General features: G+C 70.0%; 57 protein-coding genes and 1 pseudogene (2 of these 58 only partly in view). 34 read left to right on the top strand and 24 right to left on the bottom strand.

What is annotated here, in order from left to right:
• Positions 1-281, bottom strand: partial view of an MFS transporter gene (locus AB0I04_RS11030; protein ID WP_360882065.1) — the 5' end (the start) only. The gene continues 973 nt to the left of window position 1, outside the view; 281 of the gene's 1,254 nt are visible here — the first part of the coding sequence; its start codon is at positions 279-281; its stop codon lies beyond the left edge, outside the window.
• Between the two features lie 681 nt (positions 282-962).
• On the opposite strand from AB0I04_RS11030, the gene AB0I04_RS11025 reads away from it, so the two are divergent.
• The gene (locus AB0I04_RS11025; protein ID WP_360882063.1) at positions 963-1,883 is read left to right on the top strand and encodes an RIO1 family regulatory kinase/ATPase; all 921 of its coding nucleotides are present in this window, start codon (positions 963-965) and stop codon (positions 1,881-1,883) included.
• Positions 1,884-2,096: 213 nt separating this feature from the next.
• On the opposite strand, the gene AB0I04_RS11020 is transcribed toward AB0I04_RS11025, so the two are convergent.
• Entirely contained in the window at positions 2,097-2,714 is a 618-nt protein-coding gene (locus tag AB0I04_RS11020) for a TetR/AcrR family transcriptional regulator (RefSeq protein WP_360882061.1), read from the bottom strand.
• 104 nt (positions 2,715-2,818) lie between these two features.
• On the opposite strand from AB0I04_RS11020, the gene AB0I04_RS11015 reads away from it, so the two are divergent.
• Positions 2,819-3,685 carry an alpha/beta hydrolase gene (locus AB0I04_RS11015; RefSeq protein WP_360882059.1) on the top strand — a complete coding sequence of 289 codons (867 nt, stop codon included), beginning with the start codon at positions 2,819-2,821 and terminating at the stop codon, positions 3,683-3,685.
• Positions 3,686-3,980: 295 nt separating this feature from the next.
• Here the strand turns inward: AB0I04_RS11015 and AB0I04_RS11010 are convergent, their stop codons facing one another.
• From AB0I04_RS11010 to AB0I04_RS11000, 3 genes are all read right to left on the bottom strand, one after another.
• Positions 3,981-4,418: a VOC family protein gene (locus AB0I04_RS11010; protein WP_360882057.1), complete on the bottom strand. Its 438-nt coding sequence runs from the start codon at positions 4,416-4,418 to the stop codon at positions 3,981-3,983.
• A 168-nt stretch (positions 4,419-4,586) separates the two neighbouring features.
• Positions 4,587-4,946, bottom strand: a complete 360-nt coding sequence (locus tag AB0I04_RS11005; protein WP_360882055.1) for a hypothetical protein — start codon at positions 4,944-4,946, stop codon at positions 4,587-4,589.
• Between the two features lie 228 nt (positions 4,947-5,174).
• On the bottom strand, positions 5,175-5,603 hold the full coding sequence (locus AB0I04_RS11000) for an SRPBCC family protein (RefSeq protein ID WP_360882053.1): 429 nt from the start codon (positions 5,601-5,603) through the stop codon (positions 5,175-5,177).
• Between the two features lie 157 nt (positions 5,604-5,760).
• On the opposite strand from AB0I04_RS11000, the gene AB0I04_RS10995 reads away from it, so the two are divergent.
• Positions 5,761-6,036 carry an FHA domain-containing protein gene (locus AB0I04_RS10995; RefSeq protein WP_360882051.1) on the top strand — a complete coding sequence of 92 codons (276 nt, stop codon included), beginning with the start codon at positions 5,761-5,763 and terminating at the stop codon, positions 6,034-6,036.
• Between the two features lie 127 nt (positions 6,037-6,163).
• On the opposite strand, the gene AB0I04_RS10990 is transcribed toward AB0I04_RS10995, so the two are convergent.
• Positions 6,164-6,544, bottom strand: coding sequence for a hypothetical protein (locus AB0I04_RS10990; RefSeq protein ID WP_360882049.1), 381 nt, complete (start codon positions 6,542-6,544; stop codon positions 6,164-6,166).
• Positions 6,545-6,929: 385 nt separating this feature from the next.
• Here AB0I04_RS10990 and AB0I04_RS10985 point away from each other — a divergent pair, with 385 nt between their 5' ends.
• The 5 genes from AB0I04_RS10985 to AB0I04_RS10965 are packed head-to-tail and all read left to right on the top strand — an operon-like array spanning position 6,930 to position 14,023.
• Positions 6,930-7,415 carry a hypothetical protein gene (locus AB0I04_RS10985; protein ID WP_360882047.1) on the top strand — a complete coding sequence of 162 codons (486 nt, stop codon included), beginning with the start codon at positions 6,930-6,932 and terminating at the stop codon, positions 7,413-7,415.
• A complete protein-coding gene (locus AB0I04_RS10980; RefSeq protein WP_360882045.1) occupies positions 7,415-8,803 on the top strand; it encodes a hypothetical protein in 1,389 nt (462 codons plus the stop codon). Before AB0I04_RS10985 ends, AB0I04_RS10980 begins: the two co-directional genes overlap by 1 nt.
• Positions 8,800-10,104, top strand: a complete 1,305-nt coding sequence (locus tag AB0I04_RS10975; RefSeq protein WP_360882043.1) for a VWA domain-containing protein — start codon at positions 8,800-8,802, stop codon at positions 10,102-10,104. The genes AB0I04_RS10980 and AB0I04_RS10975 overlap by 4 nt, the downstream gene beginning before the upstream one ends.
• A gap of 11 nt (positions 10,105-10,115) precedes the next feature.
• The gene (locus tag AB0I04_RS10970) at positions 10,116-11,234 is read left to right on the top strand and encodes an AAA family ATPase (RefSeq protein ID WP_360882041.1); all 1,119 of its coding nucleotides are present in this window, start codon (positions 10,116-10,118) and stop codon (positions 11,232-11,234) included.
• Entirely contained in the window at positions 11,231-14,023 is a 2,793-nt protein-coding gene (locus AB0I04_RS10965) for a hypothetical protein (RefSeq protein ID WP_360882039.1), read from the top strand. Before AB0I04_RS10970 ends, AB0I04_RS10965 begins: the two co-directional genes overlap by 4 nt.
• 82 nt (positions 14,024-14,105) lie before the next feature.
• On the opposite strand, the gene AB0I04_RS10960 is transcribed toward AB0I04_RS10965, so the two are convergent.
• The 3 genes from AB0I04_RS10960 to AB0I04_RS10950 all read right to left on the bottom strand — a co-directional run bounded on the left by AB0I04_RS10960 (position 14,106) and on the right by AB0I04_RS10950 (position 16,665).
• Positions 14,106-14,831, bottom strand: coding sequence for a polysaccharide deacetylase family protein (locus AB0I04_RS10960; protein WP_360882037.1), 726 nt, complete (start codon positions 14,829-14,831; stop codon positions 14,106-14,108).
• Positions 14,832-14,975: 144 nt separating this feature from the next.
• A complete protein-coding gene (locus AB0I04_RS10955) occupies positions 14,976-16,151 on the bottom strand; it encodes a glycosyltransferase (RefSeq protein ID WP_360882035.1) in 1,176 nt (391 codons plus the stop codon).
• Between the two features lie 100 nt (positions 16,152-16,251).
• Positions 16,252-16,665 (bottom strand): hypothetical protein, encoded by a 414-nt coding sequence (locus tag AB0I04_RS10950; RefSeq protein WP_360882033.1) that lies wholly within the window; start codon positions 16,663-16,665, stop codon positions 16,252-16,254.
• Positions 16,666-16,856: 191 nt separating this feature from the next.
• On the opposite strand from AB0I04_RS10950, the gene AB0I04_RS10945 reads away from it, so the two are divergent.
• From AB0I04_RS10945 to AB0I04_RS10930, 4 genes and pseudogenes are all read left to right on the top strand, one after another.
• Positions 16,857-17,453, top strand: coding sequence for an HD domain-containing protein (locus AB0I04_RS10945; protein ID WP_360882031.1), 597 nt, complete (start codon positions 16,857-16,859; stop codon positions 17,451-17,453).
• Positions 17,454-17,624: 171 nt separating this feature from the next.
• Positions 17,625-18,308, top strand: coding sequence for a response regulator transcription factor (locus tag AB0I04_RS10940; protein WP_360882029.1), 684 nt, complete (start codon positions 17,625-17,627; stop codon positions 18,306-18,308).
• Between the two features lie 5 nt (positions 18,309-18,313).
• Positions 18,314-19,345, top strand: a complete 1,032-nt coding sequence (locus tag AB0I04_RS10935; RefSeq protein ID WP_360882407.1) for an ATP-binding protein — start codon at positions 18,314-18,316, stop codon at positions 19,343-19,345.
• Positions 19,342-20,766 (top strand): annotated as a pseudogene (locus tag AB0I04_RS10930) (DUF4173 domain-containing protein); the annotation flags it as partial. The gene AB0I04_RS10935 and the pseudogene AB0I04_RS10930, both read left to right, overlap by 4 nt.
• A gap of 185 nt (positions 20,767-20,951) precedes the next feature.
• Here AB0I04_RS10930 and AB0I04_RS10925 read toward each other — a convergent pair.
• Together AB0I04_RS10925 and AB0I04_RS10920 are read right to left on the bottom strand one after the other, a co-directional pair.
• On the bottom strand, positions 20,952-21,608 hold the full coding sequence (locus tag AB0I04_RS10925; protein WP_360882027.1) for a class I SAM-dependent methyltransferase: 657 nt from the start codon (positions 21,606-21,608) through the stop codon (positions 20,952-20,954).
• Between the two features lie 143 nt (positions 21,609-21,751).
• Positions 21,752-22,237, bottom strand: a complete 486-nt coding sequence (locus AB0I04_RS10920; protein WP_360882025.1) for a carboxymuconolactone decarboxylase family protein — start codon at positions 22,235-22,237, stop codon at positions 21,752-21,754.
• A 202-nt stretch (positions 22,238-22,439) separates the two neighbouring features.
• Between AB0I04_RS10920 and AB0I04_RS10915 the strand changes: the two genes are divergently transcribed.
• The 5 genes from AB0I04_RS10915 (at position 22,440) to AB0I04_RS10895 (ending at position 28,411) form a co-directional block, all read left to right on the top strand.
• Positions 22,440-23,366, top strand: coding sequence for an RNA polymerase sigma-70 factor (locus AB0I04_RS10915; protein ID WP_360882023.1), 927 nt, complete (start codon positions 22,440-22,442; stop codon positions 23,364-23,366).
• Between the two features lie 455 nt (positions 23,367-23,821).
• Positions 23,822-26,029 carry a glycoside hydrolase family 3 C-terminal domain-containing protein gene (locus tag AB0I04_RS10910; RefSeq protein ID WP_360882021.1) on the top strand — a complete coding sequence of 736 codons (2,208 nt, stop codon included), beginning with the start codon at positions 23,822-23,824 and terminating at the stop codon, positions 26,027-26,029.
• A 123-nt stretch (positions 26,030-26,152) separates the two neighbouring features.
• Entirely contained in the window at positions 26,153-26,563 is a 411-nt protein-coding gene (locus AB0I04_RS10905; RefSeq protein ID WP_360882019.1) for a hypothetical protein, read from the top strand.
• Positions 26,556-27,749, top strand: coding sequence for a histidine kinase (locus AB0I04_RS10900; RefSeq protein ID WP_360882017.1), 1,194 nt, complete (start codon positions 26,556-26,558; stop codon positions 27,747-27,749). The genes AB0I04_RS10905 and AB0I04_RS10900 overlap by 8 nt, the downstream gene beginning before the upstream one ends.
• Positions 27,746-28,411, top strand: a complete 666-nt coding sequence (locus tag AB0I04_RS10895; protein WP_360882015.1) for a response regulator transcription factor — start codon at positions 27,746-27,748, stop codon at positions 28,409-28,411. Before AB0I04_RS10900 ends, AB0I04_RS10895 begins: the two co-directional genes overlap by 4 nt.
• A gap of 120 nt (positions 28,412-28,531) precedes the next feature.
• Here the strand turns inward: AB0I04_RS10895 and AB0I04_RS10890 are convergent, their stop codons facing one another.
• Positions 28,532-29,647: an FAD-dependent monooxygenase gene (locus AB0I04_RS10890; RefSeq protein WP_360882013.1), complete on the bottom strand. Its 1,116-nt coding sequence runs from the start codon at positions 29,645-29,647 to the stop codon at positions 28,532-28,534.
• 132 nt (positions 29,648-29,779) lie between these two features.
• On the opposite strand from AB0I04_RS10890, the gene AB0I04_RS10885 reads away from it, so the two are divergent.
• Complete coding sequence (locus tag AB0I04_RS10885; protein WP_360882011.1) at positions 29,780-29,908, top strand: hypothetical protein; 129 nt, start codon at positions 29,780-29,782, stop codon at positions 29,906-29,908.
• A 121-nt stretch (positions 29,909-30,029) separates the two neighbouring features.
• Here the strand turns inward: AB0I04_RS10885 and AB0I04_RS10880 are convergent, their stop codons facing one another.
• Positions 30,030-30,425 carry a VOC family protein gene (locus tag AB0I04_RS10880; RefSeq protein ID WP_360882009.1) on the bottom strand — a complete coding sequence of 132 codons (396 nt, stop codon included), beginning with the start codon at positions 30,423-30,425 and terminating at the stop codon, positions 30,030-30,032.
• A gap of 307 nt (positions 30,426-30,732) precedes the next feature.
• On the opposite strand from AB0I04_RS10880, the gene AB0I04_RS10875 reads away from it, so the two are divergent.
• From AB0I04_RS10875 to AB0I04_RS10865, 3 genes are all read left to right on the top strand, one after another.
• Complete coding sequence (locus tag AB0I04_RS10875) at positions 30,733-31,725, top strand: zinc-binding dehydrogenase (RefSeq protein ID WP_360882007.1); 993 nt, start codon at positions 30,733-30,735, stop codon at positions 31,723-31,725.
• A 22-nt stretch (positions 31,726-31,747) separates the two neighbouring features.
• Positions 31,748-32,125 (top strand): EthD family reductase, encoded by a 378-nt coding sequence (locus AB0I04_RS10870; protein ID WP_360882005.1) that lies wholly within the window; start codon positions 31,748-31,750, stop codon positions 32,123-32,125.
• Between the two features lie 119 nt (positions 32,126-32,244).
• Complete coding sequence (locus AB0I04_RS10865) at positions 32,245-33,240, top strand: RNA polymerase subunit sigma-70 (RefSeq protein ID WP_360882003.1); 996 nt, start codon at positions 32,245-32,247, stop codon at positions 33,238-33,240.
• Positions 33,241-33,333: 93 nt separating this feature from the next.
• Here the strand turns inward: AB0I04_RS10865 and AB0I04_RS10860 are convergent, their stop codons facing one another.
• From AB0I04_RS10860 to AB0I04_RS10850, 3 genes are read right to left on the bottom strand one after another with little or no spacing between them, the layout of a single operon-like run.
• Entirely contained in the window at positions 33,334-34,107 is a 774-nt protein-coding gene (locus AB0I04_RS10860; protein WP_360882001.1) for an ABC transporter permease, read from the bottom strand.
• Positions 34,104-35,066, bottom strand: a complete 963-nt coding sequence (locus AB0I04_RS10855; protein WP_360881999.1) for an ATP-binding cassette domain-containing protein — start codon at positions 35,064-35,066, stop codon at positions 34,104-34,106. Before AB0I04_RS10855 ends, AB0I04_RS10860 begins: the two co-directional genes overlap by 4 nt.
• Positions 35,067-35,105: 39 nt before the next feature.
• Positions 35,106-35,771 carry a DUF4097 family beta strand repeat-containing protein gene (locus tag AB0I04_RS10850; protein ID WP_360881997.1) on the bottom strand — a complete coding sequence of 222 codons (666 nt, stop codon included), beginning with the start codon at positions 35,769-35,771 and terminating at the stop codon, positions 35,106-35,108.
• A 233-nt stretch (positions 35,772-36,004) separates the two neighbouring features.
• On the opposite strand from AB0I04_RS10850, the gene AB0I04_RS10845 reads away from it, so the two are divergent.
• A complete protein-coding gene (locus AB0I04_RS10845) occupies positions 36,005-36,757 on the top strand; it encodes a helix-turn-helix domain-containing protein (RefSeq protein ID WP_360881995.1) in 753 nt (250 codons plus the stop codon).
• Positions 36,758-36,869: 112 nt separating this feature from the next.
• Positions 36,870-37,817, top strand: coding sequence for a hydroxymethylbilane synthase (gene hemC, locus AB0I04_RS10840; protein WP_360881993.1), 948 nt, complete (start codon positions 36,870-36,872; stop codon positions 37,815-37,817).
• Between the two features lie 16 nt (positions 37,818-37,833).
• On the opposite strand, the gene AB0I04_RS10835 is transcribed toward hemC, so the two are convergent.
• The 3 genes from AB0I04_RS10835 to AB0I04_RS10825 are packed head-to-tail and all read right to left on the bottom strand — an operon-like array spanning position 37,834 to position 39,058.
• A complete protein-coding gene (locus AB0I04_RS10835) occupies positions 37,834-38,334 on the bottom strand; it encodes an N-acetyltransferase family protein (RefSeq protein ID WP_360881991.1) in 501 nt (166 codons plus the stop codon).
• Complete coding sequence (locus tag AB0I04_RS10830; protein WP_360881989.1) at positions 38,331-38,747, bottom strand: arsenate reductase ArsC; 417 nt, start codon at positions 38,745-38,747, stop codon at positions 38,331-38,333. Before AB0I04_RS10830 ends, AB0I04_RS10835 begins: the two co-directional genes overlap by 4 nt.
• The gene (locus AB0I04_RS10825) at positions 38,744-39,058 is read right to left on the bottom strand and encodes a metalloregulator ArsR/SmtB family transcription factor (RefSeq protein ID WP_360882405.1); all 315 of its coding nucleotides are present in this window, start codon (positions 39,056-39,058) and stop codon (positions 38,744-38,746) included. The genes AB0I04_RS10830 and AB0I04_RS10825 overlap by 4 nt, the downstream gene beginning before the upstream one ends.
• 144 nt (positions 39,059-39,202) lie before the next feature.
• On the opposite strand from AB0I04_RS10825, the gene AB0I04_RS10820 reads away from it, so the two are divergent.
• The 3 genes from AB0I04_RS10820 (at position 39,203) to AB0I04_RS10810 (ending at position 41,829) form a co-directional block, all read left to right on the top strand.
• Positions 39,203-39,628, top strand: coding sequence for an ArsI/CadI family heavy metal resistance metalloenzyme (locus AB0I04_RS10820; RefSeq protein ID WP_360881987.1), 426 nt, complete (start codon positions 39,203-39,205; stop codon positions 39,626-39,628).
• Between the two features lie 579 nt (positions 39,629-40,207).
• On the top strand, positions 40,208-41,029 hold the full coding sequence (locus AB0I04_RS10815) for a DUF5919 domain-containing protein (protein ID WP_360881985.1): 822 nt from the start codon (positions 40,208-40,210) through the stop codon (positions 41,027-41,029).
• The gene (locus AB0I04_RS10810) at positions 41,026-41,829 is read left to right on the top strand and encodes an inositol monophosphatase family protein (protein ID WP_360881983.1); all 804 of its coding nucleotides are present in this window, start codon (positions 41,026-41,028) and stop codon (positions 41,827-41,829) included. The genes AB0I04_RS10815 and AB0I04_RS10810 overlap by 4 nt, the downstream gene beginning before the upstream one ends.
• A gap of 161 nt (positions 41,830-41,990) precedes the next feature.
• On the opposite strand, the gene AB0I04_RS10805 is transcribed toward AB0I04_RS10810, so the two are convergent.
• Positions 41,991-42,308: a helix-turn-helix transcriptional regulator gene (locus AB0I04_RS10805; protein ID WP_360881981.1), complete on the bottom strand. Its 318-nt coding sequence runs from the start codon at positions 42,306-42,308 to the stop codon at positions 41,991-41,993.
• Positions 42,309-42,401: 93 nt separating this feature from the next.
• On the opposite strand from AB0I04_RS10805, the gene AB0I04_RS10800 reads away from it, so the two are divergent.
• Positions 42,402-43,373 (top strand): TIGR03564 family F420-dependent LLM class oxidoreductase, encoded by a 972-nt coding sequence (locus tag AB0I04_RS10800; protein ID WP_360881979.1) that lies wholly within the window; start codon positions 42,402-42,404, stop codon positions 43,371-43,373.
• On the opposite strand, the gene AB0I04_RS10795 is transcribed toward AB0I04_RS10800, so the two are convergent.
• Positions 43,363-44,031, bottom strand: a complete 669-nt coding sequence (locus AB0I04_RS10795) for a DNA-binding response regulator (RefSeq protein ID WP_360881977.1) — start codon at positions 44,029-44,031, stop codon at positions 43,363-43,365. The two genes, AB0I04_RS10800 and AB0I04_RS10795, sit on opposite strands and share 11 nt — an antisense overlap.
• Positions 44,032-44,124: 93 nt before the next feature.
• Between AB0I04_RS10795 and AB0I04_RS10790 the strand changes: the two genes are divergently transcribed.
• Entirely contained in the window at positions 44,125-45,000 is an 876-nt protein-coding gene (locus AB0I04_RS10790) for an oxidoreductase (protein WP_360881975.1), read from the top strand.
• A 416-nt stretch (positions 45,001-45,416) separates the two neighbouring features.
• Positions 45,417-46,052, top strand: a complete 636-nt coding sequence (locus AB0I04_RS10785) for a hypothetical protein (RefSeq protein WP_360881973.1) — start codon at positions 45,417-45,419, stop codon at positions 46,050-46,052.
• Between the two features lie 70 nt (positions 46,053-46,122).
• Here the strand turns inward: AB0I04_RS10785 and AB0I04_RS10780 are convergent, their stop codons facing one another.
• Positions 46,123-46,875 (bottom strand): sulfite exporter TauE/SafE family protein, encoded by a 753-nt coding sequence (locus AB0I04_RS10780; RefSeq protein WP_360881971.1) that lies wholly within the window; start codon positions 46,873-46,875, stop codon positions 46,123-46,125.
• A 109-nt stretch (positions 46,876-46,984) separates the two neighbouring features.
• Between AB0I04_RS10780 and AB0I04_RS10775 the strand changes: the two genes are divergently transcribed.
• From AB0I04_RS10775 to AB0I04_RS10765, 3 genes are all read left to right on the top strand, one after another.
• Positions 46,985-50,212 (top strand): BTAD domain-containing putative transcriptional regulator, encoded by a 3,228-nt coding sequence (locus AB0I04_RS10775; RefSeq protein WP_360881969.1) that lies wholly within the window; start codon positions 46,985-46,987, stop codon positions 50,210-50,212.
• A 40-nt stretch (positions 50,213-50,252) separates the two neighbouring features.
• Entirely contained in the window at positions 50,253-51,053 is an 801-nt protein-coding gene (locus AB0I04_RS10770) for an antibiotic biosynthesis monooxygenase (RefSeq protein ID WP_360881967.1), read from the top strand.
• Positions 51,054-51,132: 79 nt separating this feature from the next.
• Positions 51,133-51,417, top strand: coding sequence for a GNAT family N-acetyltransferase (locus AB0I04_RS10765; RefSeq protein ID WP_360881965.1), 285 nt, complete (start codon positions 51,133-51,135; stop codon positions 51,415-51,417).
• A gap of 89 nt (positions 51,418-51,506) precedes the next feature.
• Here the strand turns inward: AB0I04_RS10765 and AB0I04_RS10760 are convergent, their stop codons facing one another.
• Together AB0I04_RS10760 and AB0I04_RS10755 are read right to left on the bottom strand one after the other, a co-directional pair.
• Positions 51,507-52,235 carry an acyltransferase gene (locus AB0I04_RS10760; protein WP_360881963.1) on the bottom strand — a complete coding sequence of 243 codons (729 nt, stop codon included), beginning with the start codon at positions 52,233-52,235 and terminating at the stop codon, positions 51,507-51,509.
• Between the two features lie 98 nt (positions 52,236-52,333).
• Positions 52,334-52,948 (bottom strand): hypothetical protein, encoded by a 615-nt coding sequence (locus AB0I04_RS10755; RefSeq protein WP_360881961.1) that lies wholly within the window; start codon positions 52,946-52,948, stop codon positions 52,334-52,336.
• Between the two features lie 366 nt (positions 52,949-53,314).
• On the opposite strand from AB0I04_RS10755, the gene AB0I04_RS10750 reads away from it, so the two are divergent.
• Together AB0I04_RS10750 and AB0I04_RS10745 are read left to right on the top strand one after the other, a co-directional pair.
• The gene (locus tag AB0I04_RS10750) at positions 53,315-53,833 is read left to right on the top strand and encodes a peptidylprolyl isomerase (protein WP_360881959.1); all 519 of its coding nucleotides are present in this window, start codon (positions 53,315-53,317) and stop codon (positions 53,831-53,833) included.
• 32 nt (positions 53,834-53,865) lie between these two features.
• Positions 53,866-54,662 carry the 5' portion of a rhomboid family intramembrane serine protease gene (locus tag AB0I04_RS10745; RefSeq protein WP_360881957.1) on the top strand. 91 nt of this gene lie beyond the right edge of the window, so the window shows 797 of its 888 coding nt (coding positions 1-797); its start codon is at positions 53,866-53,868; the stop codon falls past the right edge of the window.

The following is a 54,662-nucleotide window of genomic DNA, read 5'->3' as shown; positions in this document are numbered from 1 at the left end:
CCGATGATCAGCATGGTCCGCGGGCCGAACCGGTCGGTGAGACCGCCGGTGAACGCGGTGAGTACTACCGGCGGACCCGACCAGCACAGAGCCGTGAGCGAGACGCCCGCCGGGTTGGCGCCGAAGTGGTAGGCGGCGAATCCCCACAGGACAAGGGACGCCGCCCAGCTGCAGACCCAGCCGGCCGACTGGCCGACCAGCAGGAGGGCGAAGCGCGGATCACGGAACGAAGGACGAACCGGGTGGGCCGGGATACGGCGGCCACCGGAGAAAACAGGCATAACAGAAGGCCTCCACGCGGAGCTGCGACGATTGAACGCTGCAGCCGCGGCGTCCCGCGCGCGAAGGCCCTGAAGCAACCCGTATACGCCTGCGCTCAGCCTCTCCTATGGGCTGTTGCTCCAGACTGGACGGATGGAAGAAGATCCAGGCTCAGGCGAATCGCGCGGATGACGCGGCGGCGTGGATGGCCTTGGTAATTATCGCTGTACCTCCGTGGTCGGCCCTTACGCACCGCAGTATGCGGGCGCCAGACACGCGGCGCAACTTGCGAGGCTCGCGGAGAACCGGCAAGCCGTAAGGTTTGTTTGCACGAAGGAAGTCCGGGATTCGATCCCCGTGGCTCCACCAGCCAAAACACCCCCGTCCCGATCAGGGGACGGGGGTGTCGTGCAATTAACGTGCCAACAGGCCACCGGGACCAGCGTGCCAGCCGGATCATCATCGTCATCGTCCGGCAGGCCCGCCGCGATCTGCGCGTCGAGCGCGTCAGCTGCGGCTCCGGACCGACTGCGCGGTCCCAGCGGCGGTAAATACGTTGCGAGGTTCCTGGTACGGCGGGCATCGTGGGAGCACCGAGCGGCGGCGAGCGCTGCCTGGACCTAAGGAGGGCTGACGGATGGCCATCACTGTGCTGCGGCATGTCCGCATCAGTCCCACCTCACCGTTCAGGAGCACCTCCGTTGCCTTCCGAGTACGAACGCTCTGATAGCTACTCCGACCTCGACTCCCGCTGGGCCGATTTCACCAGCGACGAGTCCCAACTAGATCCGGCCGACGCGTACGTCTTCCAGTTCCACTCGATCGACGAGGAGCTAAGGCCGGATCAGCGGTGGACCACCTGGCTGGACGTCGAGCGCGGCTCTCGCGGCCCGGAACCACGCCCCTCGTGGGTTGTGACGGAACAGGCTGCGATCGATACCGAGCTCGGCGTCCTCAAAACCGGTAAGGAAGCGGACGTCTTCCTGCTCGAACGGGCCGTCGAGGCCATCGGCGACAACCCGGCGAAGTCCTCGCTGCTGGCCGCGAAGCGGTACCGCACCGAGGAACACCGGTCCTTCCACCGCAGTACGGCGTACGTCGAAGGCCGCCGTACCCGCAACAGCCGGGACAGCCGGGCGATGGCGAAGAAGACCGCGCACGGGCGCAGTGTCGCGGCCGGCCAGTGGGCGTACGCCGAATGGGATGCCCTCAACCGGCTCTGGAAGGCCGGCGTTCCGGTGCCGTACCCCGTGCAGGTGGACGGGACCGAGCTGCTGATGGAGTTCATCGATGACGGCGAGGGCGGTGCCGCGCCGCGGCTCGCCCAGGTCCGGCCGCCGAAGGAACTGCTAGGTCAGTACTTCGAGCTGCTCCGCGGCGGGATGCGTGAGCTGGCCCGCGCCGGGCTGGCGCACGGCGACCTGTCGCCGTACAACGTCCTCGCCCAGGGGGAGCGGATCGTGATGATCGACCTCCCGCAGGTGGTCGACATCGTCGGCAACCCCAAGGGTATGGACTTCCTGATGCGCGACTGCCACAACATGGCCACCTGGTTCACCAACCGCGGCCTGGAGGTCGATGAGCAGGAACTGTTCGCCGATCTGCTCTCGATGGTGTTCTAGCTGGGGCTATCGGCCATCCAGGTCGGCTAGGAAATGGGAGCGGTGGGGATAACCTCTGGCCATGCCGAGCCAGCGGCCATGTGGGGCGTACCCGGCATGATTTGCGCAGAAAGTCCGGGGTTCGAATCCCCGTGGCTCCACCGGCGAACGCCCCGTCTCAGCGGCGCGAGACGGGGCGTGAGTGTCCAACCGGGTGACTTCCGCGTTTCTGGTCTAAGTCTCGGTGTTCTCGGATTCGGTCGGCTGCAACATGCGGTTGAGGAACTCCTCGACGGCGGCCTCGGCAGTGGTCTGGGCGGCTGCTACGTCGTCGGCCAGGGCGATGACCAATGCCATCTCGTTGCCGGCGGCCAGCAGGATGTGCGCGAACGGTTCGACAAGCTGAGCCGGCACGCGACCGGCATCGGCGGCCTCCTGTAGGACGGTCTTGAGCATGCCCAGGCCGTACTGCTCTTCGATGGCGCGCCAGCGACGCCAGCCCAGCACGGTCGGTGCGTCGATCAGCAGTATTCGGCGCACGACCGCGTCGCCGGCGAGCCGGATCCAAGCCAGCTCAGCGGCCTTGAGCAGGCCGTGAGCCTCAGTCGCCCCGCTCGCCGTGGCGGCGGCAAGCGTGGCTTCACCGACTCGCGTATGGACCGCCTCCACTACCGCCTCGAACAGGCGCTCCTTGCCCGGGAAGTGGTGATACAGCGATCCGCGACTCACCCCGGCCCGCTCTAGGACGGCCTCGATCGAAGTGCCTTCATAGCCGCGGTCGGCGAACAACTCCGTGGCCACCTCGATCAGGTGCTGCCGCGTCGCCTGCCCGCGGTCAACGCGTCGATCCATGCGCATGCTCCCGTTGACAAACCGATAGTCGGTTTATAGCTTCTAGACCGTCAGTCGGTTTCTTGATGTTACCGACGTTCACTCTACGATCACGGAGGCAGCCGATGTTCCTGCCCGGGTTCGACGACAACCGCCACACCGTTCGCACCCGATCCGGGGAGGTGAGCTATGTCGAGATCGGTACCGGTCCGGCGGCACTGTTCGTGCACGGGGTGGCGACCAACGCCTACCTGTGGCACAACCTGATCCCCCTGCTCGCCGACACGCGGCGCTGCATCGCCATCGATCTCCCGCTGCACGGCCAGAGCCCAGCCGCGCCTGAACACCAACTCACCGTCGGTGCGTTCGCCGACACCCTCGCGGACGTCTGCGCGCGCCTGCGTCTCGACCAGGTCGACCTGGTCGCCCAGGACACCGGTGGCGCGATCGCTCAGGTGCTCGCCGCCCGCCATCCCGAACTGATCCGCACGCTGACCCTGACCAACTGCGAGACGCATGACAACATCCCGCCGGCCGGGTTGGCCGCCACCGTCGAGGCGGCCCGCGCCGGCCAACTCGCTGCGGCGGCTCCGGGTATCCTCAGCGACCCCGCCGCCGCCCGGGCGATCTTCGCAAGCGGCTACCAGGACCAGCAGTTCCTGAGCGCCGAGTTGGTCGACGCGTTCCTCGAACCGGTCATGGGCACCCCGGCGACCGCCGCGCGCTTCCAGGAACTGATCGCCAGGCTCGGACCGGACGACCTGCTCGCCGCCGAGCCGGCTCTGCGTGCACTGCGCGCCCCGACACTGATCGTCTGGGCAACCGACGACGAGTTCTTCGACATGAAGTGGGCGCACTGGCTGCACGACACCATCCCCGGCGCGCGTGACCTGGTCGAGATCGCCGGGGGGAAGCTCTTCTTCCCGCATGAGCGCGCGGCCGAACTCGCCCCGCACATCCGTCGCCACTGGGATACCACCGACCAGAGCTGACCGCGGAAAACCACCTTCTCTGGGGTACGCGCGTGGATATCGCGCAACTCAACGAGGTGAGCGAGGACTTCGCCGCCGAACGTTGCCCGATGCGGCACTCGAGCAGCTGAGAGGGCGCCCTCGCGCGCTCCCCGGAGGAGACCGACGGCAGACGGGATGCAGCCCGGGCCATCAGCCTCGGCGATCAGGCGTCACCGGCGATCACATGGCGGAGCAGGTCAGCGCCGGGGGCGGCCAGGATTCGCACGCTTCCCCAGGATCTGTTTTCGTCACAAGTCTCAGGTCGATATGGGCCTCAAAGCACGCAGAATTCGTTTCCTTCAGGGTCGGCCATCAGCATGTGGTCGGGCTTACCCTGCAGCTGATATTCGCGTATCACGGTTGCACCGGCGGCGGTCAATCGATCGACCGCCTCGAGCACGCGCGGCCATCGCACCTCCCACGGCGTGGCGCGACCTCCGCCGACCTGAACATCCAGGTGCACTCGGTTCTTCACCACCTTCGGCTCCGGCACCTGCAGGAATGACAGTCTGGGGCCCACACCGTCCGGGTCGGACAGGGATGCGCCCTGATCCCGCTCCTCCTCCGGAACGCCGCAGTGCGTGAACCATTCCTCCCAGCTTCCGAATCCGACCGGTGGCGGCGCCTGCACATATCCCAAGGCCAGCGCCCAGAACTCCGCCAACTTCGCCGGCCGCGCACAGTCGATCGTCAGACTCCACTCGATCGCCATGGATCCTCCTCGTCGAGATGCGCGGACCATACCGCGCACATCTGACAAGGGCCGCCGCTGTACGTACCGCGAAAAAGCCGGGTCAGTGCGCCGTTGTCCGTCGATCTCCGCTTCGCCGGCCGCCGGCAACGTAACGTTGGCTATGGCGTCATAGCGATGGATAAAGGCTCATTGTTCTCGCCACATGAACTGGGTCAGGAGCCGCGAGACGTCATGGGCCAGCCGTAGCGCAGCGAGCCCGGTCTCGGGCCGAACCATGACACCGGCAGGGACCCATGCCTCCTGCCCGCACAGCACGATCTCAACGAGGTCGGTATCCGGCGACTCCTCAAGCCAGTACCACGTTCGGTCGTGCAGCAGCGAAACGGTACTGAACTCATCGTGGACCGAAACGATCAGCACATCCTCGCCACCGCTGCCGTACGCGAACACGGGTTCATGATCCGGAACGTACAAGCTGGGCAACTCATCGATCTCAACAACGCGCGATGCCGCATACGGCTGATATGTCTCAATCTCGTACGGCACGGGCCGATGATAGAAGCCCCCCGGCAACACCTAACGCCCGATCAGCTCAACGACGGTGTACTGGCCATGCCGGCCGGCCGGGCGGGTCACGTCGGCCGATGACCGCGCTGTACCGGTCTCCGTGCTCGTAATTACTGATGAAGCTCCCCGCGATCACGTTGCGGTAGCCGGCCCGCCAGAAGTTGCGGACGAGCGCGGCGACGTTCTGGCCGTGCGATGAGCGTGCGATCAGGCTGGATCGGCGACGGCCGGTGCTGTCGCTTCGATCGCCTGCTTCATCTCGACCGCGCCGCGTTCGATCCGAATCCGGATCTCGGCCGCGAGCGCGTGCGGCAGCACGTCGGTGGTCCAGATCAGCCGGCCTGCCCGGTCGCCCTCGGCGCGGACTTCGAATGAGGCGTGGTGGTGCTCGGTTGCCGGACGCGCGCCTTCGACGACGGAGTACGCCAGGCGGCGGGCGTCGTCGTCGATGGCGACGATCAGCTCGCGGATCACGTGCCCGTCCGGGAAGGTGAGGAACCGCTGATCACCTTCGAGCCGAGTGTCGGCCACCCTGCCGGGCAGGAGGCGCTTGTGCACCGCGCCGACGTCCCGCAGCACGTCCCAGATGTGCTCAGGCGCGGCGTCGATCACGATCTCGTGGCGGATGGAAACCATGACGCCGAGTTCCTTCCGAAGGGGAAATGTCGCGATCAACCTAGTGCGAACCAAGGTCGGGGCACGAAAGATCGTCAATCGCTCCTGGCATGCGCGGACCATGCCGAAGATCCGCGCCCGCCGGACAGCTCACCGGCCGCATGTGTTGAATGGGCAGATGCCCGCCATAGCCGTACGACTTGCCGGGATCACGTCCGTCTTCTACGACCGCTTCGTCATCGGCACGCGTTCCGACTGCGATCTGGTCCTCTATGACGAGGACGCCAGCCCGGTGCACGCCTTGGTCGTTCCTGACGAGACCGGCTGGCGGGTCGAGGACATGGGCTCCCTGAGGGGTGTCCGCGTCAACGGCCGACTGCAAGGGACCGTCCGGCTGGAAAAGGGCGACCGCGTACGCCTCGGAGATACGACGCTCATCATGGTCCCGATCTGATGCGGCATGGGGACGACCATCGGTCTGTCCCGACTCAGGCTGGCAGCCCTCGGTTTCGCCGGCGAGGCTTGACGGCCGATCGACAGAAACCCGGTGTGCCGGTGTCCGGGGAGGTCGCCGTCGCCGGCTACTCCGACGGGTCGCGTCGCTGATTGATCGTCATATCGCGGCCCGCCATGTAGGCGTCACGACCGGCGCGGACGTTCTGGACGACCGATCCCGTGGGCGCGTATTCGGCAGCCCATTCGGCGAGTTCGGCGGCGAAGCCCTCGTCGCGCCGGGCGTACCAGGTCAGTGCCGCAGTCAGCTCGCCGATCCGCGCCTCGTCCGACGGATGCTCGACGGCCTGTTCCAGCGCGTCGATCGACCGTGCGTCCGTGTCGAAGACCGCGCGTACCCGTTCTCGGATGCGGGCGACCACGCCCAGAGCGGTGTGCTCCGCCACTCCCGACACCGCACCGGTGGCCGCCATCAGGGCCACCGCCTCCGACACCGCCGTCACGTCCATCGCGAGAATCCTCCCGCTCGCCGAGCGTCGCTGAGCCAGCCGACGAAACACGATCCGTCATCTTCGACGCGCCCGCTCCCCGTACGGTTCGCCATCCGCGGGGGCACACCTCATCGGCCGCCACGGGCCCGATCATCGCACCTGCCACCGACACCTTCGGCCCCCGTGATCGAGGTGCCGGGAAATGTCACCGGGGTCGGCCATGCTCTCCTCGCGGGTCCCCGAAAAGAGAGGCTTCCCCCATGTCGAACCCTGTCTCCGGCCGACGCGAAGGCGCGCGTACGGGCCGGGCGGTGAGACGGTCCGCGCAGTCCCCAGGTCTGTTCTGGGACTGGTCGCCGGTCCGCGATCGGCCGTGCCGGGCGCGGGTGGAAGGGCGCCGGCGATGACCGTGGAGGAGCGGGAGCGGCGGAGCGTCGTGCGGGTCGTCCCGCCGGTCCGGCCGCGGAAGCTGGCGAAGGTGCCGTTCGTCGAACTCGCGGACGGGCGGCTGCAGGGCGTCGTGTCCAGCGGATCGGACATCGCCCGCGTCTACGTGTCGTCGATCGCGGCGCGCACCCATGGCTACAGCTGCGGAACGAACAACAACCGGCCCTGCGGAGGGCTCCACGGCGCGCCGTGCAAGCACCTGCGAGCGCTCGTCGATGAGGCGGTGCTGCAGTACGGCCTCGACCGCGTCGCCCGGTACCTGCGGGTGGACGTGGGCGAGGGAGAGGATCTGATGAGCCGGCTGGACGGTTCGCCGGAGCCCGCGCCGGCCGCCGTGGTTTTCAGCCGCTTCCTGCGGCACCTGGCCTACCTGGAGCTCCCGGACACCACGGAGCCCATCGACGAGCTGCACTGGTTCCCGGCGATGGGGGCGGTGCGCTGATGCTCGGTGTGCAGCTGGCGGCCCTGCTCGACGGTGCGGTGCCGGGGGTCGAGGAGACCCTGGATCTGGTGGCCGGGTTCGACGCGGCCCTTATATATGGCTTCGCCCGGCTGGATGAGCAGCATGCCGGGCACCTCGCGGCCGTGGCCGGGGCGCTGGGCGAGACTCCGCTCGGGCCGGCGGTGGGCGAGGCCGTGGAGAAGGTCACGGCGGGTTCGATCGGAGACGAGCAGCTGGCGGTGCTCGCCGGCGCGCGTACGGCGCTGGTCGGGGCGGTGCACGACGCGCAGCTCGACCGGCTCGACACCGCGCTCGGCCGTACGAGAGCGTCGTGGGACGGGACGCCGTCCGCGTCGGCGGCCGACGGTCCGCTCGGGGCGAGCCGGTCCTGGCTGCAGGAGCTGGCCATCACCGGGTGGCGGGGAGTCGACCATGATCTGGTGTCGGCCTCCGACCAGGCCATCTCCGCGCTGCTCGCCGAGCCCGGCCGGCGACGGCTCGCGGTGCTGCTCGACGGTCTGGCCGCGGAGCTGCGCGCCTCGTGCCCGGTCGCGACGATGGACCGGGTGCCCGCCCGGCGCTGGGCCGACCTGTGGGCGCGCGCCCTGCTGCTGTCGCAGCCCGGTGCCCAGAGAGCGGCCGAGCCTGTCGGTGTGGTGTCGGGACGGTTCCTCCCGCTCGGGGTCGACGTGCATGAGCACGGCACCGCCGTTCAGATTCAGGTGCACGCGATCCTCGAGGCCGCCGATGGTTCCTCGCCCCGGCTCGTACGGACGAGCGTCGCCGCCGCGAAGGTCGACACGATCGTCGGACCGGCGTTGTGGCGGCTGTTGGACGGGCATCCCGTGCTGCTGAAGGCGCTGGCCGAGCACCGGAGTGTGGAGCTCACGGACCTGCCCGTCACGGCGGGTGGCGACCTGCTGTGGCGGGACGGCGAGGCCACGCTCGGGGAGCCGGCCGAGCCGTTCGCGACGGCCCGGCTCCGGCTCGCGGACGCGCTCGCGCCGGCCGCACCTCCTCTCGAGCGGCATCCCGTCCGCATCGCCGAGCCCGTCCTGCTGGAGGGGTACGCCGTGGACGGCGGCGTGCTCGAGCTGGACGGGAAGACCCTGACCGTCGACCTGGACCGGCTGCCGGGCTGTGGCCCGGTGACGCCGGAGCTGGTGGCCGCCTCGTCGGCTTGCATCGGCCTGCTCCGCTGGGACGACGGCCGATGGCTGCTGCAGCCGCTCGCGGTGCAGGCGACGGTCAAGCGCAAGGCCGTCGAGGCGCACACCGGCGACTGGGCGCTCGGCCCGACCGATCCGAAGGTCGTCAAGGCCGAGGCGAAGGCCGGCGACGCGGTCGCGGTGCTGCGTGAACGCGCGGGAAGGCTGCTGCGGAAATGAGCGAGCACACCCCTGACGCGGCGTCGAGCGACTCCGACGCCGCAGAGGAGAGTCGGCGGCAGGTCCTCTACTGGCGGCTCCTGGCGCGGATGTTCGACCACGAGGAGCAGCCCGCGCTGGAGGCCGCGAGTGTGGCGATCGTCGAGGACATCGGGCTGCCGCCCGCACTCCTCGACCCTTCGGTGTCGGTGGACAACCTCGTCCAGCGCTTCCCCGACCTGAGGGACGAGCTGGCGGGCCTGATGGCCCCCGGAGACGACGATCAGCGGGTACGCCGGGCCGCGCTCGTGTCCAAGCTGCTGCTCAACGTCATGGCGACCGGATCCGGCAGCGTGACCGCGACACAACTGGCCGACTGGCAGCAGGACGCCGGCTGGCTCAAGCGGGCGCTCGGCGACGAAGGCGCGGGGGAGCTGTCCGGTGTGCTGTCGGGGCTCGAGGGCGACCTCGTCAGCCGGATGCGGCTGCGTGAGGTGCTTGCCGATCCGGTGCTGGCCCGCCAGTTGACGCCGAGCATGTCGCTCATCGAGCAGCTGCTGCGCGACAAGGCGAACCTCTCGGGCGTGGCGCTGGCCAACGCCAAGGCGCTGATCCGCCGCTACGTCGACGAGGTCGCCGAGGTGCTGCGCACCCAGGTCGAGCAGACCAGCGCGGGCACGATCGACCGGTCGGTGCCGCCGAAGCGGGTGTTCCGCAACCTCGACCTCGACCGCACCATCTGGAAGAACCTCACCAACTGGGACCCCGACGAGGAGCGCCTGTACGTCGACCGGCTCTTCTACCGGCAGACGGCGAAGCGCACCACGCCCGCTCGCCTGATCGTGGTCGTCGACCAGTCCGGGTCGATGGTCGACTCGATGGTGAACTGCACGATCCTGGCGTCGATCTTCGCGGGCCTGCCCAAGGTCGACGTCCACCTGATCGCGTACGACACGCGCGCGCTCGACCTGACGCCCTGGGTGCACGACCCGTTCGAGGTGCTGCTGCGGACAAAGCTCGGCGGCGGCAACGACGGGCCCGTCGCCATGGCCATGGCCCGGCCGAAGATCACCGATCCGCGCAACACCGTGCTGGTGTGGATCTCCGACTTCTACGAGTTCGACCGGTCGCAGCCGCTGTTCGACGGCATCCAGGCGGTGCACCGCTCCGGGGTGAAGTTCATCCCGGTCGGCTCGGTGAACAGCTCCGGGCACGAGAGCGTGAACCCCTGGTTCCGCCAGCGCTTCAAGGCCCTCGGCACACCCGTCATCTCGGGACACATCCGCAAGCTCGTCTTCGAACTGAAGAACTTCCTCGACTAGGAGTACGAACGATGACCGATGAGATGCTGCGCGCCCCGGCCGAGGTCAAGTACGCCGAGGAGCTCGACTGGCTGGAGTCCGTCGACGACGGGCCCAAGCCGTTCTCCTGGCGGCTGAGCCCCCGCATGGTCCGGCTGTTCGTCCTGGGCTCCGAGCCGTCGGACGGGCTCGACCGGGAGATCCCGCAGAAGTGGTTCGGCGACCGGAGCTTCGTCGAGCGGAGCATCGTGACGCTGGCCTCCGACCGCGGCCTGCTGCTGATCGGCGATCCCGGCACCGGCAAGAGCTGGCTCGCCGAGCTGCTCTCGGCGGCCATCTGCCGTAACTCGACGCTGGTCGTGCAGGGGACGGCCGGCACCACCGAGGACCACATCAAGTACTCATGGAACGTCTCGATGGTGATCGCCAAGGGTCAGTCCCGCGAGTCGATGATTCCGTCGCCGATCATGACGGCGATGGAGCAGGGGGTGATCGGGCGGTTCGAGGAGCTGACCCGGTCGACGAGCGACGTCCAGGACGCACTGATCTCCATCCTGTCCGAGAAGTACGTCTCGATCCCCGAGCTCGACGACGACAACATCGTCTTCGCCAAGCCGGGATTCTCCATCATCGCCACGGCCAACAGCCGCGACCGGGGCGTGAACGACCTGTCGTCCGCGCTGAAGCGGCGGTTCAACTTCGTCCGCATCCCGGTGGTGACGAGCAAGCGCAGCGAGGCGGAGATCGTCCGCTTCCGTACGACCGAGCTGCTGCGCCGGCACCGGATCGAGCTGGACGTGCCGCCCGCGCTGCTGGACATCCTGCTGCAGAGCTTCGCCGACCTGCGCGCCGCGGCGGCCTCGGCCACCAGCGACGACGAGAAGCTGGAGTCGGCGCTGTCCACGGCCGAGCAGATCGGTGTGCTGGAGGACGCCATCCTGCACAGCCAGTTCTTCGGCGACCGTTCGCTCCGCGCGGAGACGCTCGCGAGCTCGCTGGTCGGCTCGCTCGCCCGCCGTAGCCCGGAGGACCTGGCGATCCTCAACAAGTTCTGGCACGGGGTGATCGAGCCGCGCAGCAAGCAGGACGACGGCGCGCCCTGGCAGGCATTCCTCGAGGGCGGTCGCGAGGCCCTGGGCACGCTCTCATGAGTGATCCTGGCCCGTTCGGGGCGCTCCGGGAGCGGCTGCTCGACGCGGCCGCCACCTTCGCCGGGGGCGGCGGTGGGGTGTCCGACATCCTGGCCGGCATGGTCGGCGACGTCGACCGGGCGCTGCGCGAGGAGCTGGAGATCTTCCCGGTCTGCCATCACTCGCCCGCCTCGGCCCTGGCGATGGCGCGCAGGCTGCGCGAGAAGCGGCCTACGGTCATCTACCTCGAGCTGTGCGAGGACCTGCGGCCGCTCCTCGACGAACTGCGCAACTGCCGGCTGCCGGTCGCGCTGCAGGCGTTCGCGTCCGAACTCGACGACTTCCCGGTGGCCTGGGCGCCGCTCAGTGTCGTGGCGCCCATCACCGAGGCGTCGGCCGAGTACCAGGCCATCGCGTACGCGCTCGACACCCCCGGCGTCGAGCTCGTCCTGGTCGACCGGTCCACCGACCACGTGTTCCAGTGGGAGCCGCGCACATCCGCCGACCCCACGGGCGACGAGGGCGCCGCTTCGCCGGACGACGGTGAGGGCGCGGCCCTGCACGGTGATGCCGTCGGCATCGAGATCGGCGATCTGCGTCCCCGCTTCGCCGAGCTCGAGGCGCACCTGCTGCACCACGGCAAGGTGCGGCACTGGTCCGAGTGGTGGGACCAGTACGTCGAGCAGCCGCTGACCGGTGCCGACTATGACACGTACCGGCAGGTCATGGTCATGATCGGCAGTCTCTTCCGGAGGCTCCGCCCCGAGCGGGACGCGCGGGGCGACCGTGACGAGGACCGCGAGCGCTACATGTGGACCCGGATGCGCGAGCACCTCGCCACGTCCGGGGCCGACCCGGAGCGCTGCCTGTACGTCTGCGGCGCCTTCCACGCGGCCAGCCGGGTCGAGCAGTTCGGACTGCGCGCGGAGGCGCCGTACGACATCAGCCCTCGTACGGCGACCCGCTGGCAGTACGGCCTGATCCCCTCGAGCCACTCCGCGATCGAGGCGCAGTTCGGGCTGGCCCCCGGGTCGGTGTCGGTCGCCGCGGCGACCTGGGCCAAGGCGCTCAAACGCGGCGGCGTCACGCCGTACCGGCTCAAGGGCCAGAAGGGCGAGTCGAAGCCGCCGAAGGCCGTCCGCGCCCGCCCGGTGGGCGAGCCGGTCGCCGACCGGCTCTCCGGCTTCCTGGCGCGGCCGCCCGCCCTGGACGGTCTGGACGAGGACGAGCTTCTCGGCTGGTGCGTCGACATCGTCCGCCTCGCCCGCCGCAACGGCTACCTCGCGAGCACGGCCGACGCGATCGCGGTGTTCGAGACGTCGATCCTGCTGGCGGGCCTGCGCGGGCGGGCACGGCCGACCCCGTACGACTTCCAGGACGCGGCGGTCACCTGCATCGAGAAGGACGTCGTGCCGGGCCGCCGCGACGTACGGCGCCTGTGCGAGATCCTGCTCGGCGGCGACCGGATCGGGCAGGTCGGCTACGAGTCGCTCCCGCCGCTGGCCCGCGACGTGCTCGACCGGCTGGAGCCGCTCGGGCTCGACCTCGCCAAGCGCACGATCCAGCGGGCCCTGCTCGACCTTGACGCGAAACCGGAGCTGCGGTCCTGTTCCGACCTGCTCTGGGTGTTGCGCCGCCTGCTGCCAGAGGGTGCGGTCCGCCCGATCATGGGCGCGCGCCGGCTCGGCGAACGCCCCATCCAGGAGAGCTGGGACCTGGCGATCGGCCGTAACCAGCGGTCGATCGTCGAGCTCGGGTACGAGGGCGTCACCGTCGAACAGGTGCTGGAGCAGCGGCTGCGCCGGGCCGTCGCGGACCCGAAGGCGACGGCCGCGGTCGCGCTGACGGCCGTGGAGGACGCCCTCCTCCACCTGAACGGCCGGCGGGTCGCCGACGACCTGGGCCATCAGGCGGTCGAGCTCCTCGCGGGCGAGCGTACGGTGGACGACGCCCCGGAGGTGCTGCGCCGCATCCGCGGGCTGCTGGCCCACTTCCGTGCGACGGAGCCCGCGTTGCCGGAGTGGTGCGAACGCTTCGTCACCGCCGGATACGCGCACTACTGCACACTGCTGCCGACCGCCTTCGTGGACGAGGACACCGGCGTCCGCCAAGTGGCGGCGATGCTCGGATTCCTGTTCGGGATGGAGAGTCTCGCGCTGTCGCTCGGCTGTGACCACTCTCAGCTCGAACTCGCCGTGAAGCAGTCGCACCCGGAGGCACCGGCCAAGGTCGCGCTGCTGTGGGCGGCGCAGACGCAGCTCGGGGTGCTGCCGCTCGCCGAGCTGCGCGCGCGGTACGACGCGCTGCTCGCCAACCCGCTCGTCGTCCCGTCGATCCCGCTCTACCTGAGCGGGTTCGTCCAGGCGCTCGAGCCCGCACCGTCCCTGGCGCCGGTCGTCGTCGAGATGATGTCCAAGGCGTTCGCTCGGCTTCCGGACCCGGTGCTTCTCCCCTGGCTCCCCAAACTGATCACCACGCTGCGGGCTCAGGCGTCCGAACTGGTGCCGGTGCTCGTACGGGAGGCAGGCCGCGCGTTCCCCGCGACCTTGCCCGCCGTCGACGCCTGGGTGCCTCCGTGGTCCGCGGCACCGCGCCCGCACGACACGGCGGCTTCGGTTCCGGCGTCGGCGCGGGCGGTCGCCGAGCTCGTGGCCCGCCATCCGGTGGCGTGTGACGCCGTGGCCGGGCTCCTCGGCCATGACGCCGGATGGCGGCCGGGTCCGAGCTCCGGCCAGGCCGAGGTCAGCGCCCTGCTGGCCGGGCACGGCGAGACCGCCCGCGCGGTCGCGGCGCTCCTCATGCCGGCGTAGCGCGGACGTGACCGCGTGGGGGACCGACCGACGGTCACGCTGGAGTGGCGCGGACGTGGCGGCGTAGGGGACCGACCGACGGTCACGCTGGAGTGGCGCGGACGTGGTCACGTAGGGGACCGACCGACAGGCCGCGCTCGCTTATCGCGTCCAGGAGCGGCGGCAACGCGCCGAGCGTGTTCCTCCACGAATCGGGTGCCGACGTGCAGTCGGAGTCGTGGAGGAGCACGGTCCCTCCGCCGTCGAGGTCGCGGGTGACCGTCGCGAGGACGGAGGCCGGGGTGGCCGAGCGCGTCCAGTCCCGGCCCCAGTTCGTCCACAGCACCGGTGTGAGGCCCAACCGGCGCGCCGCCCGCAGCGCCGAGGAGCTCAGCACCCCGTACGGAGGCCGGTACCAGCGCGGCACCGTCCCCGTGACCGTGACGATGGACTCCATCGCCCTGGCCAGGTCGTCGTACGTCGCTGCGGGCCCGCGCAGCAGCATGCAGCGGTGCTCCCACCCGTGGACGGCGATCTCGTGCCCGGCCTCGGCGAGCTCCCTCCCCAGGCCCGGGGCGGCCTCGAGCATCCGGCCGAGCAGGAAGAAGGTGGCCTTCACCTCGTACTCCCGCAAGGCGGCCAGGAACGCCGGCGTCGAGCGCGGGTCCGGACCGTCGTCGAACGTGAGCGCCACATGACCGGGCTCGCCGACGCCGGACAGCCCGGGGAACAGCCGCCGGCGCAGCGGCCCGATCGAGGTGACGGCCGGTACGGCGTGCGCGGCGGCGAGGACACCCGCCGCGGTCGCGGCGAGGCGTGTGGCGCTCATCGGTTCGTCTCCGTCATCTCGGCGGGGTGCTGTGACGTGGGTTGTCCGGTCGGGGCGGGACGTGCGGTGTTCATCGGTTCGTCTCCGTCGTCCCGGCGGGGTGCTGTGCCATGGGTCGTCCGGTCGCGACGAGGCGTGTGGTGTTCATCGGGTCGCCTCCGTCATCTCGGTGAGCTCCTTCGACATGTGCCCGCCGGTCGCGGCGGCGTCCGGGCCGGTCGCCGCGGCGATCCGTCCGGTCGCCAGGGCGGTGACGATCGCCGCGGGATCGGTGGCGCCGGGGGATTCCATCATGCGCGGACCGGTCAGCGCCGCGAACAACGCCTCGGGCAGCTCGTCCGGCCGGCGGGCCCACGGCGCCCAGCCGGCCTCGTCGAGAGCGGCCGCGTTCGTCCTGCCGTGCCCCGGGAGGCAGCGGTAGCTGATGACGGGCAGGCCGGACGCCAGTGCCTCGAGGGAGGACAGGCCGCCGGCGTTCTGGACCACGACGTCGCAGGCGCGCATCAACGCCGGCATGTCCTCGACCCAGCCCAGGGGAACGCCGACGCCGGAGCGGGAGAGCTCCTCCCGCAGCGCCGTGTTGCGCCCGCACACGATGACCGGTGTGACCAGCCCGGACGCGGCCACGTCCCGTACGGTGGCCGCGACGTCCCCGCACCCCCACGACCCCGCCACCACCAGGGCCAGACGGTCGGCGTCCGGCAGGCCGAAGCGCAGGCGCGCCACCTGCCGCTCGAGCACGGACGAGGCGGGCCGGAACCCGGGTCGTACGGCGGGCGCGCACACCCGGACGTCGGCCGCGCCGAGCCGCCGCGCCTGCGCCGCCGTCGTCGCATGCAGTGCCAGGTGGGCGTCGACCCCCTCGGCGATCCACAGGGGGTGCACGGACATGTCGGTGAGGTACGTGACGACCGGGGCCCGAAGCGCACCCCGCCGCCGTAGCCGGCCCAGCGCCTGGCTGGCGAGGGGGTAGGTCGAGACGACGACGTCGGAGCCCGCCGCCGTACGGGCGAGACGACGGGCGGCCAGCCCGCTCAGGGCGCGCACCGCCGCCGCGAGGTTCCGCCGCCGGTCCAGCGCGGTGAACAACCGCTCCCAGCTCTCCGGGGCGGCCCGCAGTTGCAGCGCGTACGACTGCCGCAGGAGGCGTCCGAGCGAGGCGGGGAACAGGTCGACGAAGTCGTGGCGGTCGACGGAGAACCCGGCTTCGACGAGCCGGCGCGCCAGCTCGCTCGCCGCGCCGTCGTGCCCGGCGCCGACGCTCGCCGACACGATTGTGACGTGCCGTTTCGTACCGGAGTGGATCAGGGAGGTGTTCACGACCTGGTGCCTTCTGTCTCGACGCGATGGGGACTCCGGCCTGCGTCGGCCGGAAGGGGGAAGGGATCGCTCGCCGCCGCGCTCCGCGTGGCGGCGACCGTCACGACCGGCGGCCACTCCGGATGCGCAGTCGTCCGCACAGGGTGCCACGATGCTCGACGATGACGCTGGTGAACCGCCCGTACGCGACGGCCAGCCAGCAGAACCCGCCGACCGCGGTCACCTCGGCGCGGTGCGTCCGGTCGGTCCATCGGCCGCCGGTGAAGAGCACCACCGGGAGGGTCGCATCGGCCGGCAGCCGGCCCCAGGCGACGGCGCACGGGCGACCGTGGGAGACGCCGCGCCGGGCGCCCCGCAGGATCTCCGGCGCCACCGATGTCCGCACGACGACGTCGACCAGGGTCTCCGCGTCGTACACCTCGAGCGCGGGGCACTCGGTGGCGGCCCGGCCGAGCCGGACCGCCCACGGGGTGCCGGTCAGCTGCCGATCGACGGGCGCCGCGCTGGTGGCCATGGGGGTGATCTCCTTCCGCGCCCGGCTGAATCGGGCACGGAATCAGCGTCGTCGTTTCGGGAGCGGAGATCAGTAATGCGGCCATCCGACTTCGGGTGGCACCAGGTTCACCATCGGCCCTCCGGCCTGCTCCAGGAAGCCCGTCTACCTGGGGAAACGGGCGGACACAGCGGCGTCGTTAGACTCCCGGCATGCTCCTCCCGACGGACGACGAGATCCGCGCGCTGCACGAGAAGCACGCGCCCACCTCTGCGGCGTTCGACCTCGTTCACACGCACTGCGAGATCGTCTGCGGGATCGCGGAACGACTGCTGACCGACGGCGGCCTGGAGGTCGACGCGGATCTCGTACGGGCCGGAGCCCTGCTGCACGACATCGGCGTCTATCGCCTGTACGACGGCGACGGGCGCATCGATGAGGCGGGCTACATCCGGCACGGGATCCTCGGTTACGAACTGCTGAAAGGCGAAGGGCTCCCCGACGTCCTCTGCCGCTTCTGCTCCTGCCACACCGGGGTGGGCATCACCCGCGACGACGTCCAGAGCCAGGAACTCCCCCTGCCGGTCGCCGACTACGTGGCGGAGACACCTGAGGAGGAGCTCGTCATGTACGCCGACAAGTTCCACAGCAAGACCGACCCACCGACCTTCGTCACGGCCGACTCCTACGCCGCCCGGGTCCGGCGGTTCGGCGCGGACAAGGTCGCGCGATTCCGGGCGATGTGCGAGACCTTCGGCGTCCCCGACCTCACGTCATTCGTCGCCGAGTACGGGCACGCTCCGGTGTAGGCGGAGGCGGCTCGTCCCGGGGCACCTCGCCCCGTCAGCTCTTCTCGGCGCCTCGTCCAGGCGGCGGCTCGTTCTCTCGCGTACGGTGCCGATGAGCCACGGCCGAGATCTTCACAGATTCCCCACATATCGTCCGTGGGATCTCCGCGCGCGGCTCCTAGGCTCGCCGCCATGCAACGGATCCTTGTCGTCGAGGATGAGCCCACCATCGCGCAGGCGGTCGCCGACCGGCTGGCCGCCGAAGGCTTCGAGGTGCGAACGGTGGCCGACGGGCCCGGTGCCGTGGCGGCCTTCGCGGAGTACGGGCCTGATCTGGTCGTTCTCGACCTCATGCTGCCCGGCTTCGACGGGCTGGAGGTCTGCCGCCGCGTCCAGGCGCAGCGACCGGTCCCCGTACTGATGCTGACCGCACGCGACGACGAGACCGATCTGCTCGTCGGGCTCGGGGTGGGGGCCGACGACTACCTGACCAAGCCGTTCAGCATGCGGGAGCTGACGGCCCGCGTCCGGGCCCTGCTGCGCCGAATCGAGCACGCCGCCGCGCTGGCCGCCGCTCCAGCCCGCGATGTGCTGCGACTCGGCCCGCTGGAGATCGACCGGGCGGCCCGGAGGGTCGCCGTCGACGGGGCTCCCGTGCATCTGACGCCAACGGAGTACGACCTGCTCGACTGCCTCGCCCGTACGCCGGGCGCGGTGCTGACCCGGGCGGTCCTGCTGGAGCAGGTGTGGGACTGGGCCGACGGCGCGGGGACGCGCGTGGTGGACAGCCACATCAAGGCGTTGCGCCGCAAGCTCGGCGCGGACCTCATCCGCACCGTCCACAGCGTCGGGTACGCGCTGGAGGCCGGCTCGTGAGCGTCATGCACAGGCTGTGGACGGCGCTGCCGCGCCCCCTCGACCCGATGCGGTCCATCAAGATCAAGCTCGGGGTGCTGGCCGTCTGCAACTGCTGCGTCGGCGGGCTGATGATGGTGTGGGGGTACGGCCTGGGCTTCCGCGGCCGGATCACGCTGCCGGTCGCGCTGCTGATCTCCGTCGTGATCACTCAGATCCTGGCGCACGGCATGACGGCGCCGTTGCGTGAGATGACGGCCGTGGCCCGGGCCATGGCACGCGGCGACTACCGCCGTCGGGTCCGCGTGACGTCGCGGGACGAAGTCGGCGAACTCGGCAGGGCCTTCAACCGGATGGCCGACGACCTCGCCGAGGTCGACCGCCAGCGCCGCGACTTCGTCGCCAACGTGTCGCACGAGCTGCGGACGCCGATCGCCGCGCTGCGGGCGATCCTGGAGAACGTCGCGGACGGGGTCACCCCGGCCGAGCCGGAGGTGCTCGAGGGCGCCCTGGCGCAGGTCGAACGCCTGGGCCGCCTGGTCACACAGCTGCTCGACCTGTCCCGGGTCGAGGCGGGCGTGGTCTCCCTGGACCTGACGAGCTTCGAGATCGGCCCCTTCCTGGAGGCCGCCGTCACAGAGGCTCAGGTCGGCCGTCCGGGCCCGGTGTTCGTGGTGCGGACCGAGCCGGGGCTGGTCGTCCGCGCCGACCGGGACCGGCTGCACCAGGTCGTCGCCAACCTGCTCGAGAACGCGGCACGGCACAGCCCGCCCGGTGGCGTCGTCACCGTGACCGCCGCGACGCGAGGCCAGGCGCTCCGCCTCGAGGTCCAGGACGAAGGGCCCGGCATCCCGGTCGCCGACCGCGCGCAGGTCTTCGAACGCTTCTCCCGAGGCTCCGCCTCACAGGTCGGGACCGCCGGTGGCGGCACCGGCCTGGGGCTGGCCATCGCCCGCTGGGTGGTCGACCTGCACGACGGCGAGATCGCCGTCGCCGACTCTCCCCACGGCTGCCTCATCCGCGTCGTACTTCCGCAACCTCCTCAGGGATCGTCATGACCGAGCCTCCGTCCCATCCTCGTCCGAACTCCCCCGAACCCGGCCGATCCTCCTGGGCGGCGCCCTCGGCCGCGCCCGCGTCGGCACCGGTATCGCCCGCCACGAGCCGACCCATCCCGACCGGTGGGGTGCGCATCCCACGGAGGGACCCGCTGCTGATCAAGGAGTGGCGCCGGCCGGCGCGGCCGGCGTCGCCAGGGCTACTGGTCCGCGCGGCGGTGACCGGAGCGGTCGCCGCGGCGCTGTTCCCCGGGCGTCCGGGGCTGAACGTGCCGCTCGCCGGTGTCGCCGCGATCGTCGCCCTGGCCCCGGTCGCCCGCCGGAACCGCACGTCGATCCTGTTCACGGCGCTGACGCTGACGCTGGCGCTGTCGGCGTTGCCCGTGCTCGTCGACGCGGGTTGGGTCGTCGCCCTGGCGATCGCACTGGCCGTGCCGCTCGGGTCGTACGCCGTGACCGGGGGACGGTCCTGGATCGACCTGGTCGGCGGGGGACTCGCGTTCGTGCCGGCGGCTCCGCGTTCGGTGCCGTGGGCGGGCCGCGGCGTGGCCTCGGTCGCCCGGTCCGGACGCCGGCCGACCGGGGCGGTGGTCGGCTCGCTGCTCCTCGCCGCCGTGCTCCTCGTGGTGTTCGGCGCGCTGTTCGTGACGGCGGACGCCGCGTTCGGCCGGGCCGTCGCCGGGCTGTTCCCCGATGTCGGGGCGTGGTCGCTGATCGTCCGGATCCTCGTGTTCGGCGTGGGTGTCGTCGTCGTCCTGACCGGGGCGTTCCTGACCGTGGCGGCGCCGCGCTTCGCCCGGCCTCCAGCGGCCTCGCACATTGGCCGTACGCCGTGGGCCATCCCGATCGTCGCACTCGACCTGCTGTTCCTCGGCTTCGTCGCGATCCAGGCCGACGTCCTGCTGGCCTCGGACCGGGACCGGCTGCTGCGCTCGACGGGCCTCTCCTACGCGGAGTACGCACGGCAGGGCTTCTGGCAGCTGCTGGTCGTGACCGGGCTCGTCCTCGTCGTCGTGGCCGTCGCGGTCCGGTACGCCCCGGTGGCGGGCCGGGCCGACCGGGTCACCGTCCGTACGCTGCTCGGCCTGCTGTGCGCGCTGACCCTCGTGGTGGTGGCCGTCGCGTTGCGCCGGCTGTTCCTCTACGAGCAGGCGTACGGCTGGACGAGGCTCCGGTTGTGGGTGCACGCCTTCGAGCTGTGGATGGGCCTGGTCATCGTCCTGGTCGCCGTCGCGGGGATCCGTCTGAAGGCGACCTGGCTGCCCCGCGCGGTGGCCGCGGCCGGTGCCGCCGGCCTGCTGGCGCTGGGGCTGCTCAACCCCGACGGGTTCATCGCCGCTCACAACGTGGACCGCTTCCGGCACACCGGCAGCGCCGACCTGCCGTACCTGGCCGGCCTGTCCGCCGACGCGGTCCCCGCCCTCGACCGCCTCCCCGAGCCGCAGCGCTCGTGCGTCCTGCGCCACCTCGCGGGATCGCTGCGGCACGGCGACTCGTGGACGCGCTTCAACCTCTCCCGGGCCCAGGCGCGTGACCTCCTCCGCCGGCACCCGGTCCAGCCGTCGTCGGCCTGCCGACCCGTGCCCGCTGGGTGCCGTGGCCGGGCCTACGGCTCCGTGGGCCTGCGGGCGAGGAGTCGGCCCTGCTGGAATCTCCTCTCGTTCCCCCCAGGCTCGCGGCGCAGCCGTGCCACCTCTTCCAGCCCGGCCTTCCGCACCAGGTCCGCGACGTGGTCGGTGGACAGCCGGTAGGCGAGGGACACCTTGTGGTCGAACGGCTCGGCCGGGTGCGGCGAGTCGGCGTCGGTGGCGAAGAAGCCGACGAGCAGATAACCGCCCGGGGCCAATACCCGGCCGAACTCCGCGAAGATCACCGGGAGCTCCTCCGGTGGTGTGTGGATCACGGAGTACCAGGAGAGTACGCCGGCCAGCGTGCCGTCCGCGATGTCCAGGGCGGTCATCGACCCCACTTCGAACCGCAGGTCGGGGTTGTCCCGGCGGGCCAGCTCGATCATCGTCGGCGACAGGTCGACGCCGGAGGCGGTGACGCCGAGCGACGCCAGGTAGGCGGTCATGCGGCCGTGGCCGCAGCCCAGGTCCGCGACCGGTCCGGCTCCGTCGGTCCGTACCATCTCGGCGAAGCCGGCGATCAGCGAGCGGTCCACCGGGTGGTCGTCCATCGCGGTGGGGAAGGTCTCGGCGTACAGGACGGCGATGGCGTCGTACGCGTCCCGGGTGGTTTCGAGGGAGGAGGGTGTGGTCACGGTCGTCGACCATATGGCGGCACGTGATCACGTCTCAAGCCGCACGAGACACGTCGGCCTGAGGCCCTCTGTAGGGGCCGGGAGAGGGCGCGGGCCCGGCCCGGATCGAGTGATCCTGGGCCGGGCCGCGATCGGCCTGCCGATCAGTTCGCCAGACTGGCGAGCATGCCGGGCTCGTAGGAACCGCCCTTGTTGCGCACGATCACGCCGAGCCGGTTGGCGGCGTTGATCATGGCGACCAGGTAGACCAGTGCGATGATCTGATCCTCGTCGTAGTGCTCGCGCACCTGGGCCCAGGTCTCGTCGGACACGCCCTGGTGGGCGTCGGCGAGCCGGGTGCCCTCCTCGACGAGCGCCAGCGCGGCCCGCTCGGCCTCGGTGAACACGGTGGACTCGCGCCAGGCGGCGACCAGGTGGAGCCGGACCGCGGTCTCCCCGGCGACCGTGGCGTCCTTGGTGTGGTAGTCGACGCAGAAACCGCACCCGTTGATCTGGCTGGCGCGCAGCATCACCAGGTCCTGGGTGGTCTTGGGCAGCGACGACTGCTCGATTGCCAGACTGACGTTGTAGAACCGCTTGCCGAGCTTGGCACCGAGCTCGTTGGCGTTCAGGTTCATCCGGGGTTCCATGGCTTCGTCCTCACTCGCCGCTGTTGCGGGCCGCGCGGATCGTTCGCGCAGCGTCCTGACGACCATGGAGATGCCGACGAGCCGCTTCCTGTGACAGAAGCGGCGGTGTGACGTGCGCCACCGATCGCGGGTGTCACAAAGCGGTCGGGACCAGCGTCTTGTGCGTGTGGCACGGACGGCGGCGAACAGGTAGGAGTCCGATATGAGCGAGTACGACGACCGAACGACCGGCTCGGTAGAGCCGCCGGACCGCGGCGGCCGGAAGGACTCCGCCACCGAGGCCTTCGTCGCCCACCGCAACCTGCTGTTCACCGTCGCCTACGAGATGCTCGGCTCGGCCGCGGACGCCGAAGACGTCCTCCAGGAGACCTGGCTGCGGTGGACAGGCGTCGATCTCGACACCGTGCGGGATCAGCGTTCATTCCTGGTCCGGATCACCACCCGGCAGGCGTTGACCCGGCTGCGTACGCTCCGCCGTCGCAAGGAGTCCTACGTCGGCCCCTGGCTGCCCGAGCCGCTGCTGACCGCACCCGACGTGGCCGAGGACGTCGAGTTGGCCGACAGCGTCTCGATGGCGATGCTGCTGGTACTGGAGACGCTTCAGCCGACCGAGCGGGCGGTGTTCGTACTGCGCGAGGTGTTCGATCTGGCGTACGACGAGATCGCCGAGGCCGTCGGCAAGAGCCCGGCCGCGGTCCGCCAGATCGCCCACCGGGCCCGGGCGCACGTCGCCGCGCGCCGACCACGCGGGGTCGTCTCCGCGGCCGAGACCCGAGACGCGCTCGAGGCGTTCCAACGGGCGATCGAAACGGGCGATCTGCAGCGGCTGCTCGACATCCTCGCGCCGGACGTCGTCCTGCTGACGGACGGCGGCGGGATCGTCCAGGCCGCGCTGGCGCCGGTCGTGGGAGCCGACACGGTGGCCCCCGTACTGGGCAGGATCTCCGCCGTGGCGTCGCTGCGGCCGGCCCAGGTCAACGGCCACCCGGCACTGATCATCCGGCTAGACGGCCGGCTCGACAGCGTCATGGCGGTACGCATCGACGACGGCCTCATCACCGGCCTCTACGCCGTCCGCAATCCCGAGAAGCTGTCGCGTGTCGAGCGAGAGACCTCCGTGAGCCGCTGAATTCGAGCGGCTCCGCCGCCCGCCGGGCGACGGTGCGGTCCCTCGCCTCCGGCGTGACGATGGTGGTATGCCGATGACTGTGCCTTCTGGCGATGAGACATGGGCGGATGCCGGTAGCGACGACTCACCGTCGCCACCGGCATTCGTCCGCGTACGGGCGGCAAGGTTGCCGGGGATGACCCTACTTCCGGATAGCCCGAAGTCGGGCAGAACAGCCTCCTTTTGGAGGCTGTGACGCGGACGGCGGCCTTCCTACCGTTGCGGCCATGGAATCTCCAGAAACTGATGATGGGACTTGTGCTCAGGTGGGCCGGCGCGGCTTTCTCGGAGGCGGCGCCGCAGCGCTGGCCGGTACGTGGGTATTCGCCGGCCAAGAGGCTCACTCGCAGACGCCGACGGCCCATCCCGCACCCCGGGAACCCACGGATCCGAGGGTCGAGGCACTGTTGGCGAAGATGTCACTCGCCGACAAGATCGCCCAGCTGAACGTGCCGCAGGTCCTGCCTAGCGGGTTCGTCCCGAAATCGTCCCCGGTAACCACCGACAAGCACCGTGAGGCCTATGCGGCGGGTAAGTGGCGCGGTCTCGGACAGGGAGGCGGATTCTTCGGATTCCTCAACGAAACGGTCGCCGGGGCGCTCCCCGTGAAGCAGCCCCGCACACCTCGGCAACAAGCAGAGGCCACCAACGAACTGCAAAAGATCGCAAAGGCTGGCAAGCTCGGCATCCCGCTGCTGCAGATCGCTGAAGGCACAAACGGTCATTCCGCGCCGTACGCGACGATCTTCCCGGCGGGGCCCTCGATCGCCGCGACCTGGAACACCGGCCTGGTCGGTGCGGTCTATGGCGCGGTCGCGGCCGAGGCGCGCGCCTGTGGCACTCACGTCCTGAACACACTGGTCGCCGAGGTGTTCCGCGATCCCCGCTTCGGGCGCAGCTGCGAAGGGTACGGCGAGGACCCGTACCTGGTCGGCAGCGTCATCGGCGCTATCGTGCGCGCCCTCCAGGGCACCGACGTCAGCAAGCCGAACCGGACCGTCGCGTCGTTGTGTCACTACCCGCTGCAAACCCCGAACGTGGGCGGGCTGGAGGGAAGCTCGGTCGAGATCGGCGAGCGCGAGATGCGGGCGATCCACCTGCCGCCGTGGCGGACCGGGTTCGCCGACGAAGGCGCGCTGATGACGCTGGCCTGCCAGTCGACGATCGACGGCGTGCCCACGCACCGGTCGGAGAAGTTGCTCACCCAGGTTCTGCGAGGGGAGCTGGGGTTTCGGGGCGTCGTCATCAGCGAGGGCGGCGGCTTCAGCACGCTGGTCACCGAGCGCATCGCGGCCGATCAGAAGCAGGCCGGCGCTCAGGCGATCAAGGCGGGCGTCGACGTCGGCATCACCTGGGAGGATGCCTACCTCGACGGACTCAAGGAGGGGGTCAAGGACGGCTCCGTCCCGATGGAGCTCGTGGACCGGGCCGTCCGGCGTGTACTGATGCTCAAGCTGCGGCTCGGGCTGTTCGACAACCCCTACGTCGACCCCGACCAAGCCGAGCGGATCGTGGGCTCCGCTCCGCACCGCGCACTCGCGCTTCAGGCCGCGCGTGAGGGCATCACCCTGCTCAAGAACGACGGCGACCTGTTGCCGATCAGGAACTCCGTCAAACGCATCGCCGTGATCGGGCCGAACGCCGACGTTCCGGAAAACCTCACCGGGGACTACGCACCCTGGCCCCCGAAGAACGGAATGCCCACGATACTGGCGTCCATCAAGGCCGCCGCACCCGCCGGAACCAAAGTCATCTACGCCAAGGGCTGCGGCATCAACGACGCCGACCGCTCGGGCTTCGCCAAGGCCGTCGAGACCGCGCGTGGCGCCGACCTCGTGGTGCTCGTGCTCGGCGAGAGGTCCAAGGGCTTCCTGTACGAGGGCGCCACCGGAGGCGAGGGCGTTGACGTCGCCGACCTGAACCTCACCGGTGTGCAAGACGCGCTTGTCCGAGCCGTCCACGCGACCGGCAAGCCTGTTGTGATCGTGTTGGTGTCGGGTCGACCGCTGTCCATCACCTGGCCCGCCGAGCACGTCCCGGCGATCGTACAGGCCTGGCTCCCCGGTGAGCGCGGTGGTGAGGCTATCGCGGACGTGCTGTTCGGCAGATGCGACCCTGGCGGGCGGCTGCCGGTGACGGTGCCGCGGAGTGTGGGCCAGCTGCCGATCTACTACGACGTCAAACCCATGCGCGCGGCGGCCGATGGGTACGTTGGCCTCAAGGCGTCCCCGCTGTATGAGTTCGGTCACGGCCTGAGCTACACCACATTCCGCTACGACAACCTCGAGATCTCTCGCCACCGGATCAAGGCAGGGGAGACCACGGAGGTCCGAGTCGACATCACCAACACTGGACACCGCACCGGCCAGGAGGTGGTCCAGCTGTACCTCGCCGACCGGCAATCGAGCGTGTCGCTGCCGGTCAAGCAGCTCCGTGGCTTCGCGAAGGTGGAATTGAAGCCAGGCCAGAAGCGGAGGGTCCGGCTCACGCTCGGCCCGCGGGAGATGGAGTTGATCGACGAGTCGATGCATCAGGTCGTCGAACCCGGCACCTTCGAGGTCCAGGTCGGCAGTTCCTCCGCACGGATCCATCTGCGCGGCACGTTCGAGGTCGTCGCCAGGTAACGGCGGATCCGTACAGCAAAACGAAAGAATTCGGTATGTGGACGGCGGGAGCTACCAAAGTCGGGTACAGGTTCCATCCTTCGGCTGCTGCAGCCGGCGGTGGCCGGGCGGCAAGCTTGTTCCATGACCGAGATCAAGACGCCGCTGGCGGAGGCCCGCTACATAGGCTGCACAGCGGATGAACTCACGACCCGCAAAAAGGGCGATCGCCTCGCGGCCGGGATTGATCAGAGCGTCCTTTTCCACCGGCGGGGAAGTGCGACGCTCCACGAGGACCGGCTTGTACTGAGCGACTGGGCCGACACAGGGGATCTCGTGCTGCGGCCCGTAGACGTTATCTCCGTGACGAACGAGTACACCAAACTCTACGGGCGGTTCATCGGCGGCCTGCTCAATGCGGGTAAGCCGCTGATTATGGGGACCACTAAAGCAGGCGAGATCTACCTCATGGTCAACCACAAGACATTCATGGAGACCACCGATAATCGCAAGTGGACTCAGTTGATCAAGACCTGGCTCAATTCTGGTGACTGAACGCCTGCCCAGACCGCTGCGCATGGCCTTTTGTCGGAACGCGGCCTCGATCACGACCGGCGTCAGCTCCGCGCGCGACCTCGTGGTCGATGCGATCGGCATCCTGGCCGCCGTCTCGATCGGCGCGATCACCGCCTGGCCGCGCTACCGGGGCTGGCCGCATGCGCTGGTGGCCGCCGACGTGGCCGTCGGCGCGGCAGCCTGCCTCTTGCTGCCGGCGCGGCGTCGCTGGCCGACGAGGCTTGCGTTCCTACTGGCGTCACTGTCCGCAGTTTCGCCCGCGTCGGCGGGCGCCGCTTTCGCAGCGACGCTTTCGGTCGCCGTGTACCGCCCACTGCCAGTGGTCGCATGGATCGGAGGCCTCGGCATCGCCACTGGGCTGGTGAACACGGCGCTGTACTCGCCCCCGCATGTGCCGTATCTGGCGAACGTCAGCATAAACGTACTGGTGACAATAGCTGCGGTCGGTTGGGGCCGAGCAGTCCGGGCCCGCCGCAGTCTGTTGACCTCGCTTGCGGAACGGGCACGCCTTGCAGAAGAGGAGCGGCACGCCCGCGTCGCCGAGGCCAAGCGAATGGAACGCATCAGGCTCGCCCGCGAGATGCATGATGTCCTCGCCAACCGCATGTCGCTCCTGAGCGTGCACGCGGGCGCGCTGGAGTTCCGGCCGGATGCCCCTCATGACGAGATCGCGCGGGCCGCCTCAGTGATCCGCAGCGGCGCCCACCAGATGCTCGTGGACCTCCGCGAAGTCATCGGGCTGCTTCGGGAGGATTCGGTGGATGATGCTGGTCCTCCGCAACTCACTCTTGCCCGGCTCCCGGAACTGGTCGAAGAGGTACGCCGGGCAGGAGCAGATGTGACTCTCAACCTCGTGATCACCGATGCCGACGCCGTACCCACCACCGTCGCGCGAACCGCATATCGGATCGTCCAGGAAGGCCTGACCAATGCACGCAAGCACGCCCCCGGCATGCCCGTGACGGTCATCGTGGATGGGGCACCCGGGAACGGACTGACCGTCGGGGTACGCCAGCCGCTCGCCGGACGTGCTACCGATATTCCAGGAGCCGGCGTCGGACTGAGGGGACTCACCGAGCGGGCAACGCTCGCAGGCGGCACTCTCGACTACGGCCCTGACAACGGTATGTACGTGCTGCATGCCCGGTTGCCCTGGGAGGCATGATGGATCGGTCCGATCCGATCAGGGTCCTGCTGGTCGACGACGAATGGCTGGTACGCGCCGCTCTGACGACAATGCTGTCCGGCCAATATGACATCGATGTCGTCGGAGAGGCCTCCGACGGTACCGCCGTTCCTGAGGCCGTGCGCATCACCCGACCGGACATCGTGCTCATGGATATTCGCATGCCCAAGATCGATGGGCTTGCCGCTACCCAACGGCTCCGTGCGACAACGAACGCGCCAGAGGCCATCATGCTGACTACATTCGATACCGACGAACTCGTCCTGCGAGCACTGCGCGCGGGCGCAAGCGGCTTTCTTCTCAAAGACACCAGACCGAACGAGATCGTTGACGCTGTCCGGCGCGTCGCAGCCGGGGAACCGATCCTGTCGCCCGCCATCGCCCGTAAGCTCATCGAGTACGCCAGGGCCACGGCCAAGAGCAACGAGCCGCGCGAGGCCGCCCGTCGCCGCCTTGCCTGCCTCACCGACAGTCAACGGCGAGTGGCGGAAGCAGTCGGTCGTGGTCTGACCAACGCTGAGATTGCGACCGAGCTCGTCATGACGGTGGCAACGATCAAGTCTTACGTTTCACAGATCATGCACAAACTCGCCCTGAACAACCGTGTCCAAATCGCTTTGCTCATCCACGACGCCGAGTAGGCCGAGCGGACTGGTTACCTCGGAGTGTGACTTACGGCTCGATCTGAACACCGGACCACATCCGAACCAGCATCCGAACGGCGCGTCACATCACAACAGGGCGAACATTGCCTGATGCGGCTAGCCCTCGTAATTCTCGAGCGTGATGGCGTTCGCCGCCCTGTGGATCGGCTCGATCACCTTGGCCATCATGCGGTCGCGCCCGGGCATGCGTCCCATCAGGGCGAGCATCGCCATGGAGATGCGGACCTGGGCACGGCTCTTCATCACCATTCGCTTGATGTTCGACGGGCCGAGCTTCTGGTTCTTCTCGGCGAACGGCCGCATGCGCCGCTCGTACGCGTCGAACCCGCGCTCGTGGTCGCCGCGGGCGGCCGCCAGCTCGCCGGCCAGGACGTACGCGCCGACCAGGGCGAGGCTGGTGCCCTGGCCCGAGGCCGGCGACGCGCAGCAGGCCGCGTCGCCGAGCAGGACGACGCGCCCGTTCGACCAGCGGTCCAGGTGGACCTGGGCGAGGGAGTCGAAGTAGAAGTCCGGGGCGGCCGCCATGCCCTCGACCAGCCGGGGCACCTCCCATCCCTCTCCCGCATAGGCGTCGGCCAGCATGCGCTGCTGCGCGGCGCGGTCGCGCGGAGCGGGGACGGCCGGATCGGCGGCGAACAGGAACATCGCCTTCGCCTCGGCGTCCTGGGCCGTGCTGTAGGTCAGCGCCGTACGGCCGGGGCCGACGTAGGTGAGCTCCCACCGGTCGAGGTTCAGATGGTTGGGGACGCTGAAGACCGATACGTGGTAGCCGAGCTCGCGCACGAAGTCCTCTTCGGGGCCGAAGGCCAGCGCGCGGGTCCGTGAGTGCAGTCCGTCGGCGCCGACGACGAGGTCGAAGACGCGGGTGTCTCCGCCGTCGAACGTGACCGTCACCCCGTCGGGGCCGTCGTCGATCGAGGCGATCGAGTCGCCGAAGCGGTACTCGACGTCGTCCTTGGTCAGGTCGTACAGCAGGCGGTGCAGGTCGCCGCGCTGGATCTCCGCGTCGCCGTGGACCCGGCCGCCGAAGGTGTCGCCGTCCATGCTCGCCACGCGCCGCCTGGTCGCGTCGACGACCGATCCGCCCCGTACGTCGGTCGACATGCTCCGGATGGCGTCGAGAACGCCCATGCGCTCGACGACCGTGAGTGCGGCGCCGCGGATGTCGAGCTTGTAGCCGCCTTCGCGGATCCGCGGCGCCTGCTCGCCCACGTCCAGCGCGACCCGGCCCTGCGCGAGAGCTTCGCCGGCGCGACCCGGCCCGCCCGCCTGGGGCTGGCCAGGCTATTCGGCCACGAAGGGGACGAGGAGACGGCGCTGACCGTCGGGGCCTTCTATCAGGCCATGCTGAGCGGCCTGGCGGCCCAGGCGATGGCCGACCCGGCGAACGTCCCCTCCGGCCGCGACCTCCTCGACGCCGTCCGAACGGTCGCGGCCGGCCTCGGAGCGGGCGACACCGAGGCGAGGACCTGACCGCCTCGGCGCTGGTGAGGGCCTGATCGCCACAGAGCGGCCGGCGCCGAGGCGAGCGCCCGACCGCCTCGGCGCGGGTGACGGCCTGACCGCCTTGGCCCCGGATGTACCGGCTCGGCGATCAGGGCTCGGCGATGACGACGAGGTAGCCGTCGAGGTCGCGGAGCCAGATCTCGCGGTGACCGGCGTTCGGGTTGACGTGCACGTCGGTGACGACGTGCGCGTCAGTCCGCCTGATGCGCTCGACCGCTGCGTCGAAGGCGGGCGCCTCGAACCAGAGCGCCACCCCGTTGCCGAGCGGCACGGCGGGGTCCGCGAGGGCACCGTGGTGGTGTCCGACGTCCAGCCGGTGCAGCTGCATGATCATCGTCCCGTCGACCAGCAGTCGCTCGTACTCTGGACCGCCATGATCGCTGGTGGCGCCGAGGACGTCCTGGTACCAGCGGCTTGCCCGCTCGACGTCCGCGACCGAGATCATCGGCTGGGGCCGTACTCCCGGAAGGGCCTTGTTCGTCATACCCGGATCATGCCCGGACGGCGGCGTGCCGGGCTTGGACGAATGGGAGGCGGTGCGGAGCTCGACGCTGCACGCGAATGTATGCCGGATGTAGGTGAAATGTACGTAGCTGCCTAACGAAGGCCCGTCATCCCCGCTCACGAAGAGCGTTCGGCCGGGTCGCGCAGCGGCTGACATCCCCCCGTGCGGTTCGGGAGCGGTCGATTCCTTTTTGTGGTGGCCGGGGTCTACATGGTGGGAGGCACGACCCGCGCGACGGGCCGGTCGGTCTCTCTCATGTACGTCGAGAACGAAGGGCCGATCGCCAATGAGCATTCCCGCGACCATGCGCGCGCTGCAGCAGACTTCCCTCAACGGCCCGCAGGACATGCGCCTGATCACCGACGCGCCGGTGCCGAGCCCCGGCCAGGGCGAGGTCCTGATCCGCGTCACCGCAGCCGGGGTCAACTTCGCCGACATCTCGAAGGCTCACGGCACGTTCGCAGGCGGCCCGCAGCCGCCGTACCCGGCGGGTTTCGAGGCCGCCGGTGAGGTCGTCGCGGTGGGCGAGGCGGTGACCGGCCCGCAACCGGGGGCCCACGTCGTCGGCGTCGGAACCGGCGCTTTCGCCGAGTACATGGTCCTGCCCGCGGCTGCGGCGGTACCGGTGCCTGCGGGCTGGACGGAGCAGCAGGCGCTCGGTCTGGTCGTGAACTGGCCCACCGCGCTCGCCGCGCTCAAGCCTCTGGGCGGCATCGCTGCCGGGCACACCGTGCTGATCCACGCCGCGGCGGGCGGGACCGGCCAGGCCGCGGTGAGAATCGCCAAGCACTACGGTGCGACGGTCATCGCCACCGCCTCGCCGGGCAAGCACGAGACAGTGCTGGCACTGGGAGCCGACCACGTCCTGGACTCTGTCGGCGGCGACCTCGCCGCCGAGGTGATGGAGCTGACCGGCGGTTCCGGCGTCGATGTGGTTCTGGAGTCGGCCGGCGGCGCAACGTTCGCCGCCAGCCTGGCCGCGGCCAAGCGGGTCACCGGCCGGGTCATCGTCTACGGCCTGGCAGGCGGCGAAGCCCCGATCACCAACTGGGAGCTGGTGTACAAGCACCAGGTCCACATCATCGGCCTCAATATCGGCGTGCTGATCCAGGCCGCACCGCAGATCTTCGGTGAGCTGATGGGTGAGCTGTCCGCGCTGATCGCGGCCGGCGTGCTCGCCCCCGGCCTGCCGACCGTGTACGAACTGGCCGACGGCCCGAAAGCGCTAACGGAACTCGAAGCCAGGGCCACCGTCGGCAAACTCGCCCTGCTGCCCTGAGAGAACCCCTAGTACCGAACCGGTGACGCCGCGCACCGCATGGCAGGAGTTGAAACAGATGACCGCAACCGTGGACCCGGCCGCTAAGCAGACGGCGCGATTCGTCGTGATGTACGACACCCCCTCCGACGTCGACGCGTTCGAACGTCACTACAACGATGTCCACATCCCGTTGGCGAAACAGTTTCCGGGCCTGCGTCGTTACACGCGCAGTCATGAACCGGCAGCCGTGATCGGCGAGCCGTGCTATATGGTCGTGATGCTGGACTGGGACGACATGGCCGCGCTGGAAGCTGCGCTCGGATCCGAGATCGGCCGGCGCACCGCCGAGGATGCCGCGGCGAACCTGGCCCGCTACACGACCTTCCGCGGCATGATCCTCCAGCTCGACGAGGTCTGACCGCGGATGCCGCCGCTGCGATTGGGGGCCCGCGTCGTCGATCGTGGCCGAGGCGTGGCCCGGCAGCGTCGGCACGTGGACCACGTCCAGACGTGTTGCAGTACTAGGAGGCTCGCAGGGTGACATCGGATCTGCGGGCGGCACCAGATCAAGACCGGTTCACCGCCGAGACTGAGCGGTTCCGCCGGGAGTTGTTGGCGCACTGCTACCGCATGGTCGGCTCGGCACACGACGCCGAGGACCTGGTGCAGGAGAGCTATCTGCGGGCGTGGCGGTCCTACGCCGGATTCGAGGGTCGAGCGTCGACTCGGTCCTGGCTCTACAAGATCGCTACCAATGTCTGCCTGACGGCGTTGAAGCCGCGCCCGATCCGGGTGCTGCCCTCAGGCCTGGCAGGCCCGTACGACGGACCCGACCGCCCGCCGAGTCCCGTTGCGCCGGGCGAGGTCTCGTGGCTGGAACCGATGCCGGATGTATGGATCGCCCCGCCGGGCGACGATCCGGCCGCGGTGGTGGTCGAACGTGAGTCGCTGCGGCTGGCGCTCATCGCCAGCCTGCAGCACCTGCCCTCCCGCCAACGTGCGATCCTCATCCTGCGCGAGGTGCTGGCGTTCTCGGCGGCCGAGACCGCGGAGATCCTCGACACCACAACTGCGGCGGTCAAGAGCGGTCTGCAGCGCGCCCGTGCCCGGCTGGACGAATTGGGGCCGGAGCCCGAGGAACTGCTCGAACCGACCGACCAACGGGCACGCGCGCTTCTCGACGGCTACATCGCAGCCTTCGAGCACTCCGATGCCGGCCTGCTGGAACAGGTGCTGCGCGCGGACGCCACGCTGGAGGCGACGCCATTCCGCGAATGGCAGGCGGGCCGGGCGATGTGCATTCACATGCTCGACGCGTACGTGTTGGGCACACCGGGCGATTGGCGGATGATCGCTACCGCAGCCAACGGCCAACCTGCCGCCGTCGTGTACCACCGGGATGCGGACGGCGCGCTCCGAGCCGACGGCGCCGTGGTGCTGGCCCCCACCGCCACCGGCGTCTCCCGCGTGATCAAGTTCCATGATCCCGCGCTGGTCGCGACGTTCGGCTTCCCGGACGTGCTCGCGCACTGACACCACGATGGTGTGCCTCTACGAACACGGGCGGGGAAAGGCTCAGGGCCGCCAGACCCGTTGGTCTGACGGCCCTGTTCGGCCCGTTCACGGTCAGGCCTTGTTGAAGGTCTTCTTGGCCCAGAGGTAGGAGACGACGGCGATGCCGGCGCACCAGGTGGTGGCGATGGCGGCGTTGTTGCCGATGGGGGTGCCGAGGAGCAGGCCGCGGACGGTCTGCATGATCGGGGTGAAGGGCTGGTATTCGGCGAACCAGCGCAGGGCGGCGGGCATGGAGTCGGTGGGGACGAAGCCGCTGCCGAGAAAGGGCAGGAAGACCAGGGGCATGGGGGCGTTGCTGGCGGCTTCGGGGGTTGAGGATTTGAGGCCGAGGGCGACCGAGAGCCAGGTGATGGCCACGACGAACAGGGTGAGCAGGCCGACCGCCTCCAGCCATTCGGCGGCGGTGGCGTTGGGACGGAAGCCGATCGCCAGGGCGATGGCGATGACGACGGCCATGCTGAGGAGTTGTTGGATGACGCTTGCGACGACGTGGCCGGTCAGGACGGAGGCTCGGGAGATCCGCATGGTGCGGAAGCGGGCGATGATGCCTTCGGTCATGTCGGTGGCGACCATGACGGCGGTTCCGGTGGCGGCGGTGGCGGCGGTCATGAGCAGGATGGCGGGGAGGACGTAGTTGATGTAGGTGTGGCGGCCGCCGCCGATGCCGTGGCCGAGGGTGGCTCCGAAGACGTAGACGAACAGGAGCAGGATGATGACGGGTGTGATGATCAGCTGCACGGTCATGGAGGGGTAGCGGAGGAGGCGTTTGAGCTGGCGCCGGACCATGGTGGAGGAGTCGCGGGCGGCGAGGGACAGGGCGCTCATCGGGTGGCCTCCTGTTTGTGGTCGGTCTGCTGGCTGGTGAGGGTGAGGAAGACGTCGTCGAGGTCGGGGGTGTGCACGCTCATCTGGTCGACGTCGATCGAGCGTTCGTCCAGGGCGGTGAGCAGTTCGCGGATGGCGCGGACGCTGCCGTCGCCGGGCACCTGCAGGGTGAGCGCGTCGTGGTCGGCGATCCCGGCGCCGATGAGGTGACGGGCCGCCTCGAGCAGGTGCGTGTCGGTGAAGGTGAGCTCGATGTGGCCGCCGGGGATGAGCCGCTTGAGCTGTTCGGCGGTGCCTTCGGCGATCAGCCGCCCGTGGTCGAGGAGGGCGATGTGGTCGGCGAGTTCGTCGGCCTCTTCCAGGTACTGGGTGGTGAGGAAGATCGTGACGCCGCTCGCGACGAGGTCGCGGACGATCTGGTACATGGCGCGGCGGCTGCGCGGGTCCAGGCCGGTGGTGGGCTCGTCCAGGAAGATCAGGCGCGGGTCACCGACCAGGGTCATCGCCAGGTCGAGCCGGCGCTGCATCCCGCCCGAGTAGGTGCTGGCGGGCTTGCGCGCGGCGTCGACCAGGTCGAACCGCTCGAGCAGCTCGGCGGCCTTCTGCTTGCCCTCGCGCTTGGGCAAGTGCTTCAGGTCGGCCATGAGGAGCAGGTTCTCCTCGCCGGTGAGCAGCTTGTCGACGGCGGAGTACTGGCCGGTGACGCCGATCGCGCCGCGCACATCGTCGGCCTGACGGTCCAGGTCGTATCCCGCGACCTGAACCTGGCCGCCGTCCGCCCGGATCAGGGTGGACAGGATCTGGACGGTGGTGGTCTTGCCGGCGCCGTTCGGGCCGAGCAGGGAGAAGATCGTTCCTTGCGGGACGTTCAGGTCGATGCCGTCGAGCACGACCTTCTCACCGTCCTTGCCGCGGTAGGACTTGCGCAGCCCGTTCGCCGCGATGGCCAGGTTCGTCACTGTTCTGCTTCCTTAAGGAGACTGCGGGTCAGCTGTGGGTTAGAGGCTGCGGGCGGTGATGTCGCCGTTGGAGGTGGTCGCCTGGATGGTCAGGTCGGCGGTGCCGTCGTTCTTGAGGGCGTTGGTGATGCGGCCGTGGGAGGTGCCGGCGTCGAGGGTGGCCGAGACGCCTGCGGCGGCGCCGACCGTGATGTCGCCGGACTGGGTGGCCAGCACGACCGTGCCGCCCGTGGCTTCGGCGATGGTGATGTCGCCTCGTGAGGTGCTGATCTGGGCGGGGCCGCCGAGGCGGCCGACCTCGACGTCGCCGTCGACCGCGGTGAGGCGGAGGCTCGCTGCCTCATCCAGCTTGATCTGGTGGTAGGCGCCTTCGAAGGCGACGTCGCCAAGCCGTCCCACGGTCCGCAGTTCGACGCTGGCCGTCTTCGCCTCGACCTGCGAACCGGCGGGCAGTTTGACCGTCACCTCGATGGACCCCGACGGGCCGAAGTACTGGTTCTTCGCCGCCTGGGTCTCGATCCGCAGGACACCGTCGGCGAACTCGACCGTGGTCTGCTCGGCCGCCTTCACGTCGCGGCTCTTGGAGGCGTTGGCGGGCAGGACCTCGACCGTGGTGTCGGCCCGGTCGGCGGCGATGAACTGCACGCGCCCGGCGGGGACGTTCAGGACGGCGGTGATCGGGGCGGGGGTGTCGAACTTGTTCATCGTGTGCTCCTTGCGCTCTGCGCTGTGGTGTGTTTCTGACATCGCAAACGCTACGTTGCCTTTCTGGATTCGGCAACAAGATCTTTGCGTGAAATCAGAAGACACGCAGGTCAATGCCGAAATATCGTTGCGATGACCCTGGAAGGTAACGCAACAAGCGATGCCTGCGCGTTGCAATCGAGTGAGAGTGAACGCTAGGGTGGAGGCATCGAAGCAACACGAAGGAGATCGCGATGCCCGGAGGCAGGCTCACCCAGCAGGACCGCCAGCAGATCGCGGTGGGGCTGGCCGACGGTCTGGCCTACGCCGAGATCGCCCGACGTCTGGACCGCCCTACCTCGACGATCACCCGTGAGGTGATGCGCAACGGCGGCCCCGCCGGCTACCGCGCCGAGCTGGCCCACCGCGCGACCGAACGCCGCACCCGCCGGCGCAGGCCCGCCTCCCTCCGAGGATCGGAGCCGGTCCCCCAGCCACACGGACGCGATGCCGAGGCGGTCCGCGAGTACGAGGAGATGCTGACTACCGTCCTCATGGAATCGGGCCTGTCCAACAAGATGATGGCCCGCGTGCTGGTCTGCCTTTACACCAGCGACTCCGGCAGCCTCACCGCGTCCGAACTCGTCCAGCGCCTCCAGGTCAGCCCGGCGTCCATCTCCAAAGCGATCACGTTTCTCGAAAGCCAGGACCTCGTCCGCCGTGAACACGACGAACGCCGCCGCGACCGCTACGTCGTCGACGACGATCTCTATTACCAGTCGACGATGGCCAGCGCCCGGGCCCTCACCCAGCAGGCCGAGATCTTCCGGCAGGGGGTCGCCATCCTCAGCCCCGGCACCCCGGCCGCCGTCCGCCTGGAGAACGCCGCCCGCTTCGTCGACTTCGTCGGCGAAAGCCTCGCCCGCGCCGCCGACCAAGCCCGCGAAGTCCTCCACACCAACACCGAAGCGACCTCAAGCGGCACTGTCAGTTCAGATCGCGGATAGAGCGCCGTCTCGGCTCGGAGCTCTGGAAGGTGCGACCAGCGGAAAATGACCTCATCACGCCGATGCGCCGACCGCTGCAACGGCAGGCAGGCAGCCCGACTACGTTGGTCGGATGCTGCCCGATCTTCGTATTCGCATCGGCTCCCGGACCTCGCCGATGGCACTGGCTCAGGCCGACCAGGTCCGCGATCTGCTCACCGACCAGGTCAACGGGCTCGAAGCCGAGATCGTCGGCATCCAGACCTCTGGCGACCGCTGGCAGGGCGACCTCGCCGAGCTCGGCGGCAAGAGCGCGTTCCTGAAGGAGATCGACCGCCATCTGCTGAGCGGCGACATCGACATCGCGGTCCACTGCATGAAGGACGTCCCCGGCGACGTCCCACTGCCCGAGGGCACGACCTTCGCCGCCTACTTGGAACGCGAGGACGTTCACGACGTCGTCGTCTTCCCCGCCGGTTCGCCGTACAGCAGCATCGATGAGCTCCCGGCCGGCGCGCGCGTCGCCACCAGCGCGGTACGGCGCAAGGCGCAGATTCTGCGGGTGCGCCCGGATCTGCATGTCGATCGGATCCGTGGCAACGTCAACTCCCGGCTCGCCCGGTTCGACGCCGAGCAGCGGTTCGACGCGATGATCCTCGCCCAGGCCGGGCTGCGCCGTATCGGCATGGAAGACCGCGTCGGGCAGGTGTTGCCGCTGGAGACGATGTGCCCGGCCGTCGGCGCCGGCGTCATCGGCGTTCAGTGCCGCACCGCCGACACGGGCGTCATGGAGCTCGTACGGCTGCTGGACCATGCCGAGACGCGCATGCACGTGACGGCCGAGCGCGCGATGCTGCAGGGCCTGCAAGGACACTGCAACAGCCCGATCGCCGGGCACTGCACCACCACCGGCGACGGGCGGCTGTCGCTGATCGGCATGGTGTTCTCTCCAGAGGGCGGTACGTTCGCCGACGCCCACGAGTGGGACAAGCCCGACCGCGCGCCCGAGCTCGGCGCGTACGTCGCCGCTTCACTCGTACGCAAGGGCGCCCACGACCTCATCGCCGGTATCCCCCACTGAACCGACGATCGTCGCGTCACAGCACGGTCGGGCTTCGGCGTTCGATGAGGACGACGTCGCGCCAGCGGCCGTGGTGGCGGCCGATGCGTTCGCGGGTGCCGATGACCCGGAAATCGGCTTTGGCGTGGAGGGCGAGGCTGGCGGTGTTCTCGGGGAAGATTCCGGATTGCACGGTCCAGATCCCGGCGGCGTCGGTTGAGGCGAGCAGGGCGGTGAGCAGCGCCCAGCCAATTCCTTGGCCCTGGGCGTCGGGATGGACGTAGATGGAGTGCTCGACGACTCCGGCATAGGCGCAGCGGTCGGAGACCGGCACCACGGCGGTCCAGCCCAGCACCCGCCCGTTGTCGTCCACGGCGACCAGGCGGTGGTCGGGCAGTTTGGCGGCGTCGAAGACCTCCCAGGTGGGGGCGGTGGTCTCGAACGTGGCGTCACCGCTGTCGATGCCGCGCTGGTAGATCTTCAGGACTTCGGCCGCGTGCTCCGGCCGCATGGCCGTGATCTGGGCCGGAGCGCTCACGCGGATACCTCGATCCGCAGGTCGGCCAGCAGACCGCGGATACGGCGTTCGATCTCGTCGCGGATCGGGCGGACGGCGCCGACCCCATGACCGGCGGGGTCATCGAGCTGCCAGTCCAAGTAGCGCTTGCCGGGGAAGACCGGGCACGCGTCCCCGCACCCCATGGTGATCACCACATCGGAGGCCCGTACTGCCTCGGTGGTGAGCACCTTCGGAGTCTCGGCCGAGATGTCGATGCCGACTTCGCCCATGGCCGCGACCACGGCCGGATTCACCGCGTCGGCGGGGGCGGACCCGGCCGAGCGGACCTCGACCTTGTCGCCGGCCAGGTGGGTGAGGAACGCGGCGGCCATCTGAGAGCGTCCGGCGTTGTGCACGCACACGAAAAGCACCGAAGGCACGCCGGTGCTCATGCGCTCACTCCGACGGTCGGCGCCTGGAGCAGGGCGGACAGCCGGGCCAGAGCGGCCGGGAGTACCCGGTAGTACACCCACGTCCCGCGCCGTTCAGACCCGACGAGACCGGCCTCTCGCAGCACCTTCAGATGGTGGGAGATGGTCGGCTGGGACACGTCGAACGGGCCCGTCAGATCGCACACGCACACCTCCTCGCCCTGACGGGAGGCGATCAGAGACAGCAGCCGCAGCCGGATCGGGTCCGACAGGGCCTTGAACATCCGCGCCAGCTCGGCGGCATCCTGTTCGCCCAGTGGCTCGTGGAGCATCGGCGTGCAGCATCCGGTGTTCTGGGTGAGGACCGGCAACTCTTGTTTCGACACACGTCTATGTTGACATGCGGCTAATTAGGTGCCAACCTCCGCTATATCGACATCCGTCGAAACAACCTCGTCGTTGAGGGGAGACCCGTCATGTCCCGTGTCCAGCTCGCGCTTCGCGTCGCCGACCTGGAAGGCTCAATCGCCTTCTACTCCAAGTTGTTCGGCGCCGAACCGGCCAAGCTCCGCCCTGGCTACGCCAACTTCGCCATCGCGGAACCCCCGCTCAAGCTGGTGCTCATCGAAGGTGAGGCCGGCGAGCCGACCCGGATGGATCACCTGGGTGTGGAGGTCGAGGACACCGGCCAGGTCACCGCCGCGACCGAGCGACTGAAGGCGGCCGGCCTGGCCGCCTTCGAGGAGAACGACACTTCCTGCTGCTACGCCCTGCAGGACAAGGTCTGGGTCCACGGCCCTGGGCGGGAGCCCTGGGAGGTGTACGTGGTCAAGGCCGACGCCGACACCCTGAGCAAGGACGGAACCGCCGCCGGCAACGCCTGCTGTGGCACCACCGCCTAACAGCCCATCGCCGCAGCCCGCCGGACCCGGTCCCGTTCATGACGAGTGTTCGGCCGGGGTCGCGTGGCGGTCGACGTCGCTGCGCAGATGTGCCGCGATGCGTTCGGCGGCCGTTTCCGGGTCCGCGGCCGGTAGTCGATCTCCGGGACACGGGCACCATTCGAAGAATTCCCCGCACGCGCTCACGGATATCCACACTCGGGGATCCATGGGACCGCCGTGCACCGACAGTGCCGGCCTGGCATCGCTCATCATCGAAGGCAACCCGAGTCTGGCCAGTTCACGGCACAAGGATACGAGGAGCCGCACTTTTTCACTGTGATCGGCGTACACCGCCGCTGCCCTCCAACGCCCCCGGGAACAGCTGTCTCACCCGCCGGTCATAGCATCCTTCTTATTGGTGTTTCGTCTCGATGCCATGCAAGGCGCTTTTTCGACGCCAATGTCTTGTCTCCGTCTCGGATTTGTCTCGTCGTGCGGATAAATGCTGGCTAGGCTGGCCGTGTGGATGAAAGTGAAGAACGGCAACCGACTTTGCTCCGAATTCTGGTGCAACAGCGGCAATTAATGCGGTATGGGATGTTTCGTGCCGCGTACGAGAACGCGGCCAGGAAGGTGGATCGCGACCTCGTCGGCACCGCTCCGAGCCGTGCGCAGTTGCACCGCTGGATCTCCGGCGGACTCAAACGGCTGCCCTACACCGATCACTGCCGCGTCCTGGAGACCATGTTCCCCGGGTGGACGGCCGACCAGCTGTTCGGGCCGTGGTCGGACGACCTCCCGCCCGGGGCGGATCGCGCCGCGGCCGCTCCGCCCGCCGACGGTCCCCTCCCGCTCGTCGTTCTGGACGGTCCCGGTCTGCCGCTGGCCGGTGTGGCCGCCGTCTTTACCACCCGCGCGGAGTTCACCTACGCCATGCCGCCGCAGGTGATGTTCGACGACGCGCAGGACATCAGGGCGGCCGGGCTGTCGCTCAACCTCCTCTGCCAGCAGTATCCGGACCAGCGGCTGCGCCACCTCGTCGAGAGCGGCACCCGGCTGGAGTGCCTTTTCCTCGACCCGGACGGGGACGCCATCAAGGCGCGGGAGTGCGAAGAGGGCTACACCGACCACTACCTGTCCACGCTCACCAAACTGAACATCGAGGTCCTGGCGCGCGTACGTGACCGCCTGCCGGCCGAGGCCCGCGACCGCCTGTCACTCGCCGTCTACGACGAGACCATCCGATTCGGCATCGTCCTGATCGACGGCGCGACGTGTGTGATGCAGCCGTACCTGCCCCAGGCCCGCGGCGTCGACTCGCCGACGTTTCTGCTCCGCCGTGACCCTGACGGAGTGGGGTTGTATAACACCTTTGAGCAGATTTACCGCGAATTGTCGGAACGGAGTCGGCCGGTATGACGACGTCAGTCGGAGCGCTGCTGCCCGTCGCTCTCGACGCCGTCACGATCGCCGCCGATCTCATCCGCTCCCGAGCACCCGGCCTGCTCACCGCGAAGGGCGACCGGGACATGGCCAGCGACCTCGACTACGCCGTCGAGCGCGCCGTACGGGCGTACCTTCGCGACCGTGCGCCCGCCGTGCCGATCCTCGGGGAGGAGGAAGGGGTCACCGGCGACGCCGACGGGGACCTGCTGTGGGCGCTCGACCCGATCGACGGCACGGCCAACTTCGTGCACGGACTCCCGCTGTGCGGCGTCTCCCTGGGTCTGCTCCACCGAGGCCGCGCCGTCCTCGGAGTGATCGACCTGCCGTTCCTCGGCACCTGCTACTCGGCCGTCGAGCACGCCGGCGCCCACGTCGGAGAGCGGCGCATCACGGCGAGCGCGACGAGCGCGCTGCACGACGCCATCGTGGCCATCGGCGACTACGCGGTCGGGTCGGACGCCGAGGAGAAGAACCGCCTGCGGCTCGCCCTGACCGCCGCCCTGGCCGCCGAGGTCCAGCGGGTGCGGATGCTCGGTTCCTCGGCCATCGACCTGGCCTGGGTCGCCGAAGGCAGGCTGGACGTCAGCGTGAGCATGTCGAACAAGCCGTGGGACACCGCGGCGGGCGTCGTCATCGCCCGCGAGGCCGGAGCCACCGTGGTCGACCACGACGGCAGCGAGCACACCGCCACCTCGACCGCCACCATCGCCGCCGCGCCCGGTGTCGCCGAGCAGATCAGCACCCTCATCGGGCGGACCCTGGCCGTCGCCTGACCGGCGCCGCCCGCGATTCCCGGCGGTTCGTGCCGCGCGGATCCCGAATAATCCGCCGGTCGGCGATCCTGCGTTCACTGGTGAACCGGGGCGGCGAGCGGTCTGGTCGCTGCCGACCGGTCCTGTGGTCGCTCAGCGGCCCGCCGCAGGCATGCGGCAGGTCAGTGGCCCGCGGGTGCGGACACGGCCAGCACCGCGTCGAGCAGCCCGGGGAAACGCGCTTCGAGGTCCGCGCGACGCAGGGTCATCCAGCGGTTCCGTCCATCGATCCGCGTCGACGTCAGCCCCGCCTCCCGGAGCGTCCGCCAGTGGTTGGACAGCGTCGACTTCGGCACGCACAGGTCCGGTGCGCCACACCCGACCTCGCCGTCGGTGGCGAGACGGCGGACCAGTTCGAGGCGCACCGGGTCGCCGAGCGCGTGGAGGACCGTCGCCAGATCGAGGTCGTCGACGGCGGGCTTCGGTGTTGTACGCACCATCCTCCCTCTCCTCGCGTCGCGGGCTACCGGATCGAACCCGAGCATGGTATCAACGTTCCATAGTTCGGGATTATCGAACAATTGGGGGATCAAATGGGTATCGGGATCGCGCTTCCCGCAGGGCCGGACGGCATCGCAGCCGCGGCGAACGTCGTCGACACGATGATCGACGAGGCGAGACAAGCGGCCGCCGCCGGGCTGGACGAGGTCTGGTTCGCGCAGCGGCTCGACGTCGACGCGATCGCCGTCGCCGGTCTCGTGGGCCGGGAGGTGCCCGGTATCCGGGTCGGCACCTCGGTCGTGCCCATCTACCCGCGCCACCCGATCGTGCTGGCCGGCCAGGCACAGACGGCGCAGGCGGCGACCGGCGGCCGCTTCACCCTCGGCGTCGGGCTGTCCGCCGCACCGATGGTCACCGGCGTCTTCGGAGCCCCGTACGATCGGCCGATCCGCCATCTGCGGGACTACCTCACCGCGCTGGCCTCGCTGTTCGCCGACGGTACGGCCGACGTGCACGGCCCGACGCTCACCGCCGACACCGGCAAGGGCTGGTCGTCGGCGCGTGTTCCCGGCGCGGAGCCCTCGGTTCCCGTCGTCGTGGCCGCGATGGGGCCCCAGGCGCTGCGCGCGACCGGCGAACTCGCCGACGGCACCCTGCCCTACCTGGCCGGTCCAAAGACGATCGCCGACCACATCCTGCCGATCGTCAGCGAAGCGGCCGAGGCCGCTGGCCGGCCGGCTCCCCGAATCATCGCGGCCTTCCCCGGTGTGGTCACCGCCGATCCCACGTCGACCCGGGTCCGGGCTGAGCAGGCCCTCGCCTTCTATGGGACGATCCCGTCGTATCGCGCCGTGCTCGACCGAGAGGGAGTCGAGCATGCGGTTGAGCTCGCCGCGATCGGCGACGAGGACACGCTCGCCGAGCACGTCGAGGCCTACTTCGCCGCCGGAGCCACGGACGTTGTGGTCACCAACACCGGCCTCGGAACACCCCAGGACCGGCTGCGCACATGGGAGCTCCTCGGCCGGCTCGCCCGCGCGCGGGGTGTCTCGGTCAGGGGATGAGGCCCAGCTCGCCGGCGTGCACGCCGGCCTGGAACCGGGATTCGGACCCCAGCAGGCGCATCAGCTCGGCCACGCGCCGCCGGTACGTCCGCAGCGAGAGCCCCAGCCGCCGCGCGGCGACCTCGTCGGTGAGCCCGTCGCCGAGCGCCTGCAGGATCCGCCTGCCCTCCACGTCGACCTGAGGCGGGTCACGGTGCAGATACGCGGTGAGCTCGGTCGCGGCCTCCCAGGTGGCCTCGAACAGGGACAGCACACCGCTGATGAGGGCCGGCGACGTGGTGACGGTGAACTCCCGGTCGCCGGCCACGACGGTGCCCGCGAGGATCATGACCCGCCGGTCGATGATGATCGTCTCGTGCGGCAGGCCCGTGGCGCAGATGCGTACCCGCGCACCCATGCCCGCGACCGCGAGCAAGTGATCCCGCTGCTCCTCATCCGCCAGCGCAGCGGGCGTGTACAGCTTGCGCGCCACCACCTCGCCCTCGGTGAGCGTCGAACGCATCCGGACGGCGATCGCCTTGCGGGTGTCCCGGTGCGACCAGGTGTCCATGTCCGTGGCCGCGCAGATGAACTCCGACGTCACGCCGGCGAACAGATGGCCGGCCCGGGCGGTGAGCTCGCGCTCTCCGCGGACCTTGATGACCTCGTCGTTCGTCACCCCACCAAGTCTCCCGATCCCGGCGCGGCGCGGCAATGGCAGGTTGCTGCCAGCCGTTGGCCCGGGGCCGGAGGGCGGCGTCAGGGTGGAGACATGACGACAAACGTGACGGCCGCCGCGGGCGGCGATTTCCTCATCGGTGGGGACCTGCGCGTCAACCGGCTCGGCTTCGGCGCGATGCGGCTCCCCACGGGCAGCTTCCGGGGCCCGGCTCGTGACCCCGAGACCGGGATCGCGGTGCTGCGCCGCGCCGTGGAGCTGGGCGTGAACCACATCGACACGGCCGGCTTCTACGAGCGGGGTGACGTACGCGCTCACGAGCTGATCCGTGAGGCGCTGTCCCCGTACGCCGACGACCTGGTCATCGCGACGAAGGTCGGACCGCTCCGGGGGCCGGACGGGATCCCCAGCGGCGAGGCGACCCCCGATCAGCTGCGCGGCCTGGTCGAGGAGGACCTGCGACGGCTCGGCCTGGATCGCCTGGACCTGGTCTACCTGCGGGTCGGCGGCCTCACGCCCCCCGGTGGAGCGTCGATCGGCGAGCGGTTCGAGGTCCTGGCCGGGCTGCGCGAAGAGGGACTGATCCGCCATCTGGGCGTGAGCAACGTGGACGCCGCGCAGTTCGCCGAGGCCCGTTCGATCGCCCCGGTCACGGCGGTGCAGAACCACTTCCACGTCCAGCACGGCGCCGACGGCGGGCTGCTCGCGCAGTGCGAGGAACTCGGCGTGGCGTTCGTGCCGTACTTCCCGCTCGGCGGCGGCGACCGGCCGCTCGACCGGGACCGGCTCGCGAAGGTCGGTGCCCGCCGCCATGCGACGCCCGAACAGGTGGCGCTGGCCTGGCTCCTGGCGGCCTCGCCCGTGCTGCTCGCCATCCCCGGCACCGGGTCTCTCGACCACCTGGAGCAGAACGTCGGAGCCGCCGGTATCCACCTCGTCGAGGAGGACCTCACCGAACTGACCGCGTGAACCGAACCTCCCAAGGACGCCCCGCCGGGTTCCACCTGGCGGGGCGTCGTCAACCCTGTCGCCTGACCGGCGAGGGTCGACGCCCGAGGGTAGATTTTGACATCACCGCAGCTGAGCGGCTTATTTACTTTCCATACTCGGTTACGTTGGTAACGGTCATCGCTCACGCGCGGCGCCGAGGGGCGTCGCCTGGACGGCCGTCGCGCCCGTGCCGGTGCGGCCCCTTCGCCGGCGCGCTCAGAGGAGGACTCCATGCCGTTTCCCCTGCCGTCGTACGAGCGGTCCCGCGTCGTCGTCCCCCGCCCCAGGAGGGCGGCGGTTACTGGGCGGGAGCGCCCAGTGCCTGTGTCGCGGACGGCGAGATCTACCTCGCGTACCGCCTGCGCCGTCCCATCGGGCACGGTCGGGGGTACGCCGTGGTGGTCGCGCACGCGGTCGACGGCGAACGGCTGGAGACGCTGTGCGTCATCGACAGTGATCAGATGGCGGCCGAGTCGCTGGAGCGCCCCGCGCTGGTCGTGACGCCGGAGGGCACCTGGCGCCTGTACCTCAGCTGCGCCACTCCGGGGACCAAGCACTGGCGGGTCGAGGTTCTGGAGGCGGCCGACCCGCGGTCCTTCGACCCGTCAACGGCCGAGGTGGTGCTTCCCGGCAGTGACCTCATCGGGGTCAAGGATCCGGTGATCCTCCGCCAGGGCGACAGGTGGCACCTGTGGGCGTCCTGCCACCCGCTCGCCGATCCGGAAGAGGCCGACCAGATGGTGACCGACTACGCGACCAGCGCCGACGGCCTGGAGTGGACGTGGCACGGCACGGTGCTGGCGGGCCGCCCCGGCCACTGGGACTCGCGGGGCGTGCGGATCTCGTCCGTCGTCACGGACGGCGGGGAGACCGTCGCACTTCGGCTCCTTGACGGCGGACATGAACAGGTCGGGGTGGCACGCCAGCGCGGCGTGCAGTGCCGTGGTGCCCGCCTTGGGAGCACCGATCACCAGGAAGTTCGGAAGCGCCATCCAGCAGCCCTCCCGGTCAGGCGTCCACCGATGAGGTAATCATTCCATGCCTACCTAAAAAGCAGGGAAATTGATCTTATTGGCCGTACCCGGGATTCCGAATGGGTGCTCAGGTGTAGCTGTCGACGCCGAGCTTGATCGCGACGGCCACTCCGCACACGGCGACCAGGACGCGCAGTGCCTCGCCGGGGAGACGGCGCACGAGGGAGGGGCCGATCCAGCCGCCCGCGAGGAACCCCGCCGCCAGCGGGAGGGCGGCGTCCCACTGCACCGGCCCGAACAGCGCGAACCCCAGTGCGGCGACGCCGTTGGCCAGCCCCGCGACGGTGTTCTTGATCGCGTTGACGCGGACCAGCGGCAGGTCGATCATCGCGGAGAGCACGGCCAGCATCAGGATCCCGCCGGCCGCCCCGAAGTAGCCGGTGTAGACGGCGACCGTGAACAGTCCCAGGCGGAGCAGCCGGCTGTGCTCGCCCTTGGAACGTTCCGCGAGCCGTCCGACCTTCGGCTGCAGGAGCAGGATCAGGGACGCGCTCGCGATCAGCCACGGCGCGATCAGCTCGAACATCCGCGCCGGCGTCACCAGCAACAGCGCCGCGCCCGTGGCGCCACCGAGTGCGGTCAGGACGCCCAGCCGCAGCACCCGGGCACGCTGCCCGGTGAGCTCCCGCTGCGAGCCGGCCGTGGCGCCCACCGCCGTGAACACCAGCGCCACCGTGTTCGTCACGTTGGCGCTGAGGGCCGGCAGCCCGAGCGCCAACAGAGCCGGATAGGACACGATCGACGCGAGGCTCACCACGGTACTGACCACCCCGGCGAGGACGCCGACGCCGAACAGGATGGGCAGATGAGCCGTGATCACACCAGTACCCAAGCACACCGCGTGATCGCCGGATGACGCGGGCATGCGACCCCGGCCGCATCGGACGGATGATCGACCGAGCGGCACCGCGAATGGGGACAATGGCAGCGTGCGCATCGCCATGCTCGGGCCGCTGGACGTACGAGACGGCACCGGCCGACCCGTCGAGATCAGTGGCTCCCGGCTGCGCGCGCTGCTGATCCGGTTGGCACTCGACACGGGCCGTTCGGTCCCGGTCGAGCGGTTGATCGAGGACCTGTGGGAGACCACGGCTCCGGCCGGGGCGGTCAACGCGCTCCAGGCCCTGGTCTCCCGGCTGCGCGGAGTCGGCGGCCGGGACGCCGTCGTCTCGACGCCGGGCGGCTACCGGCTCACGGCCGATCCCGCCGACGTCGACGCGGTCGCCTTCGAGCGTCTCGTCGCGGCCGCCCGTGCCGAGGGCGATCCGGCATGCCGGGCGGCGCTCTTGCGGGAGGCCCTCGGCCTGTGGCGCGGCCCGGCGCTCGCCGACGTCGCGGACATGGCCTTCGCCGCCGGTCCGATCGCGCGCCTGGAGGAGCTGCGGATCTCCGCCATCGAGGATCGGGGCGACGTGGAACTCGCCCTCGGCGACGGGGACCGGCTGGTCCCCGAGCTCGAAGAACTCGCCGTACGGCATCCCCTGCGCGAACGGCTGCGCGGGCAGCTCATGCGGGCGCTGTCCGCGGCCGGTCGGCGGGCCGACGCGCTGGCCGTGTACGAGCAGACCCGGCGGGAGCTCGCCGACGCGCTGGGCGTCGACCCGTCGCCGCAGCTGGCGGCGGTCCACCTGGCGATCCTGCGTGGCGAGACGGACGGGTCGGCCCACAGCGTTCCGCCGGTACCGGTGGAGGTTGGGCGGGACCCGTCACCGGACGGGCGTCCCGACCGGCGGAAGGGCCTCAGCAACCTGCCGGCCCAGCTCACGAGCTTCGTGGGCCGGGATCGCGAGCTGGACCGCGTCGGCGAGCTGCTCGCCGGGTCCCGGCTCGTCACGCTGACCGGACACGGCGGAGCGGGCAAGACCCGGCTGGCGATCGAGGCCGCGACCAGGGCGATCGCCGCCACGCCGGACGGTGTCTGGTTCGTCCCGCTCGCGCCCGTACGGGACGCGGCCGAGGTGCCGCAGGCCGTGGTGGTGGCGATGGGCGTCGCGGAGCCGATCCGGCTCATCGACGCGAAGGAGATCGTCTGGCCGCTGGACCGGCTCGTCGACGTCCTCGCGGACAAGCGGCTGCTCCTCGTGCTGGACAACTGCGAGCACCTGGTCGAAGCGGCCGCGCGGCTGGCGGATCGCGTGCTGGCCGCGGCGCCGGGCGTGCGGATCCTCATCACCAGCCGCGAGCCCCTCGGCATCACCGGCGAGTCCCTGTGCCCGGTGCTCTCGCTGCCGTTGCCTCCGGCGGACGCCGACGCCGAGACGGCCCTGGCCCATGACGCGATTCGGCTGTTCGCCGAACGGGCGGCGGCCGTCCGGCCCGGTTTCGTGGTCGACCCCGAGACCGTCGGGCCCGTCGTCCAGGTGTGCCGGGCCCTCGACGGCATCCCGCTCGCCATCGAGCTGGCCGCCGCCCGGCTTCGGGTGCTGACACCCGCGCAGGTGGCGTCCCGGCTCGACGACCGGTTCCGGTTGCTGACCGTCGGCAGCCGTACGGCGCTGCCGCAGCACCGGACGCTGCGGGCGATCGTGGACTGGAGCTGGGAACTGCTGGAGGACGCCGAACGCCGGGTGCTGCGGCGGCTCTCGGTGTTCACCGGGGGCGTCACGCCGGAGGCGGCCGACCAGGTCCTCGGCGAGGACGTCATCGACCTGATCACCTCCCTGGTCGACAAGTCGCTCGTGGTCGCGGAGGGTGACGCCGAGGTCCGGTACCGCTTGCTGGAGACCGTACGGGCGTACGCGGCCGAACGCCTCGCCGAGGCGGGCGAGGCCGAACGGTGGAAGGACGCGCACGCCGCGTACTTCCTGGATCTCGCCGAGCGGGCGGAGCCGGAGCTGCGGCGTCACGATCAGCTGCACTGGACCGCGCGCCTGAGCGCCGAGCGCGACAACTGCAACGCGGCGCTCCGCTATGCGGTCGACACCCGTGACGTGCCGACGGCCGTCCGTTTCGTCGGTGCGCTGGCGTGGTTCTGGGTCATGAGCGACCTCGAGACGGAGGCCGGAGGCTGGGCGGAGGAGGTCTGGGCGATCGTCGACGGCGGCGCGCCGGAGGGCGCCGAGGAGGCCTACGCCATCTGCGCCTTCTCGGCCGAGCTCGTGCGGGAGATGTCCCGCGGCGACGGACCGCGGACGGAGGCCCTGCGCGCGGCGATGGTGCGGGTGGCCTCCCACGTCCCCGACCAGCCCGCCCACCCGGTGCTGGCGATCTGCCGCCCGCTCACCGCCATCTTCGGCGGCGACCTCGAGGGATGCCTGCGGGGGCTGAGGGAGATCTCCGATCACCCCGATCCCTGGACCCGGGCGGCGGTGCGCGTGTTCCGGGCCTACCTCGCGGCGAACCGGGGAGCGGTCGAAGAGTGCCACACCGAGGCGGCCGAGGCGTACGCGGGCTTTCGGGAACTCGGCGAACGCTGGGGCATGGTCACCTGCCTGAGCATCCTCGCGGAGGTCGCGCTGGCCCAAGACCGTCCCGAGGACGCGATGCCCGCCGTGCGGGAGGCCTACGGATACGCCACCGAGGGGATCAGCCCGGATCAGGGGGCCATGCTGCTCATCCAGCTCGGCAGGGCACACGGCCAGGCGGGGGACGTCGAGCGGGCACGGGCCGAACTGCGGCAGGCGGTGCGCGCCGGCGAGCGGATCGGTGAGCACGGCCTCATCGCGTACGGCCACGTCTGGCTGAGCGAGCTCGCGCGTCGAGCCGGCGATCTGCGCGAGGCGAAGGACCTGCTGGAGCGGGCGCGCGCGGCCATCGAGCCGAGGAAGGCCCGGGTCGATATGGGGACGTGCGCGGCGACGACGTTCGGCCGCCTCGGCTGCCTCGCCGAACAGGAGGGCGACCTGGAGGCCTCCGCCCGATGGCACACCGAGGCCCTGGTGATGCTCGCGGAAGTCGGAAGGCTGCCGATCGACCAGACGGTGGGACCCGTCGTCGAGGGGATCGCGGCGCTGGCCGCGGCGCGCGGCGAGCACGCCAGGGCGGCGGAGCTCCTCGGCTGCGCGCACGCTCTGCAGGGCTTCGTCTCGCCGTGGAGCCTGGAGCACGACCGGGCCCGAGCCGCCGCGCTGGCCGCGCTCGGCGCCGACGCGTTCGAGGCGGCGTACGCGCGGGGCCGCCGGATCACGCGAGAGCAGGCGCTGACCCTTACGCCCTGAGTTCACGATCGACTCCCAGGGTGGGCAATTACATGATTACATGAGTACCTCATGGCTCTGCGGCTGGAGGAAGACCGTGATCGTCGAGTACATCCGTTACCGCGTCCCCGCCGACATGCGCGACGAGTTCGAGGCGGCGTACGCACGTGCCGCCGTGCCACTCGGCGCGGCACCCCAGTGCGTGGAGTACGAACTCACCCGGTGCACCGAGGACGAGCAGTCCTACATCCTGCGCATCTGCTGGACGTCCGAAGAGGGGCATCTCTCCGGGTTCCGGAAGAGCGCGAACTTCACGGCGTTCTTCGAGCAGATCGGGCCGTACGTCGACCAGATCGAGGAGATGCGGCACTACCGGCGCACCGCCGTGAAGGGCGCCGGCGGATCGGTGCCCACCCTGTACGACTGGGCCGGCGGAACGGAGGCCTTCGAGCGGCTCACCGCGGCGTTCTACCGTGAGGTTCTCAAGGACGACCTGGTGGGGCCGCTCTTCGCGCACATGGACGCCGACCACCCGAAATACGTCGCGATATGGCTGAGCGAGGTGTTCGGCGGACCGGCGCGCTACACCGAGCAGCGCGGCGGCTACCACCACATGCTGAGCCGGCACCTGGGAAAGGGCATCACCGAGCGGCAGCGCCGCCGGTGGGCCGAGCTTCTCCTCGACGCCGCCGACGAGGTCGGCCTGCCGGACGACCCGGAGTTCCGGGCGGCGTTCGTCGGTTACATCGAGTGGGGAACCCGCCTCGCCCTCGCCAACTCACAGCCGGGCGCCCACCCCGTGCAGCAGGCGCCCGTGCCCCACTGGGGCTGGGGCGTCGCACCGCCGTACGTCGGTGGATGACCTGCGGCTTTTGCGCGGTAAGTGAAGTCGGCCGGAAAGCGGCATCATGGTGGTCCGAGCAGCGACCGATGGGGGAACGATGGACGTCACGGTGACCAAGGCCGACGGCCGGTACGAGGCGCGGGTCGACGACCGGCCCGCCGGCCTCATGGACTACCGGGACGAGAACCGCCTCATGGTCATCACGCACACCGAGGTGGCGCCCGAGTTCGAGGGCCACGGGGTGGGCGGCGCGCTCGTCCGTACCGCGCTCGACGAGTGGCGGAAGGAGGGCCGGCGGGTGCTGCCGCTGTGTCCGTTCGCCAAGGCATGGATCGAGCGGCACCCCGAGTACGCCGACCTCGTCACCGGCAGCCACTCTTGACCAGGAGACCGGATGCGCGGCGGTCAGGGGAACCCACCGATCCAGTCACCAGCAGCCGCCCCTGACCGGGAGGCCCGGATGCGCGCCGGTCAGCTCGCCAGCTCGTCCCGCTTCGGGATCGGCGGCAGCCCGGCGAGGGCCGCCAGCGTCGCCTCGTCCAGCGGTACCTCCGGCAGCGGCGGCCGCCAGCCGGTCTCCGGGTCGTAGCGCCGAACCACCTTGGCGGGCACGCCGGCGATGACGGCGTGGTCGGGGAACTCCCCGCGTACGACCGCGCCTCCGGCGACGACGACGTTCCGGCCCAGGCGGGTGCCGGGCAGGACGATGGCGCCGGCGCCGAGCCAGCAGCCGTCGCCGATGACGACCGCGTCGTTGACCGGCCACTGCCGGCCTACGGGGACGTCCGGATCGGCGTAACCGTGGTTCTGGTCGGTGATGTAGACGTACGGCCCGGTGAAGACGTCATCGCCGATCTCGATCGACTCGTGACCGACGATGTGGCTGCCCCGCCCGATGGAGCAGGCCTTCCCGATCTTCACGATGGGGTCCGGGCCGAGGTCGAGGCCGGGGCCGAAGCCGGCCGAGATCGTGACGTGCACGCCGACGAGCGTGTCGTCGCCGATGTGGATCCAGGGTTCGCCGAACAGCGCACCCGTGGGAAAGCCGATGCAGACGCCCTTGCCCAGGTGGCCGAACCGCCGGCCCGCGGGGGTGCTCGGAGTGATCTCGCCGTGCCGGCGGACCCACTCCAAGCCCCGGTGCAGGGCCACCGCCACCACTCTGCGGGTCGCGGAACCCAGCAACGACCTTAGCGACATGCCGGAAACGGTACGGCATGTCCTGTCCATCTTGATCCCTAAGTGAAAACGGCGGCGAGCCCGGCCGTGAAGCCGGGCTCGCCGCCGATCGGGATCCGTCAGGACGTGTGCGCACGCTCCTCGGCGCCCTCGTCACCCGACACCGAGGAGAGACGCTCGGTCGGTGCCTCGGACTCCTCGGCCTGCTTGCGCGTCATGTTGCGACGCGTCGCGATCGCACCGGCGGCACCGAGGGCACCACCGACGGCCAGCAGCATGGCGGCCATGCCGCGCCGACCGCGCCGAGGCTGCGTCGGCTCGACCCGCCCGGCCGTCCGGCGAAGCATCGAACCGACCCGGGGGCCCAGCTCTTGCTCGACGTACGCGCCGGCCCGCTCGAGCCGCGGTGCGCTCCAGACGCGGGCGTTCTGCATGCCCGTCGAGGCCATCTGGCGCGCCTGACCCGCGGTGGGGGCGACCCGCTGCACGGTCCGCTGGGCGGCGCTCTGGGCCGTCAGCCTGGCGCCCTGCGCGGTCTGTCTGGCGCTCTGTGCCGTCTGCGCCGTCCGCTGAGCGGTCTGCTGCGCCGATCGGATGGCGCGTTTCTGCGCCCGGCTGAGCCCGGAGAGACGCAGCTGCCGCGCGCTGCGCAGGGCGCGCTTCTGCGCCTGGGTCAGCCGTGAACCGCGCAGCTTGACCTGCGGCTTCCTTCCGGTCATAGATCGTAGGGACATCGATACCCCTCCGTAATGTGCAGTCTCGACCAACCTGTTCCCACGGCAGGCGATGTCAATCACCGGATCAGTGAGGATGCCGTACGGCCGCCGGGTAGGGAGATCCTGTGGCCGCCGGAACCGCATGCCGTACGGCCGCCAGGACCGCACGCGTACGGGCACCGGGACCGCATGCCGGGGACGGCTGCCCCGCGTCCGACGCGGTCGGATGCCGTACGGCCATCGGAGCCGATGTCGTGCGGCCGCCGCGACGATGATGGCGGGGTCGTCCGGGACGCCGGTGAAGACAAGTAGCGTTGGCTACTTCAGTGACAGGTAACCGACGCGCCCACCGAGGGCACACCCCGAAACAAGGAGGCGGTCTCCATGGCCGGAGAACTCATCGCGACGCTGAACACCACCCTGGGCCCCATCGTCATCCGCCTGTTCCCCGATAAAGCTCCCAAGACCGTCGAGAATTTCGTCGGCCTCGCCGAGGGGACGAAGGAGTGGACCCACCCCGAGACCGGAGTGCGGTCGACCAACCCGCTCTACAACGGCACGATCTTCCACCGGGTCATCGACGGCTTCATGATCCAGGGCGGCGACCCGCTCGGCCAGGGCTTCGGCGGCCCGGGCTATGAGTTCGAGGACGAGATCCACAAGGACCTGCGCTTCGACCGGCCGTACCTCCTGGCGATGGCCAACGCCGGCGCGAACACCAACGGCTCGCAGTTCTTCGTGACCGTCGTCCCGACCTCGCACCTGAACGGCCGCCACACGATCTTCGGTGAGGTCGTGCAGGGCTCCGAGGTCGTCGACGCGATCGCCAAGACCGAAACCGGCCGGAACGACCGTCCGGTCAAGGACGTGGTTCTGGAATCGGTGACGATCGAGCGTCGTTAGACGGATAACCGGCCACCGACGAGAAGGCGACGATGAGCACCGATTCGCCGCAGCAGGCACCGGCTCCCGAGGCATCGATGTGCTATCGGCATCCGGACCGGGAGACGTACGTCCGCTGCACACGCTGCGACCGGCCCATCTGCCCGGACTGCATGCGCGTCGCCTCGGTGGGGCATCAGTGCCCCGAGTGCGTGCGCGATGGCAACCGTACGGTGCGTGAGGCGCGTACGGTGTTCGGCGGCCGGGTCCGGGCCCGGCCGGTGGTGACGCTGACGCTCATCGGCCTGAACGTCCTCGCCTACATCGGCGAGCTGGTGTCGCGGCCGTTCGTCGACCGGTTCGAGATGGTCGGCGGGATGACCGCGCACGGCGGGATCCCTGGATTCGGCGTCGTCGACGGCGAGTGGTACCGCCTCATCACGGCGGCGTTCCTGCACATGCCGATGAACGCGGGCAGTTTCGGCATCACCCACATCCTGTTCAACATGTGGGCGCTGTGGGTGCTCGGCCCGCAGCTCGAACAGGTGCTCGGCCGGCTGCGGTTCACCGTGCTGTACGTCCTGTCGGCGATCGGCGGGAACGTCCTGCTCTACCTCGTCGACCCGTCGCAGCCCGCCGTCGGCGCCTCCGGCGCGATCTTCGGGCTGTTCGCGGCGTTCTTCGTGGTCGGACGCCGGCTCGGCGTCGACACGCGCGGCATCGTCTTCCTCATCGTGATCAACCTGATGTTCACCTTCACCTTCCGCGGGATCTCCTGGGAAGGGCACGTCGGCGGGCTGGTCACGGGTGCGGTGCTCGCGGTGGCGTTCGCCTACGCTCCGCGGGGGCG

This window comes from Actinoallomurus sp. NPDC050550 (assembly GCF_040655075.1).
Taxonomy (GTDB): Bacteria; Actinomycetota; Actinomycetes; order Streptosporangiales; family Streptosporangiaceae; genus Actinoallomurus.
Note: the sequence above shows the minus strand (reverse complement) of the source record. Positions and strands in the feature narration are given on the sequence as shown.

Excerpts from the sequence above, each read along its gene's own strand:
- AB0I04_RS10790 (WP_360881975.1), top strand. The coding sequence starts at position 44,125 with ATGACGACAAACGTGACGGCCGCCGCGGGCGGCGATTTCCTCATCGGT.
- AB0I04_RS10760 (WP_360881963.1), bottom strand. The coding sequence starts at position 52,235 with ATGTCGCTAAGGTCGTTGCTGGGTTCCGCGACCCGCAGAGTGGTGGCG.
- AB0I04_RS10960 (WP_360882037.1), bottom strand. The coding sequence starts at position 14,831 with ATGAGCGCCACACGCCTCGCCGCGACCGCGGCGGGTGTCCTCGCCGCC.
- AB0I04_RS10905 (WP_360882019.1), top strand. The coding sequence starts at position 26,153 with ATGACCGAGATCAAGACGCCGCTGGCGGAGGCCCGCTACATAGGCTGC.
- AB0I04_RS10975 (WP_360882043.1), top strand. The coding sequence starts at position 8,800 with ATGAGCGAGCACACCCCTGACGCGGCGTCGAGCGACTCCGACGCCGCA.
- AB0I04_RS10750 (WP_360881959.1), top strand. The coding sequence starts at position 53,315 with ATGGCCGGAGAACTCATCGCGACGCTGAACACCACCCTGGGCCCCATC.
- AB0I04_RS10815 (WP_360881985.1), top strand. The coding sequence starts at position 40,208 with ATGTTTCGTGCCGCGTACGAGAACGCGGCCAGGAAGGTGGATCGCGAC.
- AB0I04_RS10985 (WP_360882047.1), top strand. The coding sequence starts at position 6,930 with ATGACCGTGGAGGAGCGGGAGCGGCGGAGCGTCGTGCGGGTCGTCCCG.
- AB0I04_RS11000 (WP_360882053.1), bottom strand. The coding sequence starts at position 5,603 with ATGGTTTCCATCCGCCACGAGATCGTGATCGACGCCGCGCCTGAGCAC.
- AB0I04_RS10945 (WP_360882031.1), top strand. The coding sequence starts at position 16,857 with ATGCTCCTCCCGACGGACGACGAGATCCGCGCGCTGCACGAGAAGCAC.
- AB0I04_RS10755 (WP_360881961.1), bottom strand. The coding sequence starts at position 52,948 with ATGTCCCTACGATCTATGACCGGAAGGAAGCCGCAGGTCAAGCTGCGC.
- AB0I04_RS10990 (WP_360882049.1), bottom strand. The coding sequence starts at position 6,544 with ATGGACGTGACGGCGGTGTCGGAGGCGGTGGCCCTGATGGCGGCCACC.
- AB0I04_RS10995 (WP_360882051.1), top strand. The coding sequence starts at position 5,761 with ATGCCCGCCATAGCCGTACGACTTGCCGGGATCACGTCCGTCTTCTAC.
- AB0I04_RS10845 (WP_360881995.1), top strand. The coding sequence starts at position 36,005 with ATGCCCGGAGGCAGGCTCACCCAGCAGGACCGCCAGCAGATCGCGGTG.
- AB0I04_RS10860 (WP_360882001.1), bottom strand. The coding sequence starts at position 34,107 with ATGAGCGCCCTGTCCCTCGCCGCCCGCGACTCCTCCACCATGGTCCGG.
- AB0I04_RS10875 (WP_360882007.1), top strand. The coding sequence starts at position 30,733 with ATGAGCATTCCCGCGACCATGCGCGCGCTGCAGCAGACTTCCCTCAAC.
- AB0I04_RS10800 (WP_360881979.1), top strand. The coding sequence starts at position 42,402 with ATGGGTATCGGGATCGCGCTTCCCGCAGGGCCGGACGGCATCGCAGCC.
- AB0I04_RS10885 (WP_360882011.1), top strand. The coding sequence starts at position 29,780 with ATGCTGAGCGGCCTGGCGGCCCAGGCGATGGCCGACCCGGCGAACGTC.
- AB0I04_RS10935 (WP_360882407.1), top strand. The coding sequence starts at position 18,314 with ATGCACAGGCTGTGGACGGCGCTGCCGCGCCCCCTCGACCCGATGCGG.
- AB0I04_RS10980 (WP_360882045.1), top strand. The coding sequence starts at position 7,415 with ATGCTCGGTGTGCAGCTGGCGGCCCTGCTCGACGGTGCGGTGCCGGGG.
- AB0I04_RS10825 (WP_360882405.1), bottom strand. The coding sequence starts at position 39,058 with ATGCTCCACGAGCCACTGGGCGAACAGGATGCCGCCGAGCTGGCGCGG.
- AB0I04_RS10805 (WP_360881981.1), bottom strand. The coding sequence starts at position 42,308 with ATGGTGCGTACAACACCGAAGCCCGCCGTCGACGACCTCGATCTGGCG.
- AB0I04_RS10830 (WP_360881989.1), bottom strand. The coding sequence starts at position 38,747 with ATGAGCACCGGCGTGCCTTCGGTGCTTTTCGTGTGCGTGCACAACGCC.
- AB0I04_RS10940 (WP_360882029.1), top strand. The coding sequence starts at position 17,625 with ATGCAACGGATCCTTGTCGTCGAGGATGAGCCCACCATCGCGCAGGCG.
- AB0I04_RS10810 (WP_360881983.1), top strand. The coding sequence starts at position 41,026 with ATGACGACGTCAGTCGGAGCGCTGCTGCCCGTCGCTCTCGACGCCGTC.
- AB0I04_RS11010 (WP_360882057.1), bottom strand. The coding sequence starts at position 4,418 with ATGGCGATCGAGTGGAGTCTGACGATCGACTGTGCGCGGCCGGCGAAG.
- AB0I04_RS10880 (WP_360882009.1), bottom strand. The coding sequence starts at position 30,425 with ATGACGAACAAGGCCCTTCCGGGAGTACGGCCCCAGCCGATGATCTCG.
- AB0I04_RS10820 (WP_360881987.1), top strand. The coding sequence starts at position 39,203 with ATGTCCCGTGTCCAGCTCGCGCTTCGCGTCGCCGACCTGGAAGGCTCA.
- AB0I04_RS11020 (WP_360882061.1), bottom strand. The coding sequence starts at position 2,714 with ATGGATCGACGCGTTGACCGCGGGCAGGCGACGCGGCAGCACCTGATC.
- AB0I04_RS10950 (WP_360882033.1), bottom strand. The coding sequence starts at position 16,665 with ATGGCCACCAGCGCGGCGCCCGTCGATCGGCAGCTGACCGGCACCCCG.
- AB0I04_RS11015 (WP_360882059.1), top strand. The coding sequence starts at position 2,819 with ATGTTCCTGCCCGGGTTCGACGACAACCGCCACACCGTTCGCACCCGA.
- AB0I04_RS10910 (WP_360882021.1), top strand. The coding sequence starts at position 23,822 with ATGTCACTCGCCGACAAGATCGCCCAGCTGAACGTGCCGCAGGTCCTG.
- AB0I04_RS10970 (WP_360882041.1), top strand. The coding sequence starts at position 10,116 with ATGACCGATGAGATGCTGCGCGCCCCGGCCGAGGTCAAGTACGCCGAG.
- AB0I04_RS10770 (WP_360881967.1), top strand. The coding sequence starts at position 50,253 with ATGAGTACCTCATGGCTCTGCGGCTGGAGGAAGACCGTGATCGTCGAG.
- AB0I04_RS10895 (WP_360882015.1), top strand. The coding sequence starts at position 27,746 with ATGATGGATCGGTCCGATCCGATCAGGGTCCTGCTGGTCGACGACGAA.
- AB0I04_RS10965 (WP_360882039.1), top strand. The coding sequence starts at position 11,231 with ATGAGTGATCCTGGCCCGTTCGGGGCGCTCCGGGAGCGGCTGCTCGAC.
- hemC (WP_360881993.1), top strand. The coding sequence starts at position 36,870 with ATGCTGCCCGATCTTCGTATTCGCATCGGCTCCCGGACCTCGCCGATG.
- AB0I04_RS10915 (WP_360882023.1), top strand. The coding sequence starts at position 22,440 with ATGAGCGAGTACGACGACCGAACGACCGGCTCGGTAGAGCCGCCGGAC.
- AB0I04_RS10765 (WP_360881965.1), top strand. The coding sequence starts at position 51,133 with ATGGACGTCACGGTGACCAAGGCCGACGGCCGGTACGAGGCGCGGGTC.
- AB0I04_RS10850 (WP_360881997.1), bottom strand. The coding sequence starts at position 35,771 with ATGAACAAGTTCGACACCCCCGCCCCGATCACCGCCGTCCTGAACGTC.
- AB0I04_RS10920 (WP_360882025.1), bottom strand. The coding sequence starts at position 22,237 with ATGGAACCCCGGATGAACCTGAACGCCAACGAGCTCGGTGCCAAGCTC.